The 40,473-nt window shown below is 70.3% G+C and carries 36 protein-coding genes and 1 tRNA gene; 21 read left to right on the forward strand and 16 right to left on the reverse strand.

The genetic code is table 11. The features are described from left to right. Both VGT80_RS06695 and VGT80_RS06700 read right to left on the reverse strand, forming a co-directional pair. Positions 1 to 3,179, reverse strand: a 3,179-nt coding sequence (locus tag VGT80_RS06695) for a family 16 glycosylhydrolase (RefSeq protein WP_327454088.1), incomplete at its 3' end; no start/stop codon positions are given. Between the two features lie 125 nt (positions 3,180 to 3,304). Beyond that, positions 3,305 to 4,309 carry a nitronate monooxygenase family protein gene (locus tag VGT80_RS06700; protein ID WP_327454090.1) on the reverse strand — a complete coding sequence of 335 codons (1,005 nt, stop codon included), beginning with the start codon at positions 4,307 to 4,309 and terminating at the stop codon, positions 3,305 to 3,307. A gap of 122 nt (positions 4,310 to 4,431) precedes the next feature. Between VGT80_RS06700 and VGT80_RS06705 the strand changes: the two genes are divergently transcribed. Next, positions 4,432 to 6,579 (forward strand): beta-glucosidase, encoded by a 2,148-nt coding sequence (locus VGT80_RS06705; protein WP_327454092.1) that lies wholly within the window; start codon positions 4,432 to 4,434, stop codon positions 6,577 to 6,579. Here the strand turns inward: VGT80_RS06705 and VGT80_RS06710 are convergent. Beyond that, on the reverse strand, positions 6,569 to 7,891 hold the full coding sequence (locus VGT80_RS06710; RefSeq protein ID WP_327454094.1) for a mechanosensitive ion channel: 1,323 nt from the start codon (positions 7,889 to 7,891) through the stop codon (positions 6,569 to 6,571). The genes VGT80_RS06705 and VGT80_RS06710 overlap by 11 nt on opposite strands. Positions 7,892 to 8,029: 138 nt before the next feature. Here VGT80_RS06710 and VGT80_RS06715 point away from each other — a divergent pair, with 138 nt between their 5' ends. Beyond that, the gene (locus VGT80_RS06715; RefSeq protein ID WP_327454096.1) at positions 8,030 to 9,451 is read left to right on the forward strand and encodes a methylmalonyl-CoA mutase family protein; all 1,422 of its coding nucleotides are present in this window, start codon (positions 8,030 to 8,032) and stop codon (positions 9,449 to 9,451) included. Next, the gene (gene scpA, locus VGT80_RS06720; RefSeq protein WP_327454098.1) at positions 9,448 to 11,610 is read left to right on the forward strand and encodes a methylmalonyl-CoA mutase; all 2,163 of its coding nucleotides are present in this window, start codon (positions 9,448 to 9,450) and stop codon (positions 11,608 to 11,610) included. The genes VGT80_RS06715 and scpA overlap by 4 nt, the downstream gene beginning before the upstream one ends. Here scpA and VGT80_RS06725 read toward each other — a convergent pair whose 3' ends face one another. The 5 genes from VGT80_RS06725 to bioF all read right to left on the reverse strand — a co-directional run bounded on the left by VGT80_RS06725 (position 11,611) and on the right by bioF (position 15,222). Further along, positions 11,611 to 12,141: a GNAT family N-acetyltransferase gene (locus VGT80_RS06725; RefSeq protein ID WP_327454100.1), complete on the reverse strand. Its 531-nt coding sequence runs from the start codon at positions 12,139 to 12,141 to the stop codon at positions 11,611 to 11,613. A gap of 49 nt (positions 12,142 to 12,190) precedes the next feature. Beyond that, positions 12,191 to 12,276: transfer RNA gene (locus tag VGT80_RS06730), tRNA-Leu, on the reverse strand. 62 nt (positions 12,277 to 12,338) lie between these two features. Then, entirely contained in the window at positions 12,339 to 13,394 is a 1,056-nt protein-coding gene (locus VGT80_RS06735; protein WP_327454102.1) for a TauD/TfdA family dioxygenase, read from the reverse strand. Further along, positions 13,391 to 14,074 carry a dethiobiotin synthase gene (bioD, locus tag VGT80_RS06740; RefSeq protein ID WP_327454104.1) on the reverse strand — a complete coding sequence of 228 codons (684 nt, stop codon included), beginning with the start codon at positions 14,072 to 14,074 and terminating at the stop codon, positions 13,391 to 13,393. Before bioD ends, VGT80_RS06735 begins: the two co-directional genes overlap by 4 nt. Continuing rightward, positions 14,071 to 15,222: an 8-amino-7-oxononanoate synthase gene (gene bioF / locus VGT80_RS06745; RefSeq protein WP_327454106.1), complete on the reverse strand. Its 1,152-nt coding sequence runs from the start codon at positions 15,220 to 15,222 to the stop codon at positions 14,071 to 14,073. The genes bioD and bioF overlap by 4 nt, the downstream gene beginning before the upstream one ends. Positions 15,223 to 15,280: 58 nt before the next feature. Between bioF and VGT80_RS06750 the strand changes: the two genes are divergently transcribed. Together VGT80_RS06750 and VGT80_RS06755 are read left to right on the forward strand one after the other, a co-directional pair. After that, a complete protein-coding gene (locus tag VGT80_RS06750) occupies positions 15,281 to 16,549 on the forward strand; it encodes an adenosylmethionine--8-amino-7-oxononanoate transaminase (protein WP_327454108.1) in 1,269 nt (422 codons plus the stop codon). A 205-nt stretch (positions 16,550 to 16,754) separates the two neighbouring features. Beyond that, positions 16,755 to 17,102 (forward strand): hypothetical protein, encoded by a 348-nt coding sequence (locus tag VGT80_RS06755; protein WP_327454110.1) that lies wholly within the window; start codon positions 16,755 to 16,757, stop codon positions 17,100 to 17,102. A gap of 1,187 nt (positions 17,103 to 18,289) precedes the next feature. Here the strand turns inward: VGT80_RS06755 and VGT80_RS06760 are convergent. Together VGT80_RS06760 and VGT80_RS06765 are read right to left on the reverse strand one after the other, a co-directional pair. Then, complete coding sequence (locus VGT80_RS06760) at positions 18,290 to 18,589, reverse strand: hypothetical protein (protein WP_327454112.1); 300 nt, start codon at positions 18,587 to 18,589, stop codon at positions 18,290 to 18,292. A 55-nt stretch (positions 18,590 to 18,644) separates the two neighbouring features. Beyond that, positions 18,645 to 20,891 (reverse strand): CaiB/BaiF CoA-transferase family protein, encoded by a 2,247-nt coding sequence (locus tag VGT80_RS06765; protein ID WP_327454113.1) that lies wholly within the window; start codon positions 20,889 to 20,891, stop codon positions 18,645 to 18,647. 177 nt (positions 20,892 to 21,068) lie between these two features. On the opposite strand from VGT80_RS06765, the gene VGT80_RS06770 reads away from it, so the two are divergent. Beyond that, a complete protein-coding gene (locus VGT80_RS06770; protein ID WP_327454115.1) occupies positions 21,069 to 21,284 on the forward strand; it encodes a hypothetical protein in 216 nt (71 codons plus the stop codon). A gap of 3 nt (positions 21,285 to 21,287) precedes the next feature. Here VGT80_RS06770 and VGT80_RS06775 read toward each other — a convergent pair whose 3' ends face one another. Beyond that, the gene (locus VGT80_RS06775) at positions 21,288 to 22,010 is read right to left on the reverse strand and encodes an AAA family ATPase (RefSeq protein ID WP_327454116.1); all 723 of its coding nucleotides are present in this window, start codon (positions 22,008 to 22,010) and stop codon (positions 21,288 to 21,290) included. A 180-nt stretch (positions 22,011 to 22,190) separates the two neighbouring features. Next, positions 22,191 to 22,955, reverse strand: a complete 765-nt coding sequence (locus tag VGT80_RS06780) for a competence/damage-inducible protein A (RefSeq protein WP_327454118.1) — start codon at positions 22,953 to 22,955, stop codon at positions 22,191 to 22,193. 51 nt (positions 22,956 to 23,006) lie between these two features. Here VGT80_RS06780 and VGT80_RS06785 point away from each other — a divergent pair, with 51 nt between their 5' ends. Further along, a complete protein-coding gene (locus VGT80_RS06785) occupies positions 23,007 to 23,408 on the forward strand; it encodes a hypothetical protein (protein WP_327454120.1) in 402 nt (133 codons plus the stop codon). Next, positions 23,409 to 24,110 (forward strand): DNA/RNA nuclease SfsA, encoded by a 702-nt coding sequence (gene sfsA, locus VGT80_RS06790; protein WP_327454122.1) that lies wholly within the window; start codon positions 23,409 to 23,411, stop codon positions 24,108 to 24,110. Here the strand turns inward: sfsA and VGT80_RS06795 are convergent. Continuing rightward, the gene (locus VGT80_RS06795; protein WP_327454124.1) at positions 24,107 to 25,180 is read right to left on the reverse strand and encodes a sensor histidine kinase; all 1,074 of its coding nucleotides are present in this window, start codon (positions 25,178 to 25,180) and stop codon (positions 24,107 to 24,109) included. The genes sfsA and VGT80_RS06795 overlap by 4 nt on opposite strands. Positions 25,181 to 25,341: 161 nt before the next feature. On the opposite strand from VGT80_RS06795, the gene map reads away from it, so the two are divergent. Together map and VGT80_RS06805 are read left to right on the forward strand one after the other, a co-directional pair. Next, positions 25,342 to 26,166 carry a type I methionyl aminopeptidase gene (gene map, locus VGT80_RS06800; protein ID WP_327454126.1) on the forward strand — a complete coding sequence of 275 codons (825 nt, stop codon included), beginning with the start codon at positions 25,342 to 25,344 and terminating at the stop codon, positions 26,164 to 26,166. 21 nt (positions 26,167 to 26,187) lie between these two features. Further along, a complete protein-coding gene (locus VGT80_RS06805) occupies positions 26,188 to 26,730 on the forward strand; it encodes a hypothetical protein (protein WP_327454127.1) in 543 nt (180 codons plus the stop codon). Here VGT80_RS06805 and VGT80_RS06810 read toward each other — a convergent pair. Further along, positions 26,727 to 27,092, reverse strand: a complete 366-nt coding sequence (locus tag VGT80_RS06810) for a hypothetical protein (RefSeq protein ID WP_327454128.1) — start codon at positions 27,090 to 27,092, stop codon at positions 26,727 to 26,729. The genes VGT80_RS06805 and VGT80_RS06810 overlap by 4 nt on opposite strands. A gap of 129 nt (positions 27,093 to 27,221) precedes the next feature. Between VGT80_RS06810 and radC the strand changes: the two genes are divergently transcribed. The 7 genes from radC (at position 27,222) to VGT80_RS06845 (ending at position 35,464) form a co-directional block, all read left to right on the forward strand. Continuing rightward, positions 27,222 to 27,980 carry a RadC family protein gene (gene radC, locus VGT80_RS06815; RefSeq protein WP_327454130.1) on the forward strand — a complete coding sequence of 253 codons (759 nt, stop codon included), beginning with the start codon at positions 27,222 to 27,224 and terminating at the stop codon, positions 27,978 to 27,980. Between the two features lie 245 nt (positions 27,981 to 28,225). Then, positions 28,226 to 29,416: a calcium-binding protein gene (locus VGT80_RS06820; protein ID WP_327454132.1), complete on the forward strand. Its 1,191-nt coding sequence runs from the start codon at positions 28,226 to 28,228 to the stop codon at positions 29,414 to 29,416. Between the two features lie 81 nt (positions 29,417 to 29,497). Next, positions 29,498 to 31,408, forward strand: a complete 1,911-nt coding sequence (locus VGT80_RS06825; RefSeq protein ID WP_327454134.1) for a DUF885 domain-containing protein — start codon at positions 29,498 to 29,500, stop codon at positions 31,406 to 31,408. Positions 31,409 to 31,657: 249 nt separating this feature from the next. Continuing rightward, positions 31,658 to 33,271 carry a Na/Pi cotransporter family protein gene (locus VGT80_RS06830; RefSeq protein ID WP_327454154.1) on the forward strand — a complete coding sequence of 538 codons (1,614 nt, stop codon included), beginning with the start codon at positions 31,658 to 31,660 and terminating at the stop codon, positions 33,269 to 33,271. An 84-nt stretch (positions 33,272 to 33,355) separates the two neighbouring features. Continuing rightward, positions 33,356 to 34,000: a DUF47 domain-containing protein gene (locus tag VGT80_RS06835; RefSeq protein WP_327454136.1), complete on the forward strand. Its 645-nt coding sequence runs from the start codon at positions 33,356 to 33,358 to the stop codon at positions 33,998 to 34,000. Positions 34,001 to 34,010: 10 nt separating this feature from the next. Next, positions 34,011 to 35,039, forward strand: a complete 1,029-nt coding sequence (locus tag VGT80_RS06840; protein WP_327454138.1) for an inorganic phosphate transporter — start codon at positions 34,011 to 34,013, stop codon at positions 35,037 to 35,039. 2 nt (positions 35,040 to 35,041) lie between these two features. Further along, positions 35,042 to 35,464: an NUDIX hydrolase gene (locus VGT80_RS06845; protein ID WP_327454140.1), complete on the forward strand. Its 423-nt coding sequence runs from the start codon at positions 35,042 to 35,044 to the stop codon at positions 35,462 to 35,464. On the opposite strand, the gene VGT80_RS06850 is transcribed toward VGT80_RS06845, so the two are convergent. After that, positions 35,461 to 37,824 (reverse strand): PAS domain S-box protein, encoded by a 2,364-nt coding sequence (locus tag VGT80_RS06850; protein WP_327454142.1) that lies wholly within the window; start codon positions 37,822 to 37,824, stop codon positions 35,461 to 35,463. The genes VGT80_RS06845 and VGT80_RS06850 overlap by 4 nt on opposite strands. 153 nt (positions 37,825 to 37,977) lie before the next feature. On the opposite strand from VGT80_RS06850, the gene VGT80_RS06855 reads away from it, so the two are divergent. From VGT80_RS06855 to VGT80_RS06870, 4 genes are all read left to right on the forward strand, one after another. Continuing rightward, entirely contained in the window at positions 37,978 to 38,253 is a 276-nt protein-coding gene (locus VGT80_RS06855; protein WP_327454144.1) for a hypothetical protein, read from the forward strand. A gap of 9 nt (positions 38,254 to 38,262) precedes the next feature. Further along, positions 38,263 to 38,502, forward strand: a complete 240-nt coding sequence (locus tag VGT80_RS06860) for a hypothetical protein (protein WP_327454146.1) — start codon at positions 38,263 to 38,265, stop codon at positions 38,500 to 38,502. A 197-nt stretch (positions 38,503 to 38,699) separates the two neighbouring features. Continuing rightward, the gene (locus tag VGT80_RS06865; protein WP_327454148.1) at positions 38,700 to 39,131 is read left to right on the forward strand and encodes a response regulator; all 432 of its coding nucleotides are present in this window, start codon (positions 38,700 to 38,702) and stop codon (positions 39,129 to 39,131) included. Positions 39,132 to 39,191: 60 nt separating this feature from the next. Then, positions 39,192 to 39,968: an alpha/beta fold hydrolase gene (locus VGT80_RS06870; RefSeq protein ID WP_327454150.1), complete on the forward strand. Its 777-nt coding sequence runs from the start codon at positions 39,192 to 39,194 to the stop codon at positions 39,966 to 39,968. Between the two features lie 90 nt (positions 39,969 to 40,058). On the opposite strand, the gene VGT80_RS06875 is transcribed toward VGT80_RS06870, so the two are convergent. Continuing rightward, positions 40,059 to 40,473 (reverse strand): phosphate signaling complex PhoU family protein (locus VGT80_RS06875; RefSeq protein WP_327454152.1); only part of this gene is annotated, 415 nt, incomplete at its 5' end.

Raw genomic sequence — 40,473 nt, forward strand, 5'->3', positions numbered from 1 at the left:
AAGTCGCTGATCGTATCGGCCTGCCAGGGCACGGTGTTGAACTGGAAATGATCCGCCCCGGCCCCGCCGGTCATGGTGTCGGGCCCGCTGTTGCTGCCGATCAGGGTGTCGTCACCCGAACCGCCGGTCATGTTGGAGCCGCCGGACTGGCCGGTGATCACCTGGCCGCCGCTGGCGGGCGGCGGCGGCGGACTCACGGGCGGCGGCGAGACCGGCGGCGGCGAGACCGGCGGCGGCGGGCTCACCGGGGGCGGTGACGCCGGCGGCGGGGGCGGCGAAGCGGCGGTGGTCCCGCCGGCCAGTTGGGCCCAGGTCACCGCGCCCACCGGCACGTTCTGGATGTCGATGATGTTGTCGGGCCACTGGTGGGCGGGGTTGGGCCCGTCCGGATCGAAGAAGACTTCCGTGCCGCCATTGCCGTCCGACAGCAGCTTCACATAGCCGTCGGCCACCGGATCGGAGCCGGCGTAGCCGGACTTCTGGAACAGGGCCGAGATGTCGAGGATGTCGGTCCCCACCACGAAGTCGGTGATGTGGGCCGGAGCCCAGGGCTCCAGATGGAAGACGAAGCGGTCGTGGCCCGGCCCGCCGGTCAGCTGATCGGGGCCCTGGCTGGCGTTGAGCGTGTCATCGCCCGCGCCGCCCGTCAGGGTGTCGGGCGTCTGATGGGCCGAGATCACCTGGCCGCTGGCCGGCGGCGGCGGCGGGGGGCTCACCGGCGGTGGGGAAGCTGGCGGCGGCGGGCTGGCGGCGGCGCCAGCCGTGATGGTCCCGGTCGCGGTGGTCTGGGTTCCGAACGCCGTGCCGATCGGATTTGAGAGCGTCAGGGCGAAGGTCTCGTCCGGCTCGACTGTCGTATCGGCCGCGATGGGCACGAGGATGGTCGCCGACGTGGCGTTGATGTCGAAGGTCACCACGCCCGAGGGCAGCACCCCGCCGGGGAAGTCGTTGGCGTCCACCGGGTTCGATCCCGAGGCGGTGATGTGCCAGGCGACCGTCGCCTTCTGCCAGAGGTCGCCGGAGCGGTTCACCGTGAAGGTCATGTAGGTGACGCCGGAACTGCCCTCCGCCTGGCTGAACGTCGGGGCCGAGAAGGCGACGCTGCCGACCGTGTTGAGGAAGGCCGTCGTGGTCCCGTAGAGCTGCTGGCCCGAGCCGTTGGCGGCGATCAGCTCGTTGCCGGCCGTCACGCCGGTGACGTCGCCTGTGAGCGTGGTGGTCGGGCCGTACCAGCCCTTGCCGTCATAGGCGAAGCTGTCGAAGCTGCGGCCCACGATGGCGCCCGAGGGGCCCTGCCAGCTGGCGGCGAAGTCGCCCCGCGCCATGGCCACGAAATGCACGTCGCCGCCGGCCGGCCCGAGCTCCTCGCGCGTCATGGCGTGGGTCGCCGGATCGAACACCAGCGCCCAGGCCTCCTTGCCGTCGGCGCCGGTCTGCCAGTAGCCGATGACCACCTTCTCGTCGGTGAGGAAGGCGCCCGTGCCCGTCAGCTGGGTCGCGTCGCCGGCCATCAGCGCGGTCGGCGCATCCAGGCTCTTGCCGTTCGACATGGCGCCGAACAGCGCGCCGGAGTCCTGCCACACGACGAAGCTCTTGCCGGCCGGCAGCGCGCTGGGGTCGGGATGCCCCGAGAGGATCACGACATGGGCGGAGGTCACGTCCTGGCCGCTGTCCTGAAACACCGGCGGTGAGTTCGTCTGGCCCGAGGTCGCCCCGCCGTCGGCGCGGATCGTGCCGCTCGGCGTATCGAACTGGCCGTGCGTCACCTGGCTCGAGCCGTCGGCGAGCGCATAGGCGCGCACATAGTCGACCTGCATTCCCGCCGGGAAGGCGCTGGCGTCCGGATTGCCGCCGAAGCCGCCTACGGCCAGGTTGAGGATCAGCGACATGGGGCTGGTCCAGCTGGCCGGGGTCGGGCCTTGGAGCACCGCGACGTCGTCGAAGTAGAAGGTGACCGTCGTGGGGGTCCACATCAGGCCGTAGGTGTGGAAGCCGTTGGGATCGATCTTGATGGCGTTGTCGAGCAGGGTCTCGTCCGTGCCATAGGCCCGGCGGTAGTCGATGCCCGGCGTGGACCCCAGCGCCTCCATGATGTCGGCCTCGCCCTGGCCGTTGAACGGATAGGCGGCCATCCAGAAGGCCGGCCAGGCGCCGGACGCCTGGGGCAGGGCCGCGCGCATCTCGAAGTAGCCGTACTTCTGCGAGAAGCTGCCGAAGGTGTTCAGCATGCCCGAGGCATAGCCCTGGCCGAACGCCGCGGAGGTCTCGTCCGCCGGTATCGGCTGGGCGGTGATGGTCAGGACGCCGTTCGACACCGAGAACGGCTCGATGCCGAGCGCGTGGTCGCCGGTCCCCTGGAAACCGGGGTCGACATAGACCTGCTGCTCGTTGTTGTGGATCAGGCTGTAGGCGTCGACGCCCTTCAGGTTGCCGCCGAAATTGGTGCGCCACAGGCCGGTCTGCTTGGACGGGTCATAGATCTGCAGCGTGTTGAACTCGTCGTCGAAGGTCAGGGCGCCGATCTGGCTCTTGTCGATCGGCAGCAGGAACTGCTTGTCGGCGAACGACGAGGGCGTGGCGTTGCGGATGGTCAGCGTCTCGCTTGGCGACAGATGGATCACCGTGTCGGGCCCCACCTGGGTCATGGCCGCGCGGATCTGGGAGGCGGTGGTGAAGCCGTAGTTCAGCAGCTGCAGCTGGTCGTTGGAATCCCAGTTGTAGATGACGTCGTTGCCCTCCCCGGCCCGGTCCACGAAGGTGTTGCGCCCGTCGCCGCCCACCAGCACGTCGTTGCCGGCGGCGCCGTAGAGCCATTGGTTCTGGCCGTTGGCGACGGTGATCAGGTTATCGAGCGTGTTGCCGATGGCGTAGTTGTAGCTGCCGTTGACGACCAGGTTCTCGACGTTGTCGGCCAGCTTGAGCGGCATCCAGCCGTTCTCGGTGTCGATGCCGCCGCCCGGCTGTTCGACCACGATGTCCTTCGGGTCGGTGATCCAGAAGGTGTTGTCGCCGGACGAGCCGATCAGCTTGTCGCCGCCGCCGTCGCCGGCGATCGACGAATTCCCGGCCGGCGCCTGGATGGTCTCGCCCCCGGCGGGCGTGCCCAGGATGTTGTTCTTTCCGTTGTCCTCAGGCGCCGTCTCCGGCATCGGCTGGCCGAGGTAATTGTAAAAGGGCAAGGGCTTCTGGCTCCCAACTCGCGCGCGAGAGAGACAACCAGCAGCCGGGCCGGGGGTTCTAAGCTTGGCCGCAACCCCTCAAAAGATAACGAGAATGTGTCTCGCCGGCATTGGCGCCGCTTCGGCTATTCCGCCGCCAGCGCCAGCCGTCGGTGGGTGAAGGCGACCTTGGCCTGCAGCTCGGCCAGCGCGTCGTCGTACTCCCGCGACAGCCGCGCGATGAACTCGGCCGCGGTGGGGATCTCCTTCACCGCGCCGATACCTTGGCCGCAGCCCCAGATATCGCGCCAGGCCTTCGCCTTGCTGTTGCCGCCGGAGCCGAAGTTCATCGCCGTAGCGTCGGACGTGGGCAGGTTGTCGGGATCGAGCCCCGAGGCCTCGATGGACGGCCGCAGGTAGTTGCCGTGCACCCCGGTGAACAGGTTGGTGTAGACGATGTCCTCGCCGGTCGAGGCGACGATCATGTCCTTGTAGGGCTGCTGGGCTCCTGCCTCCTGGGTGGCGATGAAGGCCGAGCCGATATAGGCCAGATCCGCCCCCATCGCCTGGGCGCCCAGGACGGCGCGACCGTTGGCGATCGCCCCGGAGAGCGCGACGGGGCCGTCGAACCATTCGCGGATGCCCTGCATGAGGGCGAAGGGTGAAAGCTGCCCGGCATGGCCGCCAGCGCCGGCCGCCACCGGGATCAGGCCGTCGGCCCCCTTCTCGATGGCCTTGCGGGCGAAGCGGTCGTTGATCACGTCGTGCAGCACCACGCCGCCATAGGAATGCACCGCGGCGTTCACATCCTCCCGCGCGCCCAGCGACGTGATGACGATCGGCGCCTTCCACCTGGTCGAGGCCTCCAGGTCGTGCTCCAGCCGGTCATTGGTCTTGTGCACGATGTGGTTCACCGCAAACGGCGCGGACGGCGTCTCCGGATGGTCGCGGTCCCAGGCCGCCAGCTCCTCGGTGATGCGGTGCAGCCATTCGTCCAGCAGGCTCGCCGGCCGCGCGTTCAGCGCCGGGAAGCTGCCGACGATGCCCGCCTTGCACTGGGCGATCACCAGGTCCGGGTTGGAGATGATGAACAGCGGGCTGCCGATCACAGGCAGGCGCAGGCGGTCGCGGAGCACGGGCGGCAGGGCCATGGATGGTCCTCTGGAGAGGTTGATAATTTACGTCGTACACGAAAGAAGCGGCGGTGCGCAACCGCCTTTCGCCGGGGGCCAGGGGCGGCTAGCTTCGCCGGCAAGACAGAGGGGGAAGCGCCATGTTCTCGAGATCGTTCGCGGCCGCAGGCCTGGCCGTGCTCGCGGCAGGCGCCGTCCACGCCGCGCCGAAGGCCAAGGCCGCCCCCGACGCCCGCGCCGACGCCTTGATCGCCCAGATGACGCTCGATGAGCAGATCGCCCTTGTCCATGGCGTGATGCCGGCCCTCATGAACCCCATGCCGGCCGGGACCATCCGATCTGCGGGCTACATCCCTGGCCTGCCGCGCTTGCACATCCCCGACCTGAAGGAGAGCGACGCGAGCCTGGGCGTCGCCAACGCGGGCCGAAGCCACGACGATGCAGTGGCCCTGCCTTCGGGCCTGTCCCTGGCCGCCACCTTCTCCGAGCCGACGGCCCAGGCCGGCGGAGCCATGATCGGCAAGGAGGCCCGGCAGAAGGGCTTCAACGTCCTGCTGGCGGGCGGCGTCGACCTGGTGCGCGAGCCGCGCAACGGGCGCAACTTCGAATACCTGGGCGAGGACCCGCTGCTCGCCGGCCGCATGGCGGCGGCCTCGATCCGCGGCATCCAGAGCCAGCACATGGTCTCCACCAGCAAGCACTTCGCGATCAACGACCAGGAGACCGGCCGGATGATCGCCAGCGTCGAGCTGCCGGAGGCCGCCCAGCGCGAGAGCGACCTCTTGGCCTTCGAACTGGCGCTCGAGGGCGGCAAGCCCGGTTCGGTGATGTGCGCCTACAACAAGGTGGGCGGGACCTACGCCTGCGAGCATCCGCACCTGCTCAACGACATCCTCAAGGGCGACTGGGGCTACCCGGGCTGGGTGATGAGCGACTGGGGCGCCGTGCACTCGGTCGACGCCGCCAACCAGGGCCTCGACCAGGAAAGCGGCCAGCAACTCGACAAGCAGGTGTTCTTCGCGGCGCCCCTGAAGGCTGCGGTGGAGAGCGGCCAGGTTTCCAGGGCGCGGCTGCACGACATGGTCCACCGCATCGTGCGCGAGATGATCGCCAAGGGCCTGATCGATCCGCCCGATCCCGGCCAACTCGATACCGCCAAGGATTCCGTCGTCGCCCTGCACGCCGCCGAACAGGGGATCGTGCTCCTGAAGAACGAGCACGGCCTGCTGCCGCTCGCCGCCTCGGCCAAACGCATCGTGGTGATCGGCGGCCACGCCGACGTGGGCGTCATCTCCGGCGGCGGCTCCTCACAGGTGATCCCGCTGAATTCCGTCCACTTCGCGCCGCCGAAGGGCGCGCCGCCCTGGGGCCAGGGCATCTGGTTCCACGGCTCCGCGCCGCTGAAGGCGCTGCAGGCCGCCGCGCCCGGCGCGCAGATCGCCTTCGATCCCGGGACCGACCCGGCCGCCGCGGCGGCTGCGGCCAAGGACGCCGACGTGGCCATCGTCTTCGCCACCCACTGGGTCTCGGAAGCTTACGACGCCCGCGACCTGACCCTGCCCGACAACCAGGACGCCCTGATCGCCGCCGTCGCCGCGGCCAATCCGCGGACCGTCGTGGTGCTGGAAAGCGGCGTGCCCAACCTGATGCCCTGGCTGGACCAGGTCGGCGCGGTGGTCGAGGCCTGGTATCCCGGGAGCCGCGGCGGCGAGGCCATCGCCAATGTGCTGACCGGCAAGACCCCGCCCTCCGGCCGCCTGCCGATCACCTTCCCGGCCGCCCTGGCGCAACTGCCCGAGCCGGCGCTGCCCGGCGCGGACCTGCCCAACGAAACCACGCCCTTCGACATCGCCTACGCCGAGGGCTCCGACGTGGGCTACCGCTGGTTCGCCAGCCGGGGCGCGAAGCCGCTGTTCCCGTTCGGCTATGGCCTGTCCTATTCGGCGTTCCACTACTCGGGCCTCAAGGTCGTCGGCGGCAGGACGGTGACAGCCAGCTTCACCGTCACCAACACCGGGGCCCGCGCCGCCATCGACACGCCGCAGCTCTATCTGAAAACCGAACCGCGCCGCGCCCAGCAGCGCCTGATCGGCTGGTCGCGCGTGACCTTGAAGCCCGGGGAAAGCCGCACCGTCACCCTCGCCGCCGACCCGCGCCTCCTGGCCAGCTGGGCCGATCACGGCTGGCGGATCGACCCGGGCGCCTACGCGCTGTTCGTGGGCTCCGACGCGATGACGCCGGTGCTGAGCGGAAGCGCGAAGATCGCGGGTTCGCGGCTCAGACCCTAGGCGTCCGGGGCGGCGTCCTCACGGTCGGTCGGCGCACGGGCGGGGGCGGGCGGCGGCCGCCATCGATCTTGTCCACCCAGCGCTCCGTCAACCGCTTGGCGGCCTCGCGTCCGCCGAGCCCGAAGGCGATGGCCGCGGCCACCGCGGCCGAGCCCAGGATCAGGCCGAAGGCCAGCACCACGATCTCGTCGGCGATGCCCATGAACCGCAGGCCCATGGCGGTGGCCAGCGCGATGGTCGCCCAGCGCACCACCGGCTTGGCGAGCCCCTCCGTTCCGCCCGTCGAGCGGTCGATCAGGCCGACCAGCAGGTTGGCGATCAGCACGCCGGCGGTGATGATCACCCCGCCGAACAGCACCCGGCCAGCCAGGTCGAGGATCTCCTGCAGCATGTTGGCGATGGCCGCGAAGGCCAGCAGCTGGGCCGCCTCCACCGCCGAGAACAGCATGATCGCCACCAGCGCCAGCCGCGCCACGATGGTCGAGGGCGTCAGGCCCGGGGCCACGCGCGGCGGCGCGGCCGACGGCGGAATGGCCGCGCTACGGGCCCGCGGTGCGGCCTCGGCCTCTGGAGCCCCCACGCCAAGGGCCTGCAGACTGGAGTCAAAGCCGAGCGACGGCAGGATCTGCTCCAGCAGTCCCGCCACCCAGCGGCCGATGAAGAAGGCCAGCGCCAGGATGATCGCCGCCGCCAGGATGCGCGGCAGGGCGTCCAGCACGGTCGAGAGCACGGCGACCGCCGGATCGGAGATCGCCCGCACGCCGAGCTGCTGCAGGGCCGCGATGGTCACCGGGATGACGATCAGCACGAACACCAGCACCCCGGTGGTCTTGGCCAGGCCCGAAGCGCCGGTCATCCGCTTCAGCCCGGCGCGCTCCAGCCAGCCGTCCACGTGCGCGGCGTTCAGCGCCGCCTCCACGACCTTGCGGGCGAGCGTCGCCAGCACCAGGCCGACGAAGAAGATCACCCCCGCCCCGATCAGGTTCGGGATGAAGTCCATGACCTGGAACAGCAGGGCGTTCAGCGGCGTGACGATCGACGACAGGCCGAGCACCGTCAGGGCGCCCACCACCCCGATCAACAGCACCAGCCAGTAGCCGAGCTGGCCGAGCTGATAGCCGGTGGTCTCCTGGGCCGGGGCGGCGGCGTTGTGGCGCTTCACCGGCGGCAGGCCGTCGATGACCTTGGCGAGCCCCCATTGCGCGCCCTTGGCCAGGAAGTGCGCCACGATCAGGATCACCAGGGCGGCGGCCACCCTGGGCCCCCATTCCATGGCCAGGGCCTGCATCTGGTCGTAGTCGACGGTCGGCATCTCTTCCTCCCCGAAAGCTTGGCGACTCGGAAGCTTAAGCATCGGCCCGCCCTTCCGGTTTCGCGAGTCCTTGAATGAGCGCCAGCCTTCCCCGGCGAGACCTTGACGCCCGGCCGCCTCGCGGCCCATGACCCGGCCATGGCCGATGCGACCCTGCTCAGCTCCCCCTTCCCGCCCGCCACCCACGCGGCCTGGCGCACGCTGGTCGCCAAGACCCTGGGCGAGACGCCGTTCGAGAGCCTCGAGAAGACCACCGTCGAGGGGCTGCCGGTCGAGCCGCTCTATGAGGCCGCGGACCGGCCCGCCGGCTTTCCGACCCGTCCGTTCAACGCCGACCGCGCCTGGGACATCCGCGCGCTCACCGCCCATCCCGACCCCGCCGCCGCCAACGCCGAGGTGCTGCGCGACCTTGAGGGCAATGCCGCCTCGGTGATCGTCCGCGTCGATCCGACGGGGCAGAGCGGCGTGGCGGTGGGCTCCGCCGAGGGCCTGGCGCGCGTGCTGGCCGGGGTGACGCCGGAGTTCGCCACCGTGGCGCTCGACGCGGGGTTCCTCGGTCCCAAGGCCGCCGACTGGCTGGGGACCTTCGCCAAGGCCTCGCCCGGCGCCAAGCTGGCCTTCCATCTCGATCCCCTGAGCGCCTTCGCCGAGGCAGGCGCCAGCCCCGGCCCGATCGAGAGCCATCTGGTCAGCGCCGCGACCGTCGCCGTGCGGCTCGCCGACACCTATCCGCAAGCTCAGCTGTTCCTGGCTTCCGGCCGGCTCGTGCACGAGGCCGGCGGCGGCGAGGCGGCGGAGGTCGCCTTCGCGGCGGCCAGCGCGGTGGTCTATGCCAAGGCCCTGGTCCGCGCCGGGATGCCGATGGCCGAGGCCTTTGCCCGCATCACGCTCGGCCTCGCCGCCGACGCCGACTATTTCACCGCCATCGCCAAGCTGCGCGCCGCCCGCGCCGTCTGGGCTCGGATCGCCACGGCCTGCGGCGCCGATCCCCAGGCGCGGATCGAGGCCCGCTCTTCCCGTCGGATGCTCGCCGCCCAGGACGCCTGGACCAACATGATCCGGCTCACCGCCGCCGGCTTCGCAGCCGCGGTCGGCGGCGCCGACGCCGTGGTGCTGGGCAACTTCACCGACGCCATCGGCCTGCCCACCGCCTTCGCGCGCCGCCAGAGCCGCAACACCCAGCTCGTCCTGATGGAGGAAGCCCACGTCGGCCGCGTCGCCGATCCGGCCGCCGGCTCCGGCTACGTCGAGGCGCTCACCGAAGAGATCGCCCGCGCCGCCTGGGCGGATTTCCAGGCTATCGAAAGCCAGGGCGGGATCATCGCGGCGCTGACCTGCGGCCACGTCGCGCGCCAGGTGGAGGCCGCGCTGGCGGCCCGGCCGGAGCCGAAGATCGTCGGCGTCACCGCCTTCCCACCGGAGAAGCCAGCGCCGGTCGAGGTGGAGCCGGCTGCGCCGAAGCCGGTCGAGGCTCCCTCGCCCCGCCTGCCCGGCCCCGACGGGTCGTGCCCGCCGCTCAAGCCCATGCGGATCGCGCAAGCCTTTGAGGCGGCTCGATGAGCGGCTTCCCCGATTTCGCCAAGCTCGCGTTCGACGCCGACCTTCCGGCGCCGCGACCGCCGGCCGCCGCCGATCCGTGGCAAACGCCGGAAGGCATCGCGGTGAAGGCGACCTACGGCCCCGCCGACGCCACCGGCCTTGAGGCCCTGGCCGGCTATCCGGGTCTCGCGCCCTTCGTGCGCGGCCCCTATCCGACCATGTACCTGACCAATCCGTGGACCATCCGCCAGTACGCGGGCTTCTCCACGGCCGAGGATTCCAACGCCTTCTATCGCCGCAACCTGGCGGCAGGACAGATGGGCCTCTCCATCGCCTTCGACCTCGCCACTCACCGCGGCTATGACTCCGACCACCCGCGGGTGACCGGCGACGTGGGCATGGCCGGCGTCGCCATCGATTCCATCCTCGACATGCGCACCCTGTTCGACGGCATCCCGCTCGACAAGATGAGCGTCTCGATGACCATGAACGGGGCGGTGCTGCCGATCATGGCGCTCTACATCGTGGCCGGCGAGGAGCAGGGCGTGCCCCACGCCAGGCTGTCGGGCACCATCCAGAACGACATCCTCAAGGAGTTCCTGACCCGCAACACCTACATCTATCCGCCGACGCCTTCGATGAGGATCGTTTCCGATATCTTCGCCTATGCCTCGGCCGAGATGCCGCGCTTCAACTCGATCTCGATCAGCGGCTACCACATGCAGGAAGCCGGGGCGACGCTCGACCTGGAGCTCGCCTACACGCTGGCCGACGGCGTCGAATATGTGCGTGCGGGTGTCGCCGCGGGCCTGGCGGTCGACAGCTTCGCGCCCCGCCTGTCGTTCTTCTGGAACGCCGGCATGAACGCCTTCATGGAGATCGCCAAGCAGCGCGCCGCGCGCCTGCTGTGGGCCAAGCTGATGAAGGAGGCGTTCGACCCGAAGGACGCCCGGTCGCTGTCCCTGCGCGCCCACACCCAGACCTCCGGCTGGTCGCTCGCGGCCCACGACGTGTTCAACAACGTCGCCCGCACGGCCATCGAGGCCATGGCGGCGGTCGGCGGCCAGACCCAGAGCCTGCACACCAATTCCCTCGACGAGGCGCTCGCCCTGCCGACGGACTTCTCGGCGCGGATCAGCCGCAACACCCAGCTCTTCCTGCAGCTGGAGAGCGGCCAGACCCGGGTCATCGATCCCTGGGGCGGCAGCTACTATGTCGAGCGGCTGACCGCCGACCTGGCGCAGCGCGCCCTCGCGCACATCGCCGAGGTGGAGGCGCTGGGCGGCATGGCCAAGGCCATCGAGAACGGCCTGCCCAAGCGCCGCATCGAGGAAGCCTCGGCCCGCACCCAGGCGCGCATCGACGCCGGCCTGCAGAGCGTGGTGGGCGTCAACCGCTACCGCTCCGAAGGCGCCGACGAGATTCCGGTTCTGAAGGTCGACAACACCGCCGTGCGCGAACGCCAGCTCGCCAAGCTGAAGAAGCTCAAGGCCGAGCGCGACCCGGCCGCGGTCGAGGCCGCGCTCACCGCGCTGACCAACGGCGCGGCGGGCGGCGGCAATCTCCTGGCGCTCTCCGTCGAGGCGGCGCGCGCGCACGCCACCGTCGGCGAGATGTCGGACGCGCTGGAGAAGGTGTTCAACCGCCACAAGGCCCACGCCGACGCGGTGAAGGGCGTCTATCTCAAGGAATCCGGCGTCACGCCGACCGCCCAGCGCGTCAAGCAGATGGTCGAGGCCTTCGCGGCTGCCGATGGCCGCAAGCCCAAGGTGCTGGTCGCCAAGATGGGCCAGGACGGCCACGACCGCGGCCAGAAGGTGGTGGCCTCCGGCTACGCCGACTTGGGCTTCGAGGTGGTGATCGGCGACCTCTTCCAGACGCCGGCCGAGACCGCCGCCCAGGCCGTGGCGGAGAATGTCCACGTGGTCGGCGCCTCGTCGCTGGCCGCGGGCCATCTGACGCTGGTCCCCGAGCTGAAGTCCGAACTCGCCCGGCTGGGCCGCGGCGACATCATGGTGGTCGTCGGCGGGGTCATTCCGCCGGAAGACTTCAAGGCCCTGATGGACATGGGCGTGGCGGCGATCTTCACGCCCGGCAGCGTGATCCCCGAGGCGGCCATCGTGGTCCTGGAGCGGCTCAACGCGCTCTTGGGATACGCCCAGGAACAGGCCGCTCAGTAACTACGCCGCCGCGGCCCAGGCGCCGATCCGCTTGAAGTAGATCGCCGTGCCCGTCAGCCCGCCCTGTGGCTTGTAGGCGTAGTCCGGGATCGTGCCGGAGAGCACCCAGCCGAGGCTCTCGTAGAGCTCCGCGGCGCCGCCATCGATGGCGGTGTCGAGATTGAGCAGGGTCCGGCCCTGTTCGGCCGCCAGGGCCTCGGCGGCGATCATCAGCCGGCGCGCGATCCCCTGGCGGCGCGCGGCCGGCGAGACCATCAGCTTCCAGATCTCGGCGCGGAACGGCTGGTTCGGCGGGGTGTCGAGGAAGAGGCTCACCGTGCCCTCCAGCCGGCCGTCCACGAAGCCGCCCAGCACGATGCGGTCGCCGGCCGCGGCGCCCGCCATGGCCTTGGCCCAATAGGCCTGCGCCTGGTCCATCGGCGTCGGGTGCATGAAGTGCACCGAGCCGCCGGCCGCCACCGTCTCGGCGAGGATTTCCGCCAGCCGCGGCACGGCCTCGGCGCCGATCGTCCGGATCGCAAGCTCGCCCATCACCCCACGTCTCCCCGCGGCGCTATGTCGACGGCGCCGGCTCCGCAACTGGTGGGGACACCGGGGGTCGAACCCGGACGGGCGAAGCCCGAGCGATTTTAAGTCGCTTGCGTCTACCAGTTCCGCCATGTCCCCGCCGACTATGTAGCCGCAAGTCCGGTCCGCGGCCCACCCCGGCGTTGCCGGCCGGGCCGGGACTAGGCGTCGAGCGGCGCGATCCAGGCCTGGCGTGGAACCGCGACGCCGCCCCGCGCGCCGGGCGTCACCGAGCCGAACCGCTCAGCGAACACCGGCGGCAGGGGCTGTGCGTCGGGCGGCGCGAGCCACAGGCGCAGCAGATGGCGGCGGCGATCCAGCTCCGGCCAGTCCTCGAAGGCCGTGCGGTCATGGAACAGCACGTGGTTGTTCACGAGCTGGATGTCGCCCGGCTGAAAGTCGATTTCGAGATGCAGCGACCGGTCTTCGGCGAGCCCGTCCATCAGGTCGAGCGCGGCCCGCTGGGTCTCGCTGATCGGCCGGGCGCCGGGGAACCGCGCCGCGGACTCGATGTACTGCCGCTGGTACATGGCCGCGAAGGCGCCCGCGAACCAGTTGAACACCGGGATGGTGAAGAACGGCGCCTCGCCCGGCGCCGCCTCGCCCCGCCGGTCGGTGGCGATCGGCTCGAACAGCGCCAGCGCCAGCGCCGGGTCGCGGCGGCGCATCTCGTTGTAGAGAGTGACCGAGCTCACCAGGCTGGAGCGGCCGCCGGCCTTGGCCGGCGCCAGGCACATCAGCCCCACCACGTCGCAGGAATCGGTGTGGTAGGTCTGGCGCTCGTGGGTCTGGTAGAGCCGGGCGGTCGGGTCCTGGCTGGACCGGCCGAGGTCCTTCACGTGACCGAGGATATGGCCCTGGGCGTTCTGCGGACGGGCCGCGCCCAGATGTGCGCCGACGCCGAGGAAGGCCGCGGCGACCTGCCGCCGGTCGAACCGCTTCGGATCGAGGCCCCGGATCACCGCGAATCCCCGCCCGCCCAGCACCTGCCCCTCCAGGATCGCGCGCAGGCGGTGAGCGACTTGTGGCAGCGGGAAGTCCTTGGGCGCCACGCCGACCAGGTCCGATCCGGCGGCCGCCAGCGCGCGGGCCGCGGCCTCGATCTCGGCGATCTCCGCGGGCGTCAGGACGTTCACCCATTCGTCGGGGACCAGGTCCGCGGCCGTCCAGGCGGCGGGACCGGCGATCCCGGCCGGCGGCGCCTCGGCCTGGCTCACCCGAACACCGCCTTCAGGGCCAGGCCCGCCCAGCCGAAGCCGCCGTCGCGCGACGCCGGGATCACCGGCACGGCGCCGGCATGTTCGGCGACCAGGGCCACGGTGCTCATGAAGTCCGGCGCATCCGGATCGGCGCTCTGGCTGACGATCACCGCGCCCGGCGGCTCGCCGCGCGCCACCATCACCTCCAGCGCCGTCAGGGTATGGCTCACCGCGCCCAGATAGGCGCCGCCGACCAGCACGCTCCAGCAGGCGAGGCCCTCCAGCAGGTCCAGGCTGGTGCCGCCGTCGGCGATCGGCGACATCAGCCCGCCGACGCCTTCGACCACCACCAGATCGGCCTCGGAATCGGCGATGCGGTCGCGGCAGAACTGGATCACCGGCTGCAGGGCCAGCGCGCGGTCCTCGATCTGGGCGGCCATGGGCGGGGCGAGCGGGGCTGCGAACCGCCAGGGCGAGATCGCCTCCAGCTCATCCTCGATCAGCCGACGGCCCATGGCCGCCAGCAGCCGGCCCGGATCGCTGTCGTCCCAGTCGTCGGCGTCGAAACCACTGACCACCGGCTTCAGGGCCTCGACCCGCCAGCCCTCGTCCTGGGCGGCGCGCAACAGGCCGCAGGCGGCGTGGGTCTTGCCGATCTCGGTGTGGGCCCCGGCGACGAACAGGACGCGAGCGGTCATGCGGCGATCCACGGGCGGAGGGCGGCGGCCAGGCGGTCCACCTGATGGTCCTCATGCAGGGCGCTGAAGGCGCAGCGCAGGCGCGCCGTGCCGGCCGGCACCGTCGGCGGCCGGATCGCGACGGCCAGCAGCCCCTGGCGTTCCAGGTCGGCGGCGGCGTCCAGGGCCCTTGCGGCGTCGCCGAGCACGATCGGCACGATGGCGCTCTGCGCGGCCGGCAGGCCGAGCGCCGCGGTGAAGCGCCGGGCGCGGGCCAGGGGCGCGGCGACCCGCTGCGGCTCGTCCTCGATCACCTGCAGGGCGGCCAGCGCCGCGGCGGCGTTGGCGGGGGGCAGGCCCGTCGCATAGACCAGGGTCCGCGCCCGCGTCTTGATCAGGTCGATGGCCGGCCCGCTCGCGCAGACATAGGCGCCGTAGCCGCCGAGCGCCTTGGAAAAGGTGCCCATGGCCAGGTCCACATGGGCCTGGGGAAAGAGGGCCGCGGCGCCCGCGCCGCCGCCCACCACGCCCAGCCCATGGGCGTCGTCGACCAGCAGCCAGGCGTCATGCGCCCGACAGATGCGGCTGAACTCGTCCAGCGGCGCGAGGTCGCCGTCCATGGAGAACACCCCGTCGGTGGCCACCAGCGCGCGGGCGGCGGCGCCGCGCCTTGCGTCCAGCTTCGCCGCCAGGTCCGCGGCATCGTTGTGCCGGAAGGCCAGGACCTCGGCGCCGGAGAGCTTCGCCCCGGCCCAGATGCAGGCGTGGGCAAGCTCGTCGACCAGCACCAGGTCGCCGGGTCCCACGAAGGTCGGCACGATGCCGGCGTTGGCCAGATAGCCCGAGCCGAAGACGCAGGCCGCCTGCGCCCTCTTCAGCCGCGCCAGGCGGGCCTCCAGCTCGGCGAACAGCGGATGGTCGCCGGTCACCAGCCGCGAGGCGCCGGCGCCCACGCCATAGAGCTCCACCGCGCGCGCCGCGGCCGCTTTCACCGCCGGATGGCAGCTCAGGCCCAGGTAGTCGTTGCAGGAGAAGGAGATCAGCCGCCGGCCGTCCCGCTCGACCCACACCCCGTCGAGCCGATGGGTCGGCCGCAAGGTGCGCCGCAGCCGGCCCGCCTCCAGGAGGTCCAGTTTCTCGGCGGCAAATCGCGTCAGGGTGTCGTGCACGTCGCGCCTATGCCCTAGGACGATGGCCCGCGGAAGGCCCCGCGAGGCGAGGAGCCCCATGACAGATCGACCCGAATGGCTCGCGCAAGGCTCGGCCCACGTCTGGCGCCCCTACTGCCAGATGAAGACCGCGCCGCCGCCGCTGGCCGTGGCGCGCACCCAAGGCGCCCGCATCGTGCTGGAGGACGGCCGCGAGCTGGTCGATGGCATCGCCTCCTGGTGGACCGCCTGCCATGGCTATAACCACCCGCATATCCGCCAGGCTGTGCAGGCCCAGCTGGAGCGCGCGCCGCACGTGATGTTCGGCGGCCTGGCCCATGAGCCCGCCTACCGGCTGGCGGCCCGCCTCGCGGCCCTGTTGCCCGGCGACCTCGACCACGTGTTCTTCGCCGAGTCCGGCTCGGTCTCGGTGGAGATCGCCATGAAGATGGCGCTGCAGTACTGGATCAATCTCGGCATCGGCGGCCGGACCCGGTTCGTGGCGTTTTCCGGCGGCTATCACGGCGACACGCTCGCGACCATGACGGTGTGCGACCCCGAGGAGGGGATGCACGCCCTGTTCGCCGGCGTCCTGCCCGCCCAGATCATCGCCGCCCTGCCCGTCGACGACGCCGCCGAGGCCGCCCTCGACGCCCTGCTGGCCGCGCACGCCCACGAGATCGCCGCCATCCTCGTGGAGCCGCGCATCCAGGGCGCCGGCGGCATGATCTTCCACGACGACGACGTGCTACGCCGCCTGCGCCACCTCGCCGACAAGCACGAGGTGCTGCTGATCTTCGACGAGATCTTCGTGGGCTTCGGCCGCACCGGCGATCTCTTCGCCTGCGAAGGCTCGGGCGTGACGCCCGACATCGTCACCCTGTCGAAGGCGCTGACCGGCGGCACCCTGCCGCTTTCCGCCGCGGTTGCCTGCGGCCGCGTGTTCGAGGCTTTCTGGTCGGACGATGCGGGCGCGGCCCTGATGCATGGGCCCACCTACATGGCCAATCCGCTGGCCTGCGCGGCGGCCAACGCGTCCCTCGACCTCTTCGAGACCGGCGCGTGGAAGGCCGAGGTGGCGCGGATCGAGCTGGGCCTGCGCGAGGGCCTCGCTCCCTGCCGCCAAGCGCCGGGCGTGGTCGATGTGCGGGTGCGCGGCGCCGTGGGCGTGGTGGAGTTCGACAAGGCGGTCGACGTGGGCGCGCTCTGCGCGGCCTTCGTCGCGCTCGGGGCCTGGATCCGGCCCATGGGCAAGGTCGTCTACCTGGCCCCACCGTTCGTGGTTTCGGACGCCGAACTCGGCCTCCTCACGGGCGCCATCGCCACGGCGTTGGGCGCAAAACCCTAGATGGAATGCGAGCTGCCAAAATGAGCGGTTTAGGCAGCGCAGCAGCGTCATTTCGCAGAAGCTTGCCTCGTTGGAACAAAACACGTACATCCTCCGGATGAGTTCAAATCTATTTCTCGTCGAAATACAAAGCTGGGACTGGCCTCTCCACGTTGGGGTGAGGCCAGGTTCCGCGATTGCGGACCGTGGCCTCGAAGGAGACCTGATGTGCGTGGAGGTCATAGCGATCGAGGGGCTGGTGCTTGCGCCGGAAGAGCACCGATCCAAGCTCATCCACGTTCGGTTGTCTCCTTTGCCGCGTGAGATCATTTTCGGCGACCGCGACGAACGAGACGTCGGCCGCCTGTACAAGGATCCCATTGAACGCAGGGACCTGGGCTTCTATGCGAACCTGTTCCTGCCCGCGGACACGTTGCAGAATGCAATTTTCTGCCTCGGCTCAATCTGGCGCAGACTCCATATGTGGATCGAAGACGGCGCCGAGCCTATGTCTGTCACCGATTTTGGATTTTCGGCAGATGCTCAGGTCCCGAGCCGATTAGACCAGTCTTAGGGCGCCATCCCAGGTTGGCCGAACCCAATGCCTCCGCGCTGTAACCTCAGGGACGACGGCCTCCCTTGGTTTCCAGGTGAGGGAAGCCGATCGTGCCATCGGGTCTGATGCAATGGGCATACCGGTCAGAGGCAGTTCCTCGACAGATTGCTATGTCGCTGGGAGACCGCAGTCGCCCGCAGATGTCGCTGTCAGACTCGTATTGCTGATAGCATTCCTTCTTGTCCCCGCGATCAGGCTGAGACCCCCCGCCCGAGGGCGACGAGGGCGTATCCCGAAAGAATGGGCCGCCCGGAAGAAACGGAAAGGGGAATGGCAGCGGCGGTGGAACTCGCCCATGGCAAGTGGGGCAGTTTACGATTCCGGGCGCCGCGGCCGGCTGGGACGCGGCCGCCAACTGAAATTGTCCGGACTGTGACCCCCCAGCCGGCCCGTATGCCGATTGATCCTGACCCTGCCAGCGGCCGACCCCGTTCGCGGCCCAATTCGGATCGTCTCCAATGGCTGCGCTGGGATCTTGATAGGCGGGGGGCGACGATGTTGTCGGCCAGTCCGCCGGCTCGGTCCCGCCAAAAAACGCATCGTACTTCTGTGCCTGGGCGGCTTGTCGTTCTTGCTCGATCTCGTCAGGCGAGCGGAGGTACCAGCGACTGAGCGCTTCACCCTGCAGGCTCGCGGGATCGACTGGACTGAAGGCCATGCTTGTTCTCCTTCGGACATGGCTGCGCCGCGCGTCGCCTTGTGGGCGTCGCGCAAGCGTGCGTTGGCAGCGGACGGACCGCTGCTTTCAATGATTGGGGTTGCGCGGCCTTGGTGCGGCGCCTTGTCCGCTCAACAGCGGGTGGCGCGAAGCAGTGGATCGACGCTCTAACAGCTTGGCAGAATGCAAAGGCGGTGTCAAGAACAAAAAGAGAACAAATGCATTATTGACCCAGCGTCGTGCGTTCCAAGAATCGCGCGATGACGGCCCGATAGCGAGCCTGGGGCCGTTGTCGGCCGTTCTCCCATAGACCGAACGTCCAATGCCGCACGCCCACCAGTGTGGCGGCGTCCTCGACCGATATGTTCAACCGTCGCCGCTGGCCGCGGAGCTGCGCCGGCAGCGGGTCGCCTTGCTCACAACGGAATTCAGGTTTACTCGCCCGCAAAGTCACGCAAACGCCCGGTACCAAAAAGGCGACATAACCCTAGGCGGTTTGATCGAACGGCTTGGCGGGCTCGCCCGGCTGCGGCGCCGCGCCCGCCTGCTGGTCGGGCAGCACCTCGGCCTCATCGGTATGCGAGGTCAGGAAGCTCATCGCGGCTTCGCCGATCTTCGCGGCCGTCTCGCGGATGCGCTGGCATTCGTCGCGCACAGTCTCGGCGTAGTCATGCTGGAAGGGCACGTGGTGGATCATCACCATGGCGCCGGTCGGCACGTGGCGGAGCGTGACGCTCGCCTGGCCCGCGCGGTTGGCGTGGCAGGCGGTCATCTCGAATTCGGCCATGGTCGCGCTCCAGTGTTCCCCCAAGCGCAACGCCGCCTGACGGCAAACAGTTCGCCTAGGCCCGGACGTCCACGTGCATCGCGCCGAGCAGCTCGCCGGTGTGCTCGCCCAGCACCGGGGCGGGCAGCCGCAGGGCCGGTCGCGCCCCATCGTAGGTCCAGGGCGCGGCGGGCATCAGGTGGCGGCCGACGTAGCGGCGCTCCATCCAGTCCCAGAAGCCGCCGGCGATCAGCTGCTCGTCCCAGGAGAGGTCGGAGCCGCGCAGCACAGGGGCTGCGGCCACGCCGAGGCGCTGCAGCTGCGCCGCCGCCTCGCGCGGATCGCGGCCCGCCGCCCAATCGCCGATCGCCGCCTCGATCCGATCGGCGTACCGGGCGCGACCAGCGACCGTGTCGAACTGAGGGTCCTGAGCCCATTCCGGCCGGCCGAGCGCCGCGCAGAGCCCGCGCCAGGCCCGCCTGCTATCCACCGCCACGGCCAGCCAGGCCTCCTCGCCCGCCGCGGCGACCACGCAGACCGGCGCCGCGCGGGCCCGCCGATGGCCGGTCCGCGGCAGCGGCTCGCCCACGATCTGCTCGGCGATGATCCCGTCGGCCCCGAACTGGAACAGGCAGGCGACCTGGGCCAGATCGATTTCGGCCCCGCCCAGCCGGCCGCGTCCGTAAAGCGCCGCCAGGATGGCCGCCGCCGCATAGAGACCGGCCAGGGGATCGCCATAGGCCACATGCTGCAGGCACGGCGCCCAGTCGGCCTCGCCGTTCAGGAACGGCAGCCCCGAGGCCTGCTCCACGGTCGAGCCATAGGCCCGCAGGCCCGAGAGCGGCCCGCCGTTGCCGAACGCCGGCATGGAGACGCTGATCAGGCCGGGACGAATGCGGCGCTGTTCGGCCAGGCCAAGGCCCAGCTTCTCCAGCACGCCCGCCGCGAAATTCTCCACCACCACGTCGGCGCCGGCCACCAGCGCCTTGGCCTTGGCGAGGCCGTCCGGGGTCGTCAGGTCGAGCGCCACGCCGCGCTTGTTGCGGTTCACCGCGATGAAATTGTACCGGGTCTCCGTGGTCGGCGGATCGCTCGTGACATTGGCCTCCCAGCCGCGCCACCAGTCGGGATGGGTCTCGGACTCGATCTTGATGACGTCGGCCCCCAGGTCGCCCAGCGTCCGCGCGCACAGCGGCCCGGCCCAGCCCATGCTGAAGTCCACCACCTTCAGGCCCGCGAGGGGCGCGGCGGCGCGTCCGTCGCGGAACGGCCGCGCCGCGCCGTCGAAGGCCATCCGGAACGGCAGGGTGGGCCCGAGCGCGCCGGTCTCGTCGAAGGCCGCGAAGGCGCCGCGCTCGCGCCAGTGCGGAACGCCCGGCAGCTCGCCAGGCCGCGGCATCGGCGCGGTCGGGATGCGCGCCGCCTCGCCCGCCTTCACCCAGGCCTCGGTGGTCCGGGTCGCATAGGCCGGCGCCAGGATCTCATCCACCTCGTCGGCCAGCATCAGCCGCTCGACGGTGGTGGCGAACCGGGGATCGCGCGCCAGTTCGGGCCGGCCGATCAGCTCGCAGACCGCCCGCCACTGGGCCGGGATCAGGGCGGTGATCCCCACCCAGCCGTCCAGGGTCCGATAGCTGTTGCAGGGATAGGTCGGGGCGAAGCGGTTCACCCCCATGCGCCACGAACTCAAGCCCTCCACGAAGGCCGTGATCGCGCCGGTCTCGGTGAAGCACATCGAGGCCTCGTGGATGGAGACCGCGATCCGGCGGGGCCGCTCGCCGCGCGGCGCCAGCAGCGCCGCGACGGCGGCGTTGAAGCCCACCAGGCCGCCGGCCAGCTGTGGCCCATGTCCCTGGGCCAGCATCGGTGGTCCCTCGGCCAGCCCGAAGCCGAAGGCCAGGCCCACCAGCGCCAGGATGATCTCGTCCGTCCCATGCCAGGCGGCATAGGGCCCCTGCGCCGCGAACCAGGTGAGGGCCAGCAGGGCGGGCGGCTCGGCCGCCTCGGCCAGCCGCGCCTCGGCGGCGGCCACGTCGGCCCGGTCCTGGCCGGCGATCACCAGGTCGAAGCCGCTCCAGCCCTCGTCGTCGCCCAGCGCGCGCTTGCCGGCGTCGAGCCACCGCCCGTACGCCTCGCCAAGCTCACCCGCGTAGCCGATCCTGCCGTCGTCGCGTCCGCCCGCCCCGGCCACCTCGGCGCCGAGCTGGGCGAACAGCCGGCCGCAATAGCGCACCGCCACATCGCCCGAGGCTTCCAGGATCCGCAATCCCTGCAGCGGCCGCGCGGCGGTGGTCAGTATGTCGCCTTGCTCGGCGGCGGACATGGAGGCCTCATGCGCTGGCGGCGGTCGGCGCGACCTGCGGCCCGCCCACCGGGACGATAGTGCGACCTCGCCGTGAAACGGAAGCGTCGAGCCCAGTTGCCTGCGGTGATCGGTCCCGCTAGCCGGTCGCCCACAGCCAAGCTAGACCTTGGCGCGAGAGACGGGGGAGCGCGCCAGATGCCAGAAGTCGTGGTCCGCAAGCGTGTGGGTCGCCGGACTGGCGACTGGAGGTTCCGGCTGAACCGCTGGTTCTATCGCAACCGGCCGAAGATCGCCGTGATCGCCGCGTTCGCGGTGGCTTGCGTGCTCGGCCTCGTCGCCGCCTCGATGGGCCTCCAGGGCGTTGGCGCCGGGCCGGCCCAGGCCGAAACGCCGGCCACGCCGGCCCAGTAGGGGCTAGGCCGTCGGCGCCAGCCGCAGGCCGGGCTTCGCCGCCCAGCTGCGTCCCAGATCGTCATTGGCGCTGCGCACCGGCGCCGGCGCCTCGCCGCGCAACCGCCGCCAGATGTGGGTGAACAGGGCTTTCACCTCGGCCGAGGCGGCCTGCTGGCCCTCCATCTCGAGCACCGAGCGCATCTGGGCGAACGCCGTCTGGTAGGCGACGCGGTTGCGCAGCGCCACCGGCGCCACGGGCAGGCCCGCGAACCGCAGCGCTTCGAAGGCCTTCACCACCTGCGGCGGCTCGACGCCATTCCTCGGCGGCGCGCACTGGTTGAGGGCGATCACGCCCTCCTTGCCCAGCCGCTGGATGATCGCCACCGACCGCACCGCGGCGGCCAGGTCGAGATAGGTCGGACGCGCCACGGCCAGGCACAGGTCGGCGACCTTGACGGCTTCGGCCACGTCCTGCTCGGGCGTCGCCGGGGTGTCGATGATCAGCAAGTCCGCGCCGGCCCGCCGGCTCGCCTCGATGAGCGCGAACAGCTTGGCCGAACTGGTTTCGAAGATCAGGCTGGCGGCCTCTGCGCGGCCCTTCAGCACGTCGCAGGCTGAGCGCTGCGGATCGGCGTCGGCGAGGATCGCCTTCACGCCCATGGCGCGCGCCGCCATGGTCAGGTTGACCGCGACTGTCGTCTTGCCCGCCCCGCCCTTGCGGGACACCACCGCCAACGTCTTCACGTGCGTAGGCCCCCATCACCGTGGGCGGTCTTTGGGCGCCGCCCTGATCCACACACTAATGCACAGACTTATCCACAAGTCCAAGGCGAGGCTTTACAACCTCCGCGACTCATGAGCGCGCAGCTTAGCGGGCCTGCGGTGCGGTTTCGTGACGGCCGCGAAAGGCCCTCGCCAACGCCCTCAGCTGGCCGGTTCGACCTCGCGGACGTTCTCCACGCCGGCGTTCTTCAGCGCGCCCAGCAGCTCGGCCACCGTGGCTTCGACTTCGGCCGCGTCGCGCCCGCGCAGCACCAGGTTCGAGCCGAAGCCGCCCTCGCCGTAGAACGGATAGCTGCCCAGCGACATGGCCGGGTGGGCCCTGGCGACCGCCTCCAGGGGCGCCGCGATCGCCCCCTCGCCCGTCCCCTCGACGCGCACGGTCCGCGCGATGGTCACCGCCCCTGTCCGCAGGCGCGGTCCGACGTCCTCCAGCATGCCGCGCATGATCGCGGGCACGCCGGCCAGGGTGAACACATTGCCGATGGTGAAGCCCGGCGGTCCCTGCACCGGGTTCTTGACGAGGTCCCCGCCCACCGGCACGCGCGCCATCCGCCGCCGCGCGGCGTTCAGCTCTCCGCCCCAGCGGGCCTGCATCATCGCCAGGATGTCGGGGTGCTCGTAGAGCTCCACGCCAAAGGCCGCGGCCACCGCGTCGGCGGTGATGTCGTCGTGGGTCGGCCCGATGCCGCCGGTGGTGATCACATAGTCGTAGCGCTCGCGCAGCGTGTTCAGCGTCGCCACGATCTCCTCGTGCACGTCGGGCACGACGCGGGCCTCGGCGACGTCGACGCCGAAGGTCCCCAGATAGCGGGCGATGTCGCGCAGGTTGGTGTCCTGCGTGCGGCCCGAGAGGATCTCGTCGCCGATGATAAGCACCGCGGCTGTGACCCGCTCTCCGCTCGCCATGCGTCCTCGCCTCGCCTAGATATCAGCCGCCCGTCCGGACTAGCCCCGCCCATGCGCCTTCCGCAACTGTTGCTCGCCACATCCCTGCTCGCCATCGCCGCGCCGGCCTTCGCCGTCCAGCCCGACGCGCCCTATCACCGGGTGATGGATCCGTTCTTCGCCCAGCTCGACCGCCAGTGCCCGGGCCGCAGGCTGGAGGACCTCAGCGCCGGCGATCTCGAGCTGATCATGGAAGGCTTCGAGGAGGGGCTCTCGGCCGGCCAACGACGCGAGATCGCTCGCGCGGCGCGGTATGGCTGCCGCCACACCATCGCCGGCCTGACCTGCGCCAATGTCGCGACCATCCGCGTCTTCAGCCGTTGGCGGATGCTGCCGCAATTCGCCCAGGCCGTCTGCGCCACGACCTGGCGCTGCGCCGACTTCGGCGACTGCAAGCAGGCCACCGCGCCCTAGATGGACTTCCCCTCACCGCTCGCCGGCGGCCGCCTGGTCCAGCGCTACAAGCGCTTCTTCGCCGACATCGTGCTCGACGACGGGACCGAGCTCACCGCCCATTGCCCGAACCCCGGCGCGATGCTGGGCCTCAACGGGCCGGGCCTGCCCTGCTGGGTCTCCCGGTCCGACGACCCCAAGCGCAAGCTGGCCTTCACCCTGGAACTGGTGGAAGCCGACGGCGGCCTGGTGGGCATCAACACCATGCATCCCAACCGCCTGGTCGCCGAGGCGTTGGCGCAGGGCGCCATCCCTGAGCTGACCGGCTATGCGACCCACCGGCGCGAGGTGCGCTACGGCGCCAACTCCCGCGTCGATTTCCTGTTGGAACACCCCGACCGGCCGCCGGCCTGGCTGGAGGTGAAGAACTGCCACCTGCGCCGCTCAGGGACGCTCGCCGAATTCCCCGACTGCGTCGCCGCCCGCTCGCTGAAGCACCTGAAGGAACTGACTGTCATGGTCGAGGGCGGCCACCGGGCGGTCGCCCTGTTCGTGGTCCAGCGCACCGATTGCGAGGCCTTCGCGGCCTGCCATGAGCTCGACCCGGCCTTCGCCCGCGGGCTCGGCGAGGCGGCCGACGCGGGGGTGGAAGTGCTGGTCTATGCCTGCGAGATCACGACCCGGCAGGTCAGGATCGCGCGGCGTATCCCTTGGTCGCGCTAGGCCGCGGCGTCGTCGCAGCGGAAGTCGATGGTCACCCGCATGCCAGCCCCCGGCGCGGATTCGACCGCCATCGTGGCCCGCGCGTTCTGCTCCAGGGAGCGGACGATCAGCGCCGAGAGCTTCCCGGGCTTCGGCCAGGTCGCGCCTTCCGGCAGGCCCACGCCATCGTCGGCGACCAAGACGCGGCAGCCGCGCGGATCGGTGGTGCTCTGCAAGGTGATGGTGCCGCCGCCCCGCCCCGCGAAGGCGTGCTTCAGCGAATTGGTCAGCAACTCGTTGACCACCAGGCCCGCGGGCATGGCGACGTCCAGAGAGACCGGCCAGGTATCGACCTTCAGTTCCAGACGGATGCCCTCGACCGCATGGGCGCGCATCACCGCCGAGGCGATCTCGCTGAGATAGATGCCCAGGTCCACCGGATCGCCCGTGCCGGCCTCGGAAAGCGCGTGGTAAAGCAAGCCTAGCGCCTCCACCCGCCCGGCCAGCCGATCGAAGCCTTCGCTCGTCGAGCGGTCGGCGACGCCGCGGGCCTCGACCCGGATCAGCGCGGTGATCATCTGCAGATTGTTCTTCACACGGTGCTGCAGCTCGCGCAGCTGGGTGTCCTTTTCGTGGACATGGGCCTGCAGCTCGTCGAGCACCGCCCCGTCGCCCGCCGCGCTCTCGACAAGCGCGACCAGCCGGAACATCGGGCGGCCGTCGTCGGACTCGATGATGTTCGACCAGGCGTCGACGGTGAGCGGGCCCTCGGACCGCGTGATGGTGAAGGCGCCGAGATAGTCGCGCTCCTCGGCCACCGCCCGCGCCAGAGGCCGCGCATTCTTGGCGGCGTCCGCGTGGCCGGGCAACCGCTCCCACGCCCCGCCGACGATGTGGCTGTTGTCCTGGCCGGTCAGCCGCTCGAACTCGTGGTTGGCATAGATCACGCGCTCCGTCGGATTCAACTCCGCCACGGCGATCGCCACCGGCACCTGATCGAGGAAGAGCTTGAACTGGTCGCTGTCCAGCGCGCCGGCCAGATCGGGTGTTTCGAGCAGTTGCTCGACGCCGCTATGGGTCTCTGAAGCCATCTCAGCCATTCTGGCGCTGGGCGCTGGGCGCCGGAGCGCCATCTTTAGAACCTGCGGCCCGCTTCGCCTAACGGAACCGATGACCAGGCTACGCGGCGTGCGCCCAGGGCGTTGAATTTCCGTGGTATGATTGCGACATAGGGCGGCGCGCGGAGCAGATCATGTCATCCACCGATATCCTCGATGGCGAATACCGGACCGGCCAGATCAAGATCCATGGCGCGGCGGATTTCGAAGGCATGCGCGTGGCGGGCCGGCTGGCCGCCGAATGCCTGGACATGCTGACCCCGCACGTGGTCCCCGGCGTGGTCACCGACCACCTCGACACGCTCGCCCGCGAGTTCATCCTCGACCACCACGCCCTGCCGGCCTGCCTCGGTTACCGCGGCTACACCCGGACCGTCTGCATCAGCCCCAACCACATCGTCTGCCACGGCATCCCCGGCGAGCGGACCCTGCGCGAGGGCGACATCGTCAACATCGACGTCACGGTCATCGTGGACGGCTGGCACGGCGACACCAGCCGAATGTACGGCGTCGGCGCGGTCGCGCCGCGCGCCAAGCGGCTGGTCGACGTCACCTATGAGGCCCTCGAGCGCGGCCTCGCGGCGGTGAAGCCGGGCGCCAAGACCGGCGACATCGGCCACGCCATCCAGACCTATGTGGAATCCATGCGCTGTTCGGTGGTCCGCGATTTCTGCGGCCATGGCCTGGGCAAGGTGTTTCACGACGCGCCGAACATCCTGCACTTCGGCCAGCCGGGCACGGGCGAGCTGCTCAGGCCCGGCATGTTCTTCACCATCGAGCCGATGGTGAACCTCGGCAAACATCCGGTGAAGCTGCTCTCCGACGGCTGGACGGCGGTCACCCGCGACAAGTCGCTGTCGGCCCAGTGCGAGCACTCCATCGGCGTCACCGAAACCGGCGCCGAGGTCTTCACCCTCTCGCCCGCCGGCCTGTTCAAGCCGCCCGTGCAATCGGCCTGAGGCCGGATCGACGGGGCGGGGATGTTCGCACACTGGGACAGCTTCTACCTGCTGGTGGGCGGCGCGGCCGGCTCTCTGATCGGCCTGCTGTTCATCGTCGCCACCCTGAGCACCGGACGCCGCGACGCCGACAGCGCCCTGCGCGGCGCGAGCATCTACATGACGCCCATCGTGCAGCATCTGGGCGTGGTGCTGGTGATCAGCGCGCTCGCCGCGGCGCCGGGCCTTTCGAATGAGGGCGCCGCCCTGATCCTCGTCGCCGGTGGTCTCGCCAGCCTGGTCTCCTCGGGCCGGGTGATCTGGCATCTGCAGATCGCCAAGTCCCTGGAGGCCCCGCACTGGTCCGACGTCTGGTGGTACGGCATCGCCGCCTTCCTGGCCGACCTGGCGCTGGCGGGCTCGGCCATCGCCTTCTGGCTGGTCTCGCCGGCCTGGGCGGCGCGTGGCGTCGCCGTCGCCCTGGTGGCGATCCTGCTGATCGCCATCCGCAACGCCTGGGACCTGGTCACCTGGATCAGCGCCAAGGGAACCGGCGCACCCGCCGAGACCGCGGATACGCCCTAGGGCTTCGGCGGCTCGGCCTGTTTCACCAGCACCAGGGGCGCGGAGAACCCGCCCTTCGAGAAGGTCCCCGACAGCTTGCCCTCCTTGGTCAGGGCGCCCGCGAATTCGCCGCCGCTCTGGAACGTCACCCTGTAGCTGTCGCCGGTCTGTTCGAGCTTGCCGGGTTCGGCGAACAGCCGCTCGGCCGGGCTGTCGCCGTTCACCTGCGCGCCCAGGCGGATGATGATCGGCATGGCGTCCTTGCCCGCCTTCACCTCGCCCTGCCAGACGCCCGTCACGCCCGCAGGCGCCGGCGCCGCGGCCTGCCCCAGGGCCGCGCCCGCGATCAGCGCCAGCGCAGCCCCCAACACAAATACCTTCATCCGGACCTCCCCCAATCCCGCACGTCACAGCGTGCCGGAAGCGTCACAGTAGCCCTGTTCGGGTAACATCGATCCTCAAGCTTTGTTGAGCCTTGCGTATGTCGAACATTTGCGGAACATTGGCGCGCCATGAGCACCGCCGTCGAAGACGCCGCCGGCCAACCGGACCTCTGGGCCGAGGCCGCCGAGGCCGCCCCGCGCGACGCGCGGCGGCCGCCGCCGCACTATCTCGGCCACCGCGAGCGCCTGCGCGAGCGCGCCGCGGCGGGCGGCCTTTCCGCCCTGCCCGACTACGAGGTGCTGGAGTTGCTGCTGTTCCGCGCCATCCCGCGCGGCGACGTCAAGCCGCTCGCCAAGCAGCTGCTGGCCCGCTTCGGCTCGGTGTCCGGCGTGCTGGGCGCGGGCCTCGATGAGCTGAAGACCGTGGCCGGCGTGGGCGGGGCCGTCGCCCTCGACCTGAAGCTGACCCACGAGGCGGCGCTCCGCGCCGGGCGCGACGCGGTGGTCCGGCGGCCGGTGATCTCATCCTGGTCGGCGTTGCTGGCCTATGTGAAGACTGCGCTCGCCCATGAGGCGCGCGAGCAGTTCCGGGTGCTGTTCCTCGACAAGAAGAACCAGTTGATCGCCGACGAGACGATGAACCGCGGCACCGTCGACCACGCGCCGGTCTATCCGCGCGAGGTCATGCGCCGGGCTCTGGAGCTGTCGGCCAGCGCGGTGATCCTGGTGCACAACCATCCGTCGGGCGACCCCACCCCGTCGGCGGCCGACGTGGACATGACCCGTCAGGTGATCGAGGCCGGCCGGGCCCTGCGCATCGCCATCCACGACCATCTGGTGGTCGGCACGGGCGGGGTGGCGAGCTTCAAGGCGCTCGGCCTGATCTGACGTCCGGGCGCGAAGAAGCCCCGGCGCCATGGCGCTGCGCCGGGGCTGTTCCGTGTGACGCATCGGTCGGCAAAGACCGCTGCGCAGCTTCAATGCGGCCCGCGCGGGGGGTTCCGGCGCGCTGTTCTGCAAAGCTGCGCCTTTCCAAAAACCGAGCTGGAACAATTGCGGCGCTTGTTGGGTTTGAAGCGCGGCCGTGACGATCCGCTAGCTCGTCGCGCCGTTTGTTTCCGATAGGTGCTGACATGCCATTGATCACTGGAACCTCGGGCGACGACCACCTGGTGGGCGCCGCCGGCGACATCCTGCAAGGCCTCGCAGGCAACGACACCCTGGAAGGCCCCGCAGGCGGCGGGGTGGCGATCGACTACGTCCACTCGCCCGCGGGCGTCGTGGTCGACCTCAGCGCCGGCACGGCGCAGGACGGCTACGGGACCACCGACACCCTGATCAACATCGAGAAGGTCGGCGGCTCGCCGTTCGCCGACACCATCACCGGCGACGCCCAGGACAACTATATCGACGGGCGCGACGGCAACGACGTGATCGACGGCGGCGCCGGCAACGACATCATCGTGGGCGGCTCGGGGACCGAGACCCTGAGCGGCGGCGCCGGCGACGACATCTTCATGGCCAGCGGCAACGGCCACTACACGATCCACGGCGGCGACGGCACCGATGAGGTCGACTATTCGGCCTACGGCTTCGCCATTCAGGTCGACCTCTATGTGGGCACCTGGAAGGATAGCATCGACGGCGTCGAGAACGTGGTCGGCACCCAGTTCAACGACACCCTGCTGGGCGACTTCCACAACAATGTGCTGAAGGGCGGCGCCGGCGACGACACCATCGACGGCCGCGAAGGCGACGACCTCATCGACGGCGGCCCGGGCAACAACTACCTGCGCGGCGGCGACGGCAACGACACCGTCCTGGGCGGCTCCGGCTTCGACGACATCAACGGCAACAAGGGCGACGACGTCATCGACGGCGGCTCCGGCGGCAACGACTGGCTGGTCGGCGGCCAGGGAAATGACCTGATCACCGCCCACGGGGGCCAGAACATCCTCTATGGCAACATCGGCAACGACACGCTGCACGGCGGATCGGGCGGCGACCTGCTGCGCGGCGGCCAGGGCGACGACCTGATCGTCGGGGGTTCGGGCAACGACTGGATCAGCGGCGACCGCGGCAACGACACCCTGACGGGCGGGGCCGGCGCGGACATCTTCCACACCTTCAATGGCGCGGGGATGGACCGGGTGACCGACTTCAGCGTCGCCGAGGGCGATCGCGTGCAGCTCGACCCGGGCACGACCTACTCGGTCAGCCAGGTGGGCGCCGACACCGTGATCGACCTGGGCAATGGCGACGAGATGGTGCTGGTCGGCGTGCAGATGACGACCCTGCCGCCGGGCTGGATCTTCGGCGCCTGACGGGGCCGGGCCCCGGGCGCCGGCGTCCCGGGGCGCCCTGCTATTGCCGCGCCGGCCCGGTCCGCCCTAGGTTCCCGGGCCATGACGCACACCCCCACGCCCAACACACTCGACCGGCGCCACCTGCTGGTCGCCGGAGCCGCCGCCGGCCTGGTCGCCGCCGCGCCCAAGGCCAAGCCGGCCGGTCGCCGCGCCGCCGCCCTGGCCGCAGCCCCCGCGCCCCCGACCCCGGACACGCGGCTATCCGCCAACCTCGACCGCCTGGCCGAGACCCTGCTCGACCGCTGGCCTGAGACCGCCACCAGCCTGGGCCTCGACAAGGGCCGCCGCGCGGGCCTGAAGGCGGCGCTGGGCGACACCTCCCCCGGCGCCCAGTCGCAGGACCGGACCTTCTGCGCCGCCGAGCTCGCCAAGCTGCAGGCCTTCCCCGACGCCAGCCTTTCGCCGCGCTCGCGCATCGACAAGGCGACCGTCGCCTATGCCTTGCAGCTCAGCGTCGACGCCACGCCCTTCGACTACGGGACCAACACCCTGCTCGACGCCATGGGCGAGAGCGCCGGGCCCTATGTGGTCAGTCAGCAGTCCGGCGCCTATTCGGCCCTGCCGGAGTTCCTCGACAGCCAGCACAAGATCGAAACCTCCGAGGACGCCGACGCCTACCTCTCGCGCCTGCACGAGATGGCCCGCGCCCTCGCCAACGAGGACGAGCGCATCGCGATCGACGCCGACAAGGGCGTCATCCCGCCCAGCTTCATCCTCGCCAACACCATCGGCCAGCAAGAGGACTTGCTGAAGGTCCCGCCCGCGCAGGCCCGGCTCACCCTGTCGATCGCCCGCCGCGCCGCCGAGAAGAAGCTCGGCGGGGACTACGGCGACAGCGCGCGTCGCCTGGTCGAGACCGAAATCTATCCCGCCCTGTCGCGCCAGCTGGAGACGCTGAAGACCCTGCAGCCCAGATCCGGCCAGGACGCCGGCGTCTGGCGGCTGCCGCAGGGCGAGGCCTATTACAACTGGCTGCTGAAGGTCGGGACCACCACCAACCTCACCCCCGACCAGGTCCACCAGATGGGCCTGGAGCAGAACCGCGCGATCGAGGCGCGCATGGACGGCCTGCTGAGGGCCCAGGGCCTGACCCAGGGCACGGTCGGCGAGCGCATGGACGCGCTCGGGCGCGACCCCAAGTATCTGTTCCCCGACACCGACGCCGGCCGCGCGCAGCTCATCGCCTATCTGAACGGCGTCATCGCCTCGGTGCGGCCAAGGCTCTCCAAGGCCTTCGACCTGAAGCTGAAGGCCCCGATCCAGGTGAAGCGCGTCCCCGTCGACATCCAGGACGGGGCCGGCCAGGGCTACATGAACCCCGGCGCCGTCGACGGCTCGCGGCCCTCGATCTACTACATCAATCTCAAGACCACCTCGAACTGGCCGAAGTTCTCCCTGCCCACCCTGACCTTCCACGAGGGGATACCGGGCCACGCCTGGCAAGGCGCCTACCTGACCGAGACCGGCAAGCTGCCGCTGATCCGCCTGCTGATCTCCGGCTTCAACGCCTATGTCGAAGGCTGGGCGCTCTATGCCGAGCAGCTCGGCGACGAGATCGGCATGTACGACGCCGACTGGGCGGGCCGCCTCGGCTACCTGCAGGCGCAGAAATTCCGCGCCGTGCGCCTGGTGGTCGACACCGGCCTGCATGCCAAGCGCTGGACGCGCGAACAGGCGGTGAAGTGGGCCATGGACGCCACCGGGCGCACCCGCAACGCCATGACCAGCGAGATCGATCGCTACTGCGGAACCCCCGGGCAGGCTTGTGGCTACAAGGTCGGCCACACCGAGATCAACCGCCTGCGCGACAAGGCCCGGATGGAGCTGGGCGGGCACTACGACCTCAAGCGGTTCGATGACCTGCTGGTGGAGACCGGCGCCGTGCCCCTGACCGTCCTCGACAATGTCGTCGACAGCTGGATCGCGGCCGGCGGCGAGCTGCGGCTCTGATCATTCTCAACTGTCTGGAACTCGACAGAACCTGAGCCGGTTGATGCGCCGTTCGAACGGCCGGCAGCCCCCATCCGACCAGGCGAACGGACCGGCCCAGCGATACGACGAGCCCCTCTCTCCAGCGGCTGGGCCGGTCCCCCTTGCCGAAGCTGTGCGACACGCCGTCTAATCCGGCCAACGCGTCGGAGGCGGGCTCCCATCCAACTGCCGCTTGTCATCCTCGATCTCGCCGGCTTCGCCGCCCTGCTGCTCTGGGGCGTGCACATGGTCGAGACGGGCGTGCAGCGCACCTTCGGTCCCAAGCTCCGCGCCTTCCTGGCCCGCGCCACCCGCCACCGACTGACCGCCTTCGGCGCGGGCGCCACCGTCACCATCGCCTTGCAGAGCTCCACCGCCACGGCGCTGATGTTGACCGCCTTCGCCGCCGGCGGCCTGGTCGAGCTCGGCCCGGCGCTCGCGGTGATGCTGGGCGCCAACGTCGGCACGACGCTGGTGGTCCAGGCGCTGTCCTTCGACGTGGTGGCGCTGGCGCCCTTGCTGGTCCTGGCCGGCGTCTTCCTGTTCCGCCGCGCCGAGGATGCGCCGCGCGACTTCGGCCGCGTGCTGATCGGCCTGGGCCTGGTGCTCACCGCCTTGCACCAGTTCCTGGCCCTGCTCGAGCCGGTGGTCGCCGACCCGCGCGCCCACGCCCTGCTGGCCCAGATCGGCGACTACACGCCGGCCGCCGTGCTGCTGGCCGCCCTGCTCACCTGGGCGGCGCACTCCAGCGTGGTCACCGTGCTGCTCGCCATGTCGCTGGTCGCCAAGGGCGTCGCCCCGCTGGAGATGGGCATCGGCATGGTGCTGGGCGCGAACCTCGGCTCGGCGCTCAATCCGCTGCTCGAAGGCGCCGGCCGCCGCGATCCCGCCGCGCGGCGCCTGCCGCTCGGCAACCTGGTCACCCGCCTGATCGGCCTGGCGGTCGCCGGCGCCGCCTTTTCCGAGATCGCCGCCTACGCGCCGCGGCTCGGCCCCACCCCGGCCCGCGCGCTCGCCGATTTCCACACCCTGTTCAACCTCACCATCGCCGTCGTCTTCCTGCCCTTCGTGCGGCCCTTCGCCCGCGCCCTGGTGCGCTTCCTGCCGACCCCCGAGGTCCCTGACCCCGGCGCGCCCCTGCACCTCGATCCGCAGGCCCGCGAGACGCCGGCCGTGGCGCTGGGCCTCGCCGCCCGCGAAGCGCTGCGGATGAGCGACGTGGTGGCTGAAATGCTCACCGGCCTGCGGCAGATCCTGACCGCCTCCTCCCGCGCCCAGATGGAGGCGGTGCGCCGGCTCGACGACGTGCTCGACAAGCTGAATGCCGCGATCAAGGCCTACCTGCTCTCCATCCCGCCGGAGACGCTCGCGCCCAAGGACAGCGAGCGCCTGGCCCAGGTGTTGGCCTTCGCCACCAACCTGGAGCACGCCGGCGACCTGGTGGACCGCAACCTGCTCAGCGTCGCGGCCCGAAAGCTCAAGCGCGGCGTCAACTTCTCGGCCGAGGGCGAGGCCGAGATCATCGCCCTGGTCGACCGCCTGAGCGCCAACCTGCGCACCGCCGCGGCCCTGTTCGTTTCCGGCGACGTCGGCGCCGCGCGGCTGCTGGCGGCCGAGAAGGAGACCTTCCGCGCCATCGAAAGCGAAGCGGTCACCGCCCACTTCCGCCGCCTGCAATCGGGCCAGTCGGACACGGTGGAGACCAGCTCCCTGCACCTGGACGCCCTGCGCGACCTCAAGCGAATCAATTCGCACCTTGTGGAAGGCGCGGCTTACCCGCTGCTGGAGGCGTCGGGCGCGCTGCGTGCGACGCGGCTGAGACCCGCCGGCAAGGCGGGCTGACCTGGCCCCTCAATTGCGGTTTACAGGCGGGCGGGCGGGCCCTACGCCTCCCGTCACAGAACTGTCACGACTCGCGCGAGGTGCATGTTGAACTGGTTCCAGGCGCTGATGCCGAAAGAGGGACGGTTCTTCGACCTGTTCGAGGCCCATTCGAAGACCCTGTGCGCCGGCGCGCGATCCCTGCGCCAACTGCTCGACGGCGGCGAACGCGTGCCGGAGCTCTGCGCCGAGGTCGCCCGCTACGAGAACGACGCCGACCTCATCACCCGCGACGCCATGCTGGCGGTGCGCCGCATCTTCATCACGCCCTTCGACCGCAGCGACATCATCGACCTGATCTCCTCGATGGATGACGCCATCGACCAGATGCACAAGACCGCCAAGGCGATCACCCTGTTCGAACAACGCAAGTTTCAGCCGGACATGGTCAGGCTGGGCGACATCATCGTGCAGGCCGCCGACCTGACGGCGGAGGCCGTGCCCCTGTTGCGCTCGCTGCGCGACAACGCCACGCGCCTGAACCAGATTTCCGATGAGGTCACCCGCCTGGAGGACGAGTCCGACCGGCTCTACGACGAGGGCATCGCCGCCCTCTACCGCGGCCCCGCCAAGAAGGATCCGATGGCCTATATCGTCGGCGCGGAGATCTACGATCACCTGGAGAAGGTCGTCGACCGCTTCGAGGACGTCGCCAACCGGATCAGCGGCGTGCTGATCGAGCACCTCTAGGCTCGCCCGCATGGATTTCGCCGGGCCGGGCCTGCTGTTGATCTTCCTGATCGCCACCGCGCTTGTCTTTGACTTCCTGAACGGGCTGCACGACGCGGCCAATTCCATCGCGACCATCGTCTCGACCCGCGTGCTGCCGGCCCGCTATGCGGTGGTGTGGGCCGCCTTTTTCAACTTCGTGGCCTTCCTGGTGTTCGGCCTGCACGTGGCCAGCACCGTCGGCAAGGGCATCATCGACCCGAAGATCGTCTCCGACGCGGTGATCTTCGGGGCGCTCGGCGGCGCCATCACCTGGAACATCGTCACCTGGCTGCTGGGCATCCCGTCCTCGTCCTCGCACGCCCTGATCGGGGGCCTGCTGGGCGCGGGCATCGCCAAGGCGGGCGGCCTTTCGCCGGTGATCTGGCACGGCGTGGGCCAGACCGTCGCCGGCATCGTGCTCTCCCCGGGCATGGGCTTCGCCCTGGCTCTCCTGCTGGTGCTCATCGTCTCCTGGGCCTTCGTGAAGGCGACGCCCGCCTTCGCCGACGGGACCTTCCGGCGGCTGCAGTTCGTCTCGGCCTCGCTTTACTCGCTGGGCCACGGCGGCAATGACGCGCAGAAGACCATGGGCGTCATCGCCGTCCTGCTCTACGCCCACGGCCAGGGCGGCGGCGCGGGCGGCGCGTTCCATGTGCCGCTCTGGGTGGTGCTGAGCTGCCAGGCCGCCATGGCGCTGGGCACGCTGACCGGAGGCTGGCGCATCGTGCACACCATGGGCTCCAAGATCACCCGGCTCTCCCCGCAACAGGGGTTCTGCGCCGAGACCGGCGGGGCCATCACCCTGTTCGCGGCCACCTACATCGGCGTGCCGGTGTCCACGACCCACACCATCACCGGCGCCATCGTCGGCGTCGGGGCGGCCCGCCGGGTCTCGGCGGTCCGCTGGAACGTCGCCACCGGCATCGTCTGGGCCTGGGTGATCACCATGCCGCTCTCGGGCCTGTTGGCCGCGGTGTTCTACGCCCTCGCGCGCCTCGCCGACCGGGCGTGGGGCTGAGCATGGGCAAGTCGCGCCGCGGTCCGCGCCAACAGTTCGCCGCCCTGCCCTGGCGGCGCACCGAGGCGGGCGTCGAGGTGCTGCTGATCACCTCGCGCGAGACGCGTCGCTGGGTGATCCCCAAGGGCTGGGGCAAGAAGGGCGAGTCGGCCTCCATCGCCGCGGCGCGCGAAGCGCTCGAGGAGACCGGCGTCGGCGGGCGCCTGGATGCGACGCCGCTCGGCCACTACCGCTACCAGAAACAGTTGAAGAGCGGCCGCCTGCAGCGGGTCCGCGTCGCGGTCTATGCGCTGGAGGTCGTCCACGAGCACGAGGACTGGCCGGAAAAAGCCATCCGCGAGAAATTCTGGACCACGATCGCCGAGGCCGCGACCCTGGTCGACGAGCCCGAGCTTCGGGCGTTGATCGCGGGCTTTTCGCCCTAGCCGAGATCGTGACGGCTGGCCCGGGCGCGGCGCGCGGCGTCGATGCGCACCAGCTTGCCGTCGCTGCCGCCCTTGGCCAGCACCGCAGTCACCGCCTGGCCGAGTTCCTTCATCCCGTAGGGTTTGCGCAGGATCGGGAATTCGTCGCCGATGCGTTCGGCGGCCTGGCTGTAGCCGGTCGCCAGCAGCACCGGCAGGTTCGGCGCATCCTCGCGCAACCGCTTAGCCAGGCCGATGCCGTCGACCTCGCCGGCCATGACGATGTCGCTGAACACCAGGTCCGGCGCCTCCTGTTCGTGGATCACGCTCATCGCGGCGGCGGCGTTACCCACCACCTGCACCTTGTGGCCCAGCTGCTCGAGCATGCCGGCGGCCACCTCGGCCACCTCCGGATTGTCTTCCACCACCAAGATACGGGCGCCCGACGCCACCTCCCCGGGCTCCTCCTCCGGCTGCGCCACCTTCGCCGTGGCGTTGGCGCGCGGCAGGTGGAGGGTGAACGCGGTCCCTTGCCCCAGCTCGCTGGCCACCGCGATCCGGCCGCCCGACTGCTGGGCGAATCCATAGACCTGGCTCAGGCCAAGACCCGTGCCTTTGCTGACGTCCTTGGTGGTGAAGAACGGATCGAACACCTTGGGCAGGATGTCGGCGGGGATGCCCACGCCGGTGTCGGTGACCGTCAAGGCCACGAAGTCGCCGACCAGGTCGGAGGGGTCGCCGGGCCGCAGGGTCACGTTCTCCGCCGTCAGGGTCAGGGAGCCCCCGGCCGGCATCGCGTCGCGGGCGTTCACCGTCAGGTTCAGCAACGCCAGCTCAAGCTCGCTGATGTCAGCCTCCACCGGCCACAGCTTTCTGGGCAGGTCGATCACCAGCTGCACCGTGGCCGGCAGGGACGCCGCGAGCAGCTCCCGCAGGCCGCGCAACCGCTCCTCCAAGGCTACCGACACCGGCTGCAGCCGCTGGCGCCGGGCGAACGACAGCAGGTGGCGGGTCAGGTCCTCGCCGCGCCGCGCCGAGGTTTCGATGGCGTCCAGTGACCGCAGGGCCCGCGGATCGTCGGCCAGCTTCCTTCGAAGCAGCTGCGCCTGGCCGCTGACGACCATCAGCAGGTTGTTGAAGTCGTGCGCCACGCCGCCGGTCAGCTGGCCCAGCGCCTCCATCTTCTGCGCCTGGGCAAGCTGGTCGTGCGCCCGCTGCAGCTCCAGTTGGGCATTGCGCTTGTCGGTGATGTCGCGGGTGATCTTGGCGTAGCCGATCAACTGGCCGGTCTCGTCACGGATGGCGTCCAGCACGACGCTCGCCCACAACAGGGTGCCGTCCTTGCGCACTCGCCAGCCTTCGGCCTCGTAGCGCCCGGTCTCGGCGGCGGTCTGCAGCGCGCGCATCGGCCCGCCCGCCGCACGGTCGGCGTCGGTGTAGAACCGCGAGAAGTGCTGGCCGATCACTTCGTCGGCCCTATAGCCCTTGATGTGTTCGGCGCCGGCGTTCCAGCTGGTCACCACGCCGTTGGGATCGAGCATGTAGAGGGCGTAGTCGACGACGCCGGAGACCAGCAGCCGGAACTGCCGCTCGCTTTCCATCAGCGCCTCTTCCGCGGCCTTGCGCTCGCTGATGTCGCGGGTGATCGAGGCGAAGCCGATATGGACGCCGTGGTCGTCGTGGATCGGGTCGATCACCACCGAGGCCCAGAACCGGGTGCCGTCGCGCCGCAGCCGCCAGCCCTCGGTCTCGTAGCGGCCCTCGGCGAGCGAGGTGCTGAGCGCCTGGGACGGCAGCCCGGCCTGCCGATCCTCTTGCGCGTAGAACATGCTGAAGTGGCGACCCACCACCTCGTCGGCGCGGAAACCCTCGATCCGCTCGGCGCCCCTGTTCCAGTTGGTGATCGCCCCGTTCACGTCGAGCATGTAGATCGCGTAGTCGACCACACCCTCGACCAGCAGGCGGAAGCGTCGCTCGCTCTCCGATAGCGCCAGCTCCGCCTCGCGCTGGGCGCTCATGTCCCGGGTGATCTTGGCGAAGCCGATCATCGCGCCGGTGTCGTCTCGCACGGCGTGCAGGGTGGCCATGGCCCAGAACCGGCTGCCGTCCTTGCGGATGCGCCAGCCCTGGCTCTCGACCCGGCCTTGGGTGCGCGCCGTCTCCAGCAGACGCGCCGGCGTGCCGGCCCGGCGGTCCTCCAGGGCGAAGAACCGTTCGAACGGCTCGCCCTCGATCTCCGAGCGCAGATAGCCTTTCAACCGCTCGGCCCCCGGGTTCCAGGTCATCACCCGGCCGTCGAGGTCCAGCATGTAGATCGCGTAGTCGGTCGCCGACTCCACGAGGAAGTGCAACGCGCGATCGTGCTGGTCTTGGTCATCCATGCTGGAGCGTCACTGGAGCCTGGGTCCTGGCTGAGCCGTAAGCTGTTTTATCATTTGAGGTTTCCGGCGCAACGAGGATGCGCCGGTTGACACGCCGATCGCGTGTGGGAGAGGATTGTCCGCCCACGCGCGGAGGACCTCATGGGTAGTGGCGTGCATCATCTTCGTCCCCCCGGCGACCCGCCTGACGAAACACCTAAAACGCCTTCACCGTACGGCGAGTTCCCCCAGGACGGCGAAGATCTGCCTTACAAGGTCGAGGTCTGGGACGAGACCGGCAAGTTCGTCGAACAGGTCGTCGCCGTCAGCGTCAGCCCGGCGATCGGCTATGCGGCCTATTTCGCCGCCACTCGCGAGTTTCCCGGGCGCGCGATCACCCTGCGCCACAAGTCCACGGTCGTCAGCCGGTGGACCGGCAAGGCCCACTGAGCCCGCCCCATGAACAAGGGCGAGGATGACTCCAAGGTCGTGGCGCTCGGCGCGCCGATGCGCACGACCTCGCGCCTCCCCTACATCGTCGAGCTCTGGAACCTGCCGCGCACCGCACCCGAGCGGGTGATCGGCCGGGCGGCCAGCGCCGTCCTGGCCCGCGCCATCTTCACCGCCGCGCGGAGCGAGCATCTCGGGCGCCGCATCGTGTTGCGCCGCGGCTCACAGGTGATCGCCGAGACCGGCTGAGCCGCCGCGGCGCTTAACCGTGAGACGTCACACAACCTGGGTCTGTCGGGAACGCCGCGTTGTAAACCCATGTGAATCCGGGGGTTAACGGCCGTTAGCCCTGTCTGTCAGCCTTACCTTAGCGTTCTGGCGCCACGTTAAGGTTGCATCCGGGGAGTCCGCACTGGTCGGGCCGCCGGGCTGGCGGGAGTTTTTAGGTGTCCGAGTTCAATAGCAAACCCGAGCGGGTGTTGAGCGTCCTGCACGTCGACGACGATCCGGTGAACCTGCGCGTGGTGGAAGAGATCCTCACCGCCTTCGGCCATCGCGCGGTCAAGGCGTTGAGCGGGTCCGAGGCGCTCGAGGCCCTGTCGCGGCAGGCCTTCGACGTGGTGCTGATGGATATCCACATGCCCGAGATGAGCGGCATCGAGGTCATGAAGCGTATCCGCGAGCGGCCGACGCCCGACCGCAACACCCCGGTGATCGCCCTCACCGCCGACATCCTGTCGCGCGAGCCGGCCGAGTACCTGGCGCTGGGCTTCACGGGGTTCGTGCCCAAACCGGTGATGGTCCAGGGCCTGATCGCCGCGGTCACCCGCGCCGCCGGCGTCTCGCAACCGACGCTGCGCCTGCGCCGGGCTGGCTGATCCTCGCCGCCTGAGGCATGCTCCCTCCAAGGCCCGCCAGCGGCACGGAGGAAGCCCAGCATGCCCAAGCTCGATCGTGACGGCGTCCAGATCCACTACGAGGCAGCCGGCCGCGGCCCCGCCCTGCTGCTGACCCACGGCTTTTCCGCCACCGGCGAGATGTGGCGCGGCCAGCTCGCGGCGCTCACCCCCCATTTCACCGTCATCACCTGGGACATGCGCGGCCATGGCCGCAGCGACTATCCCGCCGACCAGAGCCTCTACTCCGAAGACGCCACCGTCGCCGACATGGCGGCCCTGCTCGACGCGGCCGGCGCTCAGAGCGCGGTCATCGGCGGCCTGTCGCTCGGCGGATACATGAGCCTCGCCTTCCATCGGGCCCATCCCGAACGCACGCGGGCCCTGCTGATCATCGACACCGGCCCCGGCTACAAGAACGACCAGGCGCGCGAGGGCTGGAACGCCAACGCCCTCAAGCGCGCCGAGCGCTACGAGACCGAGGGTCTCGGCGACCTCGCCAAGGCCTCCGCCGAAGTCCGCGCCGCCAGCCACCGCGACGCCTCGGGCCTGGCCCGCGCCGCGCGCGGCATGCTCACCCAGCGCGACGCCCGGGTGATCGAGAGCCTGCCCGCGATCGCCGTGCCGGCCATCGTCATCGTCGGCGAGAACGACACGCCCTTCCTGGCCGCCTCGGACTACATGGCCGCCAAGATCCCCGGCGCGAAGAAGGCCGTGATCCCAAACGCCGGCCACGCGGCCAACATCGACAACCCGCACGCTTTCAACGCCGCCCTGACCGGTTTCCTTCAGGACGCCCGGCTCGCCGAACCGGCCTAGACGCCAGGCCGACCCGCTGCGCCATGTCGAATTGCGGCTTGAGCGGCGAGGTGGCTGGCCGCAGCGCGGCGACCGCTGCCCGGTCCGCGATCAGCCCTTGGGCCGGTCCGACAGCTCGCCGCCGGTCACCTGGTAGCAGACCAGTTCGGCGATGTTGGTGGCGTGGTCGCCGATCCGCTCCAGGTTCTTGGTAATGAACAGCAGGTGCGTCGAGGCCTCGATGGACGACGGATCGCCGGACATGGCGCGCAGGATCTGGTGGAACACCTTCTCGTGCAGCTCGTCGATGTCGGTATCCTTTTCCCAGACCCGTTGGGCGGCCTCCGCATCCTCGGCGCTATAGGCGGCGACGACCTCGCCCAGGCGCTTGGCGACCAGGGCGCCGAGGTCCCCGACGCCCTTGGCCAGCGCCGCCCCGGGCGCGGACGTCAGCTGCGGCGTGCGCTTGGCCACGTTCTTGGCCAGGTCGCCGCAGCGCTCCAGGTTCATGGCGGTCTTCATCGCC

The sequence above is a fragment of the Phenylobacterium sp. genome, assembly GCF_035944335.1.
Taxonomy (GTDB): domain Bacteria; phylum Pseudomonadota; class Alphaproteobacteria; order Caulobacterales; family Caulobacteraceae; genus Phenylobacterium.

What these genes read in the sequence shown, in the direction of transcription:
- VGT80_RS06755 (WP_327454110.1), top strand. Translation starts at nt 16,755, where the DNA reads ATGTGCGTGGAGGTCATAGCGATCGAGGGGCTGGTGCTTGCGCCGGAA.
- VGT80_RS06700 (WP_327454090.1), bottom strand. Translation starts at nt 4,309, where the DNA reads ATGGCCCTGCCGCCCGTGCTCCGCGACCGCCTGCGCCTGCCTGTGATC.
- VGT80_RS06805 (WP_327454127.1), top strand. Translation starts at nt 26,188, where the DNA reads ATGTTCGCACACTGGGACAGCTTCTACCTGCTGGTGGGCGGCGCGGCC.
- sfsA (WP_327454122.1), top strand. Translation starts at nt 23,409, where the DNA reads ATGGACTTCCCCTCACCGCTCGCCGGCGGCCGCCTGGTCCAGCGCTAC.
- VGT80_RS06860 (WP_327454146.1), top strand. Translation starts at nt 38,263, where the DNA reads ATGAACAAGGGCGAGGATGACTCCAAGGTCGTGGCGCTCGGCGCGCCG.
- VGT80_RS06770 (WP_327454115.1), top strand. Translation starts at nt 21,069, where the DNA reads ATGCCAGAAGTCGTGGTCCGCAAGCGTGTGGGTCGCCGGACTGGCGAC.
- VGT80_RS06835 (WP_327454136.1), top strand. Translation starts at nt 33,356, where the DNA reads ATGTTGAACTGGTTCCAGGCGCTGATGCCGAAAGAGGGACGGTTCTTC.
- VGT80_RS06870 (WP_327454150.1), top strand. Translation starts at nt 39,192, where the DNA reads ATGCCCAAGCTCGATCGTGACGGCGTCCAGATCCACTACGAGGCAGCC.
- map (WP_327454126.1), top strand. Translation starts at nt 25,342, where the DNA reads ATGTCATCCACCGATATCCTCGATGGCGAATACCGGACCGGCCAGATC.
- VGT80_RS06820 (WP_327454132.1), top strand. Translation starts at nt 28,226, where the DNA reads ATGCCATTGATCACTGGAACCTCGGGCGACGACCACCTGGTGGGCGCC.
- bioD (WP_327454104.1), bottom strand. Translation starts at nt 14,074, where the DNA reads ATGACCGCTCGCGTCCTGTTCGTCGCCGGGGCCCACACCGAGATCGGC.
- VGT80_RS06850 (WP_327454142.1), bottom strand. Translation starts at nt 37,824, where the DNA reads ATGGATGACCAAGACCAGCACGATCGCGCGTTGCACTTCCTCGTGGAG.
- VGT80_RS06840 (WP_327454138.1), top strand. Translation starts at nt 34,011, where the DNA reads ATGGATTTCGCCGGGCCGGGCCTGCTGTTGATCTTCCTGATCGCCACC.
- VGT80_RS06725 (WP_327454100.1), bottom strand. Translation starts at nt 12,141, where the DNA reads ATGGGCGAGCTTGCGATCCGGACGATCGGCGCCGAGGCCGTGCCGCGG.
- VGT80_RS06750 (WP_327454108.1), top strand. Translation starts at nt 15,281, where the DNA reads ATGACAGATCGACCCGAATGGCTCGCGCAAGGCTCGGCCCACGTCTGG.
- VGT80_RS06825 (WP_327454134.1), top strand. Translation starts at nt 29,498, where the DNA reads ATGACGCACACCCCCACGCCCAACACACTCGACCGGCGCCACCTGCTG.
- VGT80_RS06765 (WP_327454113.1), bottom strand. Translation starts at nt 20,891, where the DNA reads ATGTCCGCCGCCGAGCAAGGCGACATACTGACCACCGCCGCGCGGCCG.
- VGT80_RS06710 (WP_327454094.1), bottom strand. Translation starts at nt 7,891, where the DNA reads ATGCCGACCGTCGACTACGACCAGATGCAGGCCCTGGCCATGGAATGG.
- VGT80_RS06715 (WP_327454096.1), top strand. Translation starts at nt 8,030, where the DNA reads ATGGCCGATGCGACCCTGCTCAGCTCCCCCTTCCCGCCCGCCACCCAC.
- VGT80_RS06705 (WP_327454092.1), top strand. Translation starts at nt 4,432, where the DNA reads ATGTTCTCGAGATCGTTCGCGGCCGCAGGCCTGGCCGTGCTCGCGGCA.
- VGT80_RS06785 (WP_327454120.1), top strand. Translation starts at nt 23,007, where the DNA reads ATGCGCCTTCCGCAACTGTTGCTCGCCACATCCCTGCTCGCCATCGCC.
- VGT80_RS06845 (WP_327454140.1), top strand. Translation starts at nt 35,042, where the DNA reads ATGGGCAAGTCGCGCCGCGGTCCGCGCCAACAGTTCGCCGCCCTGCCC.
- VGT80_RS06795 (WP_327454124.1), bottom strand. Translation starts at nt 25,180, where the DNA reads ATGGCTTCAGAGACCCATAGCGGCGTCGAGCAACTGCTCGAAACACCC.
- VGT80_RS06780 (WP_327454118.1), bottom strand. Translation starts at nt 22,955, where the DNA reads ATGGCGAGCGGAGAGCGGGTCACAGCCGCGGTGCTTATCATCGGCGAC.
- scpA (WP_327454098.1), top strand. Translation starts at nt 9,448, where the DNA reads ATGAGCGGCTTCCCCGATTTCGCCAAGCTCGCGTTCGACGCCGACCTT.
- radC (WP_327454130.1), top strand. Translation starts at nt 27,222, where the DNA reads ATGAGCACCGCCGTCGAAGACGCCGCCGGCCAACCGGACCTCTGGGCC.
- VGT80_RS06810 (WP_327454128.1), bottom strand. Translation starts at nt 27,092, where the DNA reads ATGAAGGTATTTGTGTTGGGGGCTGCGCTGGCGCTGATCGCGGGCGCG.
- VGT80_RS06760 (WP_327454112.1), bottom strand. Translation starts at nt 18,589, where the DNA reads ATGGCCGAATTCGAGATGACCGCCTGCCACGCCAACCGCGCGGGCCAG.